The sequence below is a fragment of the Psychrobacter sp. PSP genome (genome assembly GCF_024085615.1).
Classification (GTDB): domain Bacteria; phylum Pseudomonadota; class Gammaproteobacteria; order Pseudomonadales; family Moraxellaceae; genus Psychrobacter; species Psychrobacter pacificensis.
This window is the reverse complement of the sequence record NZ_JABLTF010000012.1, coordinates 1-57,671: the sequence shown is the minus strand read 5'-3', so window position 1 is coordinate 57,671 and position 57,671 is coordinate 1. Positions and strand designations below refer to the sequence as shown.

Below are 57,671 nucleotides of genomic sequence, written 5' to 3'. Positions count from 1 at the left end.
GGCGGATTGGTAGAGGAAGCGATTGAATATGATGAGGATACTCAAAGTGACGACAGTACTGACAGCGAAGAGATTCAGGCCTATACACTAGAGTGCCAGCGTACCTTCTTCATCAATGATGTAGAAATACCTTATCATTTTAATCTGTTCATTTATGGCGATGGCTATTCTACTTTGACTAAAAAAGAAACCGTGCTAGAAAAAATGTATTGGTTTGCCAGAGGCAGGTTTGAAGAAGAGTTGTTGGACGACTCCAAAGATAATGATAGCTTGGAATCAATCAATGAGCAGCTAGCCAGCTTGGGCATTGCGGCCATGGATCTAACGACTGTAGATAAGATCGTAAGTTATATTGAAGCCAGCATCATAGATGACGTAATGGTTGATGAGCTAAATAAGCTATTGGATGATGTCGAGTAGTATTGATGGTAAGCGTCTTTCAAAAGGACGAGCTTCTTCACGATCATAAGTTTTTGAAGTGTGACGGCTTTATTTGTTTCTAAAATGGCACTAAGCGAAATAACTTTAATCCTAACGAGATCATATTATGTTCAAAATAAAAGTAGAACGCATTGTCAAAAAACCGATTGATGAGGTATTTGAAGCACTGAGCGACCATGCCAGTTATGGCTCATTTAAAGCGGTGGGAGTTGCTAAGTTAGTCGCTGAAGGTAATGAGGAGCGCAATGGTGTTGGCGCTTTACGTAGCATTCAAGCGGGACCTGTTAAGTTTTGGGAGCGGATTACAGCGTTTGAGCGTCCTACTCATATGCAATACCAAATCGAAAAAGCTAAACCTGTCAAAATGCGACATGATAAAGGCGTCATTGATTTAAAAGACTTGGGCGATGGCACCACACACGTGACTTGGATATCCGAGGGTCGATTGATTGTACCGTTGCCATTAATCGGTCGCCTACTTGATCGTCAAATGCAGAAACAAGGAACCATAGGATTTAGTAGTATACTCAAATCTATAGAAAGCCGCTAATCTAGCGGCAATATTGTCTTCTTCGATATAATTATATCATGGTGGCTCTTTTATTTGAGCCACTACTGTTGGTTTTAATTCGTTTTGTTCTTGGTAGCTTCAATTTCGTTAAAACGTGCTAACTGTTCTGGTGTTGCTTTTTGCTGGTACTTCGCTTTCCACTCAGCGTAGGGCATGCCATAAACAAGCTCGCGCGCATCCTCGTAGTCGATTTCAATACCACGCTCTTCACCAGCAGCTTTGTACCATTTGGATAAACAGTTACGACAAAAATCGGCAAGGTTCATCAGCTCAATATTCTGTACATCTTTACGCTCGTCTAAATGAGCCAATAAGCGACGAAATGTCGCCGCTTCTAATTCGATGTTTGATTCTAATTTTGCCATAATATTTTTCCTAATTGTCATTGAGCCATCTAAAACTTAGTTAATACTAACCAGAAAACTCATTATAGTAGAGGTTCGCTAATTTAAAAGCTTTTAATCATAATATTAAACCACGCTTCATTTTTATCTGCTCTAAAAATAGCTAGGTTGGGGGCAATTCAGTATTCGCAGTTTTAGGGCAGGGCACGGTTTGGGCACCAAATGGGCACCGCACCAAAAATGAGCTTTTTAATTGAGTAGATAAACTTAACTATATTAAAAAATATATTTCGAGAATCTCTCTACAAGCCCCGAAAATTGGACAAAAAAAAAGCCTCACTGCTCATATAAAGAGTAGTGAGGCTTTTTAAGTATTTGGAGCGGGATAAGAGATTCGAACTCTCGACCCCAACCTTGGCAAGGTTATGCTCTACCACTGAGCTAATCCCGCTGATTCATCTTTTGATTAACTATCATCAGATGATGAAGGCGTATTATACGCAGTTTTTTTTATGTGTCAACACCTATGACGAAAAAAGTTAAAGTTATTAAAATAGGCATGTCTTCTATCTACAAATGTGTGTTATAACGGTTCATTATAATATGTATTCCAAAAGCTTTGCATACATAAATAAGCTGGTATACATATTATGATTTAATTACATTCACAATGATCAATACTTACGAAGATAAGTTATAAGGATGAAAAATGAGTCAACAGTATACTATCGCTGATTATTTGTTTGATCGTGTCGCAGAAGCAGGTGCCTCTGAGATATTCGGCGTACCAGGCGATTTTAACTTAACCTTTTTGGACAATGTCCTTGCTTCTGATAAGCTGCGCTGGGTGGGTAACACCAATGAGCTAAATGCTGGCTATGCGGCCGACGGTTATGCACGCGAGCGTGGGTTTGCCGCCATGGTGACGACTTTTGGCGTAGGCGAGCTATCAGCGATTAACGCGACCGCAGGCTCTTTTGCTGAGTACGCGCCAGTATTGCACATCGTAGGTGCACCAAGCACAGCTTTGCAAGACGCAAAACGCCGTATTCATCATTCGCTTGGCGATGGCGTATTTAATCATTTTATTAAGATGGTTGAGCCCGTGACGGTAGCACGAGCGCAGCTTACTCCTGAAAATGCCGCCTCAGAAATTGATCGAGTGATTCGATTGATTCTCAAAAAGCATCGCCCAGGTTATCTACTGCTATCACCTGATGTTGCGCGTCAGCCTATTTATCCGCCAACAACTAAGCTGATTGATAGCCAAGAAGACATCACCAGTCAAGCGGCATTGGCAGATTTCAAGCAAGCGCTCACCGAGTTTTTACCAAACAAAACCACGACGCTCATGGCAGATTTGATGGTGCATCGTTTGGGGTTGCAGTCACAGCTCAAAGCACTGATTGCTGATACAGACATTCCTTATACCACGCTATCGTGGGGCAAAACGCTGCTTGATGAAAACAGCGAGCGCTGGGCTGGGACTTATGCAGGCGTTGCCTCGCGTCCCATTGTCAAAGACGCGGTAGAAAACTGCGAATGTCTGATCAAAGTAGGGGTGCAATATACCGACACGACCACCGCGGGATTTAGCCAAGATATTGACGAGAGTATAGTAGTAGACTTGCATTATGAGCGTGCTTCTATTAGTGGTAAGAACTTTGCACCGATTGCCTTGCAAGATGCATTACAGGCCCTGCACGAAGTCATGACATCTGGTATAAACATCGTACCAAAGCCTTTTTGTGAGCCAGTCAAGCCGCATGAGCAGAAGGGTAGAGATGATGAGGCGATTCTCCAAGATGACCTATGGCATATCATTGCTGATTGCTTAGATCGTAATAATTTGGTGTTCTCTGAGCAAGGAACTGCCTATTTTGGCATCAGTGATGTACGCTTGCCAGAAGGGGTGACCTCCTATGGGCAGCCAATGTGGGGCTCGATTGGCTACACATTACCAGCCAGCTTAGGTGCTGCTATCGCGTCACCGAATAAACGCAGCGTTGTACTGATTGGTGATGGCTCGGCGCTCTTGACGGTTCAAGAAATGGCGGTCATGATTCAAGAGCGTATCAATCCAGTCATCGTCCTAATCAATAACGACGGCTATACCGTAGAGCGTGCGATTCATGGTGAAAACCAATACTACAACGATATCCCAAAATGCGATTGGCAGATCATGCCAAAAGCGTTTGGCGCAACCGAAGCGAATAGCTTACTACTCAAAGCAGAAACAGCAGGTGAGCTAAAAGCGGCTTTAAACAAAGCTGCCGAGACTACCGATAAGCTAGTAATGATTGAGGTCATCGCAGATAAGCATGATATACCCCCATTGCTAGCAGACATCAGCGCGGCACTAAAGCCAAAAAAGGATTAAATAATCCGTAAAAGCTTTCTTAATAAAAGTACTAGCCCCATTTAGCAGCGTAGCTAAATGGGGTTTTTTGCGTTTTTTTTATCACACGGGTCAATTAATCAGCGATGCCTCTTATGTCAATTTGTAGACTCTAGTATGATGGCTGATTGGGCTATGTTCAGCCCGTCATACTCAATAGGAGAGTGATTCATCATGATCTGGCTAAAAATGCTCATTGGCGCTTTGATGGTATTGGCAATTCAATTATTTGCACAAACGCGATTTTTTTATCTGGCGGCGCTTGCACCTCTTTTCCCCACGTTTACGCTCATCAGTCACTTCATTGTTGGTACTGATCGCAGTCCTACTGATTTAAGGGTTGCCCTGATATTTAGTATGCTGGGTGTGATACCGCATTTGATTTATACCTTGGTGGTATTTTTTAGCATCAGTTATATGAGCTTATATAAGGCATTATTGTTAGGCGTTGTCGCTTGGACAGTAGCTGCCACTCTTTTGGTGCTGACATGGCAGTATATTCAGGGCTAAATAGTCAAGCGTAACTATATAGTCAAGCGTAACTATTTAAATTTAATTGTGTAGGCCTAAATACTGTCAAAAGTTAGGATAAAAAATAGTTAAACAAAGGTCATAAGTTCATAGGTACGCGCTGGTATATTCGATAACTTTTTTCGAAATACTGTCTATAAATTTAGTCGCAGATGTTACTCTTAATGCCGATATAGAATCAGTGTAAATTTCTTGTGTTAATGGCTCTGACAATGTTAATAGCTCTGACAATCGTTGCTGATGACAAACTCTCTGGCGTGATATCTAATAACAGTGCGATAACGGAAATATTTTCGCAATCAAGTACTATTATGCTTCATTCAATATTGATGCAATAACGATAAAAAACAGGGCTTTAGAAAATGGATACCTTGAATATCCTATACCTCGTAGGGGCAGTACTTATTTTCGCCAGTATCATGGCGAGCACGTTATCGGCGCGTTTGGGTGTGCCCTTGCTATTGCTGTTTTTGATCGTCGGTATGTTGGCAGGCGAGCAGGGTATCTTGGGTATTGAGTTTTCTCAATATGGGCTGGCCAATTTTGTGGGTCAAGCGGCGCTGGCTTGTATTCTATTAGATGGTGGTCTACGTACGTCTTTTAAGTCGTTTCGGGTCGGTCTAAAACCTGCGATTACCTTGGCTACTTGGGGCGTACTGGTCACGGTTTTGGTGCTCGGAGTATTTGTTACTTGGCTACTCGATGTTGATTGGCGCTTTGGTCTATTGATGGCAGCGATTGTTGGCTCAACCGATGCGGCCGCTGTATTCTCTCTACTGCGTAATGGCGGGGTCAAGCTCAACGACCGCGTCCAAGCCACGCTTGAGTTAGAGTCTGGTGCCAACGACCCCTTGGCTATTTTATTAGTAACGGGTTTGATTGCTCTAAACGTTGACCCTGCTGGTCAGACAGCATTTGGCTTTTTGGTTTTACTGTTTCAACAGCTGAGCTTTGGGTTGGGCATGGGCTTGCTCTTTGGTTATTTGCTCTCTCGGTTATTGCCCAAGATACATCTGGCAGAGGGCATGTATGCCATTTTGATACTCTCAGCGGGCTTGGCGGTATTTGCTGCGACCAACTTGATCGGCGGCAGTGGGTTTTTGGCGGTGTATCTGACAGGGGTGCTCATCGGTAATCACAAAGTGCGCTCAACCGAGCATGTCATGCGCGTGATGGACAGCTTTGCATGGTTGTCGCAAGCGGTATTGTTTGTGGTGTTGGGATTATTGGTCACGCCATCAAACGTCCTCAACGTCTGGCATTATTCGGTGGCGATAGCGGCGTTCATGATCTTCGTTGCCCGTCCTATCGCGGTCTATACTAGTGTGAAACCATTTAAATTTAAAGATCAAGAGATTGGATTTATCTCTTGGGTTGGTTTGCGCGGAGCGGTGCCCATTACCCTTGCGATTTTGCCTGTGATGGCAGGGATTGATAATGCCTTTATGCTCTTTGATATTGCCTTTGGGGTCGTGGTGTTGTCGTTGATACTGCAAGGTACGACCATTCCTACTATGGCGAATTTATTTAAGGTACGTATTCCAACCAATAAAGATCCCAAAGAAGAGCACGAGGTTTGGGTATCGGATAAGGCGAGTATTACCTTATACGAGTTTGAGGCGCAATCAGGCGCATTTGCTATTGGCCGCCATCCTATGGGTATCTCTAAAGGCATTAGCCCTGATGAAATCAGCGTATTTGCGCTGGTGCGCGGTCAACAAATCGTCGTCGTCGATGAACAGACCAAAATAAAATTTGGTGATAGTGTTTGGTACGCCATGCGCGGCAATCATGCGAGCAAAATTGCCAAGATTTTTAATGACACAACGTTAGATCGTAAGGCTATTGATGACTTTTATGGTGATTGGTTGCTATCACCCAGTGTAAAACTCGGAGATTTGCCATTTTTTTCAGAAGCCATGGTCGCCAAACCTTTGGTAAAAACGCTGAAAACGACCGAAGCAGACAGTACCAAAGATATGTGGGAGCAGACAGTCGCTGAGTATGTGACCTCACATTTAGGTACCGCACCCGTTTCAGGCGATACAGTTGTGGTGAACGATGAGTGGTCACTGGTCATCAAAGAAGTAGGCGAAAAAGGTAAGCTTAGAAGCATTGGTCTCAAGCATCAACGACCGTCCGTAGCAGTGCAGTGATATTCGTATTCTTTTTATAGCAAGTTCATCATTTTATGTAGAAAGTCAGCGGTTTGTTTTTGCTGATTTTCCCGATATGCCCAGTGGGGCTCGACGTCGTAGCTTGCTTCATTGGGCAGGAGTATTTTCATCACTCCCATGCCCTCATATCGTCTCGCCAGATCACGCGGTAAGTACCCCACATGATGGCCTGCAAGGATAAGCTGCGCAGTTGCTTCCATGTGATAAGTGGTGGCGCTTAGGGTTTTTGGGCGGATATGATTGATATGATGCTCGACCACGTAGCCCCTTTTTATCCACGGATAATTCTGCTCTAAATCCTCAAAAGTCAATCCTTCTGAGTTATAAAATAGCTTATGCTCACGTCCGCAGCAGACCACTTGTTTTTCGACAAATGCTGGCTGAAACGTCAGTAACGGCGGAAAGCTACCAAAATACCCCACACCAATGTCACTCTCGTTACTTAAGAGCTTTTCTAGCATGCTCTCAGGGCTTTGCACATTGATAGAAAAGTGTATCAGTGGGTTTTCTCGGTAGCTGCTGGCGAGGCGCTGTCTAAGCGCATCATAAAAAAAACTTGGGCATCTGATCAATTAAGCAAGGCCTAATATGTCCACCGTGTACTGAGTCTAGTTGCTTAATATAGTGCAGCTGGTGCTGAAAGCTTGCGACCGATTCGGTAAAGCCCAAACAAGCCTCATAGACAGCCGCACCATCCTCTGTCAGCTTAAATCCTGCTCGACCGCGATGGCAAAGTGTCATGCCCAAGCGGTCTTCTAATTGCTGACTGATTGAGTCGCTCTTAGTTTTATTGGCTGTTTTAGAACTTCGTACCTAGCTGTTAATATCGTTATTGATAGCTAGCGTCCAAACCTGTTCTGCAAGTCAGGTTGCTTATCGGTAAATGCCTAACTAACCGCGCCGCCATGTGTGGTATTTTTCTAACCAGTTCAGTACCGTGTCGGGGCGTGATTGCGTTTCCATTCACCAGCGACGTATTTGTTGCCCTCCGCCCATGTCGGGTAGGTATGAATTGTACCCAATATTTTATTGAGCCCCAAACCATGTTTCATCGCCAGTACAAAATCGCTCATTAAATCGCCAGCATGCTCAGCCACTATCGTCACCCCTAGGGTTTTATCTTTGCCTTTCGCGGTGATGACTTTAATAAAATCCTTAGCTACGCTGTCTGTAATGGCGCGATCTAACTCTTTAAAGTCATAACGTGTCACTTCAAAATCAATGCCCTTTGCCGATTGCTTCTTGCTCATTCAAACCCACGCGAGCGACTTCTGGATCAATGAAAATCGTCCATGAAATCACGCGGTAATCGACCTTGAATTTTTAAAATTTCCAAATAAGCCGTTAACCGCTGCGTACCAGCCTTGATGCGACGCCACATGAGTGAATTGATAGGGCCCAACGATTTGATAGTGTCGCGCAGCAGGTAACGTGAGGTCAAAAAAGCCAGCGTTGCCCCGATACTGGAAGCAAAAGAGGCAATGAGTAAGCCTTGAGCTAAGCCAAACAGCGTGCCTGCGGCCAGCGTCAAAATAGTGGCGCTAGGTAAGGAAAGAGCAGTGACGACCACATAAAGTAAAAATAATCCACCAATAATCAATAATCAATAATGGCGACTGCGTTTTATACGCATCAAACTGCGCCATCAATCCTTTTAAGCCCTCAAGCGTCAATAATTGATTGAGATCAAAATAAAAAAAACTGGCCACTACGATCAGTAGAAATAGTATTAAAAATATTCTTTTCATCATGATTGGTCTGGCCTCATAGTCTGGTGAAGGCGACCGTTATCGCTTTATGATCCAAATGCTGACGGTGTGCGCTAACGGCGGTATGCGCTAACATAGCAATACGAATATGGATGACGCGACTGTGATAACAGTCAGAGCGCTTGCCTTTATAGTATAGGGCTTGGGCTGCGTTGTCTGGTATTTATATCAGCATCTCACAAATAAAAGCAGCCCTTCATAGAACGGATGCTCCATGAAGGGCTGCTGTTTGAATGCTTATCTAATCGCTGCATGAAAAGGCGAGAGATTACCACATCAAATCGTCTGGGATCACATAAGCGGCGTAAGGATCATCTTCTTCTGGCGTGTCTTCAGCGGTATCGTTGGACACGACCATAAACCCTTCCATTTTTGTATCGATACGATCGGCGAGTGGGCGCGGCAGGAGCGCGTAGCTATCCTCTAAGCGTGCAATCACCACGTGACCGGCGACGATTTGATCGTATAGCTTTTGCGTGATGGATATTTTTTTCACTTTAGACGCATCGACGAATTGATAGCTAACGTCACCATCCGTATCGGCTATCTGATGCTGCTTAATCATTTGAATGATGTTAGCCCTCAGCGCCTTTTCTTCTAAAGCTTGCTGTTTTTGCTGATTGAGCTTTTGGTCTTTCTCAAGCTTTTGCGCTTGAGCCTCTGCCAATGCTTTTTTGGTCTCTAAACTCTCTGAGTCGCCAATACGCTTAGCATGCTGCGTTTGCTTGCTGATTTTTTTGGCTTTTTTACTATCGACCAATCCAGCCTTTAATAGTTGAGCCTGTAGGGCGTTCTTTGCCATAATTCAATCACCTAAATAACGATACGTAAGTCTTAAATACTGCATCATAAATACTAAAAGAGGTATTGTAGCAAACTTTACTAACGCTTGTGGTTAGACAATGACCAGAGTTCATCGGGGTGTTAAAACAATACTCTTGTAAACTATATAAAATAATAGTGCTAGCACGTTTGTGATTTTACAAAAGCGTGTACATCGCTGGATGAAACCGACCAAATTGGGTATCATCAAATTAAGAGAGCAGTTTTTATAAACATCTCTCAAACAATGGGCATAGCTTGGTCATATATAACAAGCTGTATGGGATTAAATAACATATCTAAGGACAGATTATGACAACATCACAGCACATTCTAGCCTGTATTGACGGCTCAGCAGTGACTGAATCGGTTTGTGACTATGCCGCATGGTATGCCAGCAGACTGAATTTGCCCGTTGGATTGCTGCATGTCAGTGATATTCCTGCCTCAGTGAGACGAGATCTGTCAGGAGCGATAGGGATCAACAGTCGCCAGTTCTTATTAGATGAGTTGTCCCAGCTAGATGAGCAAAGGGCAAAAGTCGTCAATAGCTATAGCAACGCCTTAGTACAAGATGCAAAAAGCCATATCAAAGACAGCTTTGCGGATGTCAATGTGCGCATTTATCAACGTCATGGTAAATTGCTTCCTAGCATCGAGTATTTCAAAGAAGAAAATCGCGCGATCGTCATGGGACGCCGCGGCGAAGACCACAAAAATAGCCGCATCAATATCGGCAGCCAAATCGAAACGGTAGCTCGCGCATCGGATATCCCTATCCTGATTTGCTCAGAAACCTTTAAAGAGCCTAGCTCATATATGATTGCTTTTGATGGTAGCAAGACCTCTATAAAAGCGGCATGGATGGTCGCAAAAAGCCCTTTGTTAAAAGGTTTGAAAGGCCACATCGTGATGGTCGGCAATTATAATGAAGCCGCCAAGCAAAGCATGAGCGCGGCTGCTGCAAAATTGGAAGATGCAGGTTATATCGTTGAGGCGCATCATCTGTCTGCTTCTGATGCGGTCGATGGGTTATTAACGTTTCAAGTCGACAACGATATTGACATCATGGTGGTCGGTGCTTATGGACACTCTAAATGGCAGCAGTTGTTTCTTGGCAGTACAACGACAGAGATCATTGCAAGTACCTTATCCCCTGTAATTTTGGTACGCTAATGGATGCATTAATAAATTGTCATGAGTCGCTTGTTTTTCGATAAAGCGACACTAAATTAAGGCCGTGCCTTGTTCGAGACACGAGCGAGCAGTGTATCGCTCTCAGCAGCGCAATATTCATAAAGAGGATTGGTTATCGATATTTGAGATAACCAATCTATATCTCATAACGGCTCACTTGCTGACGCCACTCATTCTATCTTTGGAACCCCTTATGCGTATCAATGCAGATTTTTCACGTCGTGCTTCGCTAGCACCTGAAGACCACGAGTGGGTCAAATCACCACAGAATGGCGTGGAGCGAGTGATGCTTGACCGCATCGGTGAAGAGAAGGCTCGTGCGACGAGCCTAGTACGTTATGCACCGAACTCTTATTTTCCGCACCACCTGCATCCCGGCGGCGAGGAGATACTCGTACTGTCAGGGACTTTTTCTGCAGACGATACCCATTATCCGGCAGGTTGGTACGTGCGCAATCCACCAGCATCCGGTCATAGGCCTTATAGTGATGAAGGCGCAGTGATTTTCGTTAAACTACGGCAGATGTCACCTGATGAAGCGCAGCATGTGGCTATCGATACTCACGATGGTGCCAATTGGCAGCGACAAGGTGACCGTGACGTTTGTCCTCTGTTCTCAGATGATGTCGAGCAGGTGAGCTTGCAACGTATAGAGGCAGGCGAGTTGTTATTCAATGAGCCAATCCTTAATGGCGCAGAGCTGTTAGTCATTGCAGGCGAGCTGGTAGATGATGACCGAGTCTATCATCGTTGGGGGTGGTTACGTCTGCCTGCAGGTGAGTACGCGCAAATCACAGCAGGACGAGAGGGCGCGACGATATATCTAAAAACAGGGCATCTCAGCCAAGTCATCGGAGACAAGCCAGACGATGCCTAAAGACCTATGATCAATAACACTGCGCTGATTGCTAATCACGGATTGAGCCTGATTGCTTATTAATTTGACTCATCAATTTGAATGGTTAGCGCCAGCATGAAGTGACCTATTTAGCTGATTTATATAACGTATCACCTCGTCTCAAGCCAGATAAACGGCTCTATATCAATACAGCCCTTTCTTATACAACATCACAAGTCCGCTTCTAAAAATAGTCGATTTCTTCTATCCATGTCTTATAGTCAATCCATAATAAAATTAGCACAGCTCATATCATTGAACAGTTTAGGTAGTTTATTCTTTATTCACCCTTGTCGTAGAAACTTAGCCTGTGCCCACTTTTTTTCAATAGGGTGACGATTACGCATTTCGTTTTGAGGCATGGTATTAGCGTGTTTTTACACCATTGGCAGAAAAGGCTCTACTATATATTAGTACACGCGCAGAACACCTCGAGGTTATCAAATACTAAGCATTATTGGTATAAAGAATTTACTCAGTCTGTTGAACTATCTGTTTGTAGACTAAGCCTCTTTCATCGGAGCTTCATGCTCAAAGTCAGCCAGCATCTCTGTGATCAGCTGGTCTTTTTTGTGCCATACCTGCTCAACCCAGTCAAACATCTGCGCTTTTACCGCGTTATCTGTTTCATAACCACCATTTTTGATTGCCGTAAATAAGTCTTCAGGTATCTCGATATGACGCACATCGACGCCTAGACGTTTGATGTTTCCTTTCCACAAGTCGCTATAAGTGGGTATGCCGTCAGGATAGACAATCGTCATGTCTAAGATGCCATCGATCTCTGAGCCTAGGGCGCTCAAAGCAAGTGATAATCCGCCAGCACGGGGCTTGAGCAAGTGCTTATAGGGTGAGTTTTGTTTGTCACGTTTGCTAGGGGTGAAGCGCGTTCCTTCCAAATAATTTAGCAAAGTAAAAGGCTTGTCTTTGAGTAGCGCACAGGCTCGTTTGGCCTCTTCGATGTCTTTACCTTTTAAAGCAGGGTTTTTGGCAATGGCTTCTTTAGAATATCGACGCATCATAGGGAAATCGAGAAAGTAGAAAGCCTGCCCAATCACTGGAATATAGATGAGCTCAAACTTGGTAAAAAAGCGCGTCAATGGTAGGCGCTTTTCACTGATATATTGCATGATGCTGGTATCGACCCACGATTGGTGGTTGCTGATCAGTAGGTATTGACCGTCTGTGTGTACATCATCAGGCAAGCTGATACGCCAGTCTTTACGAGGCAGGACATTGTCGATGACGGCATTATTACTATTGATCCAGTAATTGGTGACATCGATAACGGCTTTGTCAGCGATAGCAGCACCCGTGAAGGCTTTGGCGGCGCCCATTATCCATACAGGAGGTCCTGCCAAGATGCTATTAAAGGTAATCACACCCGTGGCTGTGGTGAGTGATGCGGCTTTACCCAATTTTGGGGCGCGTTCATGTAGTTTTTGAACGATTGATTTCAATCGCATAGTAAGTCCTTTTTCTCATACCAGTGATGAGGTATTGATAATATTACTGCATGATTTTAGCAGAAATAAATCTTAGTGTACGAGTGTTAACAACAAATAATACACAGCACCTTTAGTGAAAAGTATTATTTTTGCCATAAAAAAGCGTACCAAGGCATGACCTTGTAAATACCCCATTCTTAACACAACATCATTGTAGAATAATTAAGCCACCTGCCTGTACTCGGCAGGTGTCATATCATTAAGTGAATCATGGGATCTTTCAGTGTTATAAACCTTGATCCAGTCTTCAGTCAGCTTACTAACCTCGTTTAAATTATTAAAAAAATAACAGTCTAAAACCTCATTGCGGTAACTGCGATTAAACCGTTCAATATAAGCATTCTGATAAGGACAGCCAGAAGATCGTAGCGAGATGCTCTCATGGTTGATGTTTTTAGCAACTGGTCTGGGCCCTTATTATGGTCAGTCTGTGCATTTTAGACACAAGGCGCCAGAAAAAATCCCCTATGCGATGAACCGCTATCTTCGTGAGGCTGAGCGTCATTACGAAGTGCTCGACACCCATCTGGAAGGCTGTGAGTATTTGGTTAGAGACGAGTATTCAATCGCTGATATCTCCGCATGGGGCTGGATCGATAAAGCATCAGCCTGAAATGACAGGGCTCTTTTTTGCCGCTTCATTGCTAAAAATACACGTATAGAATGACTATACTCACTATTTTTACCTGCGAATCGCCTAAAAAATAGCCTCTGTCAGTGCCATGGTTGAATGTTCAGCACGCCCTAATAACAGCAAAGAGACGTAAAAAGCTTTATAATAAAAAAGTGATTAAAAACAGCAGCTAATATTGGTTCTACAAACTTTGCCTTAAAATAGATTTTGAGGCAAAGTGATTAAGGTAAACACTATGAGTGCTGCGATAAAGTTCAATCGCGAGGATGTGAGCGAAAAAGCAAAAAATCTCTATTGGGAAAAAGGCTATCACGCAACCTCGATGCGCAATCTGCAAGACGTCATCAATATGCATCCTGGTAGTATTTATGCCGCTTTTGGTAGTAAAGATAAGCTCTTTATAGAGTCATTAAACCGTTATGCGGCAGATGATGCCAAGCGTTTGGCTGACTGTATCGAGCAACAAGACACCGTGCTTGCTGGATTAAAACATTTTATCCATACCGTCATCGTAGTCAATAAAGCGACAACACCAAGTGGTATGTGCATGATTGTAAAAACGATCGCTGAATTGACTCAGAATGATAGCCCCGAGCTATTGGCACATGCCACAGAGATTTTGGAAGGGATAGAAGCCTCATTTGCCACGTTATTCGCACAAGCTATTGATAGTGGTGAAGTCAGTGCAGAGAAAAACCCGATTGAATTGGCACGCTATCTTCAAATTCAGATCATAGGTCTGAGGACGTATGCTCAGATTACCAGTGATGACGCTGCGGTAGAAAAGTACATCGATGATATTTTTAAAAACATCGTATAAAGACTGATACTTTTTAGCGAAAACACCCTGACTGTCTACTTAAACAGTCAGGGTGTTTTTTATTGGCCATTTGATAAGAGTCGTTACGGTGTATTGGTAGAGACGGCAGGGTTATCTCGAATGAATTTAAGTAGCAGCTCAGCCAGCGTTTCACCTTGATCTTCTTGCAGAAAATGTCCACCGTTGATAATAGTCGTATGCTGCTGACCATTGGTGCCGGTGATGAGTTTTTGCAAAATACGATTGCCACCACCCGTCACTGGATCAGAATCACTAAACAGCGTAATAAAAGGCTTTGTCCATATCTTATGGATTTAATCCTGACGCCAATAAACCTTTATCACCACCTCTGCGCGGCTAAGATCAAGCCGCTCTCTAAGCATAGGCCGTAGTGCCTTGACAGTGCTTGCCTCTAATGCACCCCAGACTTTATCAATTTTTATAGGTTGATCTATCAAATAATTGCCTATCGTATTATCGATTAAGGACGCTAAATGCTGTCCTGAGCATTGCTGATCGGTGACGATGGGAAGGACAGTAAAGTTGTCTTTAACGGTATTCTTGGTAGTGCGCTCACTATTGCTGTCAATACGATTAGTTATGCTGCCATCAATACCACTACGTATTTTTACGGTATCAAAATAACGTTGATCCGCCGCGTTTTGTGTGACACTAACAACTAACGGCGGTGTTGGGTTTTCCCATAGCTCGAGTAATCTCGCGACAGTTGGCATAGACGTTTCATCAGCGATCAGTAACGCTTGACCGTCACGCAAATGCTCAATTTTTTCAGGAAACTCCCTTTTGGTCACTACGGTATCACCTGCTTGTAGTGAGTTGGCCCAATTACCGCCCGGTGTATTGCCATGTAAGAAAACATCGACCCACGCTTGTATGCCAGCAGGGGTATGCCATGCTTTTCTTAAGGTGTAATAACAATGAGATCGAGCAAGGCGTGAGGTATTTTTGCTGTCATCAATATTGTCAGCTGTTGTGTCTTTAATCAATGCATTGTGCTCTAAATCAAATAAATACGCGTAACCTGCCTCGTTGATGGGTACTGAGGTCGGGTTTGATGTGCCGTTAGTATTATTCAACGTGGGCATGTTCAGTTCAAGGCGCAGCATATTTTTGCTGACTCTATAACTGTCTTGCACATCAAATACTTGCTTGGTCAGTTTAATCGTTTTTTTACCCAGCTTTTTATCCGCTTTTTGTTTGAGTGCAATATATTGAATTTGTAGCTCATCAGGATGCGTAATGGCTGCAGGAAAGGCAATAAAAAAAGTCTGACTCTGTTCAGGGTGATTTTGAGCATTGGTAGATGGAGATTCTGTATTTTTTGTCTGTACTTGTAACCCAAGGCCTTCAGCGTAAACGCGAGTCAATTTCACCTCTATATTATCCAATTCAGCCGTGGATATAGGAGTAAATGCGTTTAAAAACCCTAACAGCTCATCTAGATGCTCTTCGTTGATATAGGTGATGATGTCGTTTAGTTCAGGAGTGTTTAAGGAAGTATATGGTTTGTCTTGACCATAGGTATTATGTGCAGAAGATAGGAAGATATTAGCCATATTGATACTCATAAGCAGATGATAAGTGAGGAGATAAAACGTCTAGTTGGTTAATGATAATTGTTTTTATTATCGTTTACGAGTAAAATCCTCTTTTATTGTCGCTTTTGTTTCAAAACTATAAGCATCATCGACGCCAATTTTTTACTTTTTATCAATTTTGATTTTTATCAATAATGAGTGCCTATATGTTACGTGCAAACCAACTGACCATCAGTCGACAAGGGAATACTTTACTAGATAACGTGAGCTGCGAGATTGATATCAAGCAGTTGGTGGCGCTAGTTGGACACAATGGTTCAGGAAAGTCGACTCTGATTAAGGCATTGGCAGGGGAGATGGCGAGTAGTAGCGGTAGTATTACCTTAGATGATACTCGCATCAATGATTACGGCAGTAAGGAGCTGGCACGTCATATGGCTTATCTGCCACAGCAACTACCTGACGCCGCTGGATTTACCGTGCGTGAGCTTGTGATGCTCGGACGCTATCCGCATCAAAAGTGGCTACAAAAGCCAACCCAAATGGATAGAGATAAAGTTGATCAAGCGCTAAAGGTGACCCAAACCGAAGCATTTGCTGATCGCATTACATCGACGCTATCAGGCGGTGAGCGCGCCCGTGCTTGGCTTGCGATGTGCTTGGCGCAAGACACCAAGTATCTACTGCTTGATGAGCCGCTTGCTGCATTAGATATGCATTATCAGATTGAGGTCATTCAGCTTATCCGTCGTTTGGTAGATGAGCAAGGCTTGAGTGTGGTGATTATCATTCATGATATCAATCTGGCGGCGCAGTATGCGGATCGAATCATTGCGCTAAAAAACGGCCGAGTTTGTCACAATGGCACTATCAAAAGCACGATGCAGCCTAGTGTATTACACGATATTTTTAATGTGGATATGCAGCTGCTCAGTCATCCTATTACTGGGCAGCCTGTTGCAGTTGCTTGACATCAGATCGCTTCTCTTTCACCCAAACTCGCCTAAAAAGATATGCTCCTATGTTTTCTATTTTTTATCAATACGAATCATTCAAGCGCTCGATACTCATGCCAGCGTCAGTGACGCCAATAACAGTACGCAAGTGGCAGACGCTTTTAGCTTTTATAATATTAGTCTGTCTAACGTTGACCGCTTGCAGTCACTCGTCATCTGACAAAGATATTACTCGCTTTGATACATCACCTCCCAAAGATATTACCGAAACAGCAAACAGCCATAGTGACCGTATTAATAGTGACCGTATTGATAGTGACCGTATCAATATCGTCTCCCCTGATTGGGGCAATGCTGCAACGCTGACTGCGATGGGTCATGCACCGATTGCCACTGGTGATATCAGAGTGTGGGATAGATGGGTGGGGCGCCCCCATCTCCCAGCAGCAACCACCGATATCGGGATTCGTTATCAGCCCAATGCTGAGCTGGTTGCACAGCTTCCCGTTGATATGGTCATAGATAACGCTTTTTATGAGCATGCCCGTAGCTTATACGGTGATGTGCCTGCGCAGTCGGTGATGTTTGCGGCAAAAGGAAAAGCGGCAACGTGGGCTGACTATACAGAACCGACGCGCGCGCTTGGTGCATTGATTGATAATCCCAAGATGGCTGAAGACTATATTGTACAAAGTCAAAAAGACATACAGCTTGCCAGTCAGCAGTTTCAGCAGCGCTATCCAATAATCAAAAAGTTCGCGGTCGTCCAGTTTGCGGATGCCAATAACATGCGCATGTATGTTGATAACAGCCTGTTTAAGGTGGCATTAGAGCAGATGGGCAAAGAGCTTGTGGTCTTAGGGGAGGGCAATCAGTGGGGGTTTGTACCGATACGAATGGGTGATTTGGCGCAGTTAGATGATGAGAGTTGCCTGCTGATCATCGACCCACTCAGTCCCATCACCAGAGCTGAGATTAAGGACAGTTTGGTATGGCAGCGTTTGGGCTATGGTGAGCGCCGCTGTATGGCGGAGTTGCCGCCAGTCTGGATATATGGCGGGATGTCGTCATTGGTCAGTCTGGCCAATAATTTATCCACGGTTTCGTTAATAGGTGGCGCGATATAATGACTATTCATACCAATCATACGAGCAGTGCCAGCAACACCCATAGCGCTAATAGCCTAAGCTCTACGTCCTCCTCGCATACGGCAACTGTGATGTCCTCATCGCCCAAATCGCCCAAGCCGCCACCACATCCATCTCAGCCTCCGTCGTCTGTCGTGAGCAGTGCGTCTTGGCGATTGTGGGTGATTTTTATAGGATTGGTGGTTTTGTCCGCATGCAGTGGCTGGGCACTATTAGAGCGAGAATGGACACGCCCACTCAGTGAGCTATTTTCACCAAGTTTGCAGCTTGATATTGCCAGTATGGCGACTCAGCTTCATTTGGTTGCGACCAGTGTGGTGGCGCTGTTGGCAGGCGGATTATTAGGCGTAGTCAGTATTTTGTTACAGCAGCTGGTCAAAAATCCATTGGCATCAGACACCACATTGGGAGTCGGAATCGGTGCTCAGTTGGCTATGTTGATTGTGACGCTATTTTTGCCGAGTTTGGCTATTTATGGTGGTCTCTACGTGGCCTTTGTCGGTGCCATCATGAGTATGGGCTTGGTGTTTGCCTTGTCCGCGCCTAGTCGCTTCAATCCGCTGATTCTGATACTGGCAGGTCTGGTCGTCAATATCTTGCTTGCCGCTGTTGCCAATGTATTGGTGTTATTTTTTGCTGAAAGAAGCAACGGTATGTTGTCATGGGCGGCTGGGTTTTTGGCACAAAGCAGCTGGGATAGCAGTCGAGCGCTGATGATCACAGCGACCTTGGCGGCGATAGCCTGCCTGCCTTTATTGAAGCCGCTGACACTGATGAGCTTAGACGACTCACAAGCCAAACGTTTGGGCGTGCCTATCAATGGTATTCGCGCCTTAGTGGTCGTCATTGTGGCGGTGGTGACCGCACTAGTCATCAGTGAGGTTGGGCTGATTGGTTTTATAGGGCTTGGTGCCGCAAGCTTGGTCAATGCGCTAGGTATCTCGTCCATTGGTAAGCGCTTGGTCACGGCATTTGGGCTGGGTGCATTGTTATTGCTATTGACCAGTAACGTTGCCTTATTGCTTGAGCCTATACTGGGGATGCAAATTCCCGCTGGTGCCATGACGGGAATCTTAGGAGCGCCACTGATTATTTGGCTGATTTTGCGCCAGCGCCGCGATCGGATAGAAACCATCACCCCTATGATGAGCGGTCAAAATAAGACCGTTGTGTTTTGGCGATGGAGCGTTGGAGTTATCATCACGATAATGTTGGCTTGTCTTTTTGTACAGGATATCAATGGTTGGGGAATTAGTACTGATTGGGCGCTGACACAGCAGTATCGTCTGCCTCGTAGCTTGAGCGCGGCGGCAACAGGGATGATGCTTGCGGTCGCAGGCGTATTATTACAGACGCTAACGCGTAACCCTATGGCCAGTCCTGAAGTCTTAGGGGTCAGCTCAGGCGCGGCGCTTGGGGTTATTTTAGGATTTTTATTATTACCCATTTTGGGACTCTCTGCTGGCGCAGGTACGTTACTGATTTCAGGACTGTCAGGTGCGATGGCGGTGCTGCTGTTGATTATGTGGCTGGCACGTAGAGTCAGCTCAGGCTATTTGCTGTTAGTCGGTATTGGTATCGCTGCCATGATGGATGGGGTCATGCACATGGTCAAGCTCTCAGGTGACCCGCGTCTTGAGGCGATGCTCAGTTGGCTATCAGGCACTACCTATAGTGCGCAGCCTAGTACAGTATGGTATCTGATGGGCATTGCGCTTATCTTATTGGTACTTAGCTTATTGATTGTCAAACCCTTACGTGTTCTTGGTCTAGGGACGGGTGTGGCACGTAATTTGGGTGTGGCAGTGACCCCCGTGACATTATCACTACTGGCGCTCGTAGCCGCGCTTAGTACCGCGAGCACGCTTGCTGTGGGTCCTTTGAGTTTTATTGGGCTGATGGTACCGCATTTAGCGACGTCTCTTGGCGCTGTCAAACTTGAGCGCCAATTGCTGCTGGCTGCTCTCTTAGGCGCGGGGGTTATGGTAATAGCGGACTGGATCGGGCGGTATGTGATGTTTCCTTATGAGCTGCCTGCTGGTACGGTTGCCGCTATCATTGGCGGGGGCTACTTCTTATGGCTTATTCGCAAAGTGCCAACCGCTGCTAATAGTTAGTTTGTTTTTTTATGAAACGATGAACCAACAATCAAGCGCTTATGAATGACGCTCATAAAAATAGCAGGGATCAGCGCTTGAGCGATGAGCAAGTACGGCGGGTACTAGTGACCTTATTGCTCGGTGGTACGGTCATCAGCTTTAGTAACAGCGCGCTCAACCCAGCCATTCCTGTATTTATGTCAGTGTTTGACGTCGATATCGTGCTTGGCGGCTGGGTACTAAATGCTTATGTGTTGGCCATGAGTGTGGGGCTCATGCTGAGCGGTTACTTAAACAAAAGGTTTGCTTCTAAGCCAGTCTATTTGGCGGCAGTACTTGGGTTTATGCTCGGTTCGGTCATGGGTATGATGGCGTTTAATATGAGCTTTGTCATCATGGCGAGAGCCATACAAGGGCTGAGTGGTGGGCTGATTATTCCGCTCTCAATTGGTATGCTGTATCGGATTTACCCAAAGCAGCAGCACGGTAGGATAATGGCGCTATGGGGCATCGTTATTATGATGTCCTTGGCATTTGGTCCTTTGATTGGTGCTTATTTGGTTGATCAGTTTGCATGGTGGACACTGTTTGCCGTTACATTACCCCTTAGTGTGATCGTTATGGCGATGGTGTGGCGATTGATACCTGAACCTGATAGAGGCACGCATGACACCGCAAGCCCTTTTGATACGGTAGGGTTTGTCAGTTTGATCATCTGGCTACTGACGATGATGATTTGGCTGAGCACCCTCAAAATAGATTTTACTCACGGTATCTCAAGCCGCGATGATTTGTTAAAAATAGTGGCATTAGGCGCATTGTCTATTTTATTTTTGCTGTCAGCCGTGGCTTGGTGGGCGTATGAGCGTCGTCAGAGCCATCCGTTGCTAAATGTGGGTTTGTTCGACAATAAAACTTATTTGCACAGTAATGTCATTAGTATCACCCAAACAGTAGGCTTGATGCTGTGTCTTTTATTATTGCCGATATTGATTCAGGAGGTGATGGGTGAAAGCGCTTTATGGACAGGCGTCGTTCTGATGGTTGCGACGCTCGTCGCCAGTATCACCACGCATTATGCTGGCAAGCGGGTAGACAAACGCGGTGCTCGAGGGATTGGTATGGCGGGTATCACGATTAGTGCGCTGTCTACTTTGATGCTCGCATGGTGCTTGTACCAGCCCACACTTTGGCTACTCATATTGACGATGAGTGTGCGCGGTGTCGGCGTGGGTTTGGCGTATCTGCCAACCACCACAGTGGGTTTTAGTAGCTTACCTAAAGACTCGGTCACTGAGGGAGCTGCACTCAATAATATCAGTCGCCGTATCATCTCTACCATCGTTATCACGTTGACAACCCTTTATATCCATAGTCGAAGCGCGCAGCTACTAGCCGCAGGTAGTGATGTTGGCATAGCAAGCGCTATCCAAGAAATACTGGTGATAATCGCGTTGATGCTATTGTTCACACTTCCTTCTGCCTGCAAATTACCCCGCGCGCCATAACGATCAACTTCATAGTTGGGCAGTATGTAGATTACCGGTGTCAATGACGATCTGCTTGAAGGCTTATCCCTTTTATCTATTTATTTGAACAAACTTTGAGACAAGCCGCTTATGTCACTGTCTAACCATTTCGCCAAATTTACCAAAGAAACGGACGGTAATTGCAGTAAGTCAGTCAACATGGTCACTCGCTACTTATAAAAACCTATTTGTAAATACTTATAGAAATAAAAATCATTATCATTTAGAATATCATTTACAAAGTTAGTACACACAGTATCATTTGCTAAATATAACGCATATCACTGTCCACCTATCCAATTAAGTGAAACAACCTAAGTGAAGTAATTATGAAAAGCCACCATCACGTTGCTCTATCTCTTCTTACCCTTTGTATCAGCCAGCAGTTATACGCCCAAACCAATGCCAATTCAGTGCAAAGTGCATCAGGTGTGCAGGCCACCGCTGCGGCGACCTCGAATGCATCATCAAGCGATGTACCTAGTGTGACTTTAGATGCTATTACAGTTAGTGCCAATGCCAAAACAGGCACAGCGCTGGCACAGAAAATTAGTGAAATGCCTGCTGTCACGCAAGTGATTTATGAGGCGGACATTCAGGCGCAGGCGACAGGTAACCGCACGGTTGGGGACATCTTAGCCCAGCTCGTGCCCAGCCTTGGCGTGAGTAGCGGCTCGGTCAGTAACTACGGCACGACCATGCACGGGCGTCCTGTACAGTATTTGCTCAACGGCGTGCCATTATCTGGCTCGCGCAGTTTATCACGCGAGCTAAACAGCATCGACCCTGAGCAAATTGAGCGCGTCGAAGTGCTCTCAGGTGCGACCAGCATCTATGGCGCGGGGGCAGCAGGCGGTCTGATTAATATCGTGACCAAATCAACGGCAGGTTATGGCTTGACAAGACAGACGCGCCTTGGCATTAACAGCAGCCGCGAGTTTAAATCCGACTCGCTCGGCTATCATGTGGGACAAAGCATCGGCTACGGCGGCGAGCGCGTGTATGGTAATGTCGATGTAGACTACGAGACCACAGGTGGCAAGTTTGACAGTCATGGCGACCGCATCAGCCCTGATGCCAACCAAACCGACAACCAAGACACCGATACTATTAGCGTCAACGCCAACCTTGGCTTTGATATTAGCGATACCAAGACCATGAATCTTGCGGCGACCTATTATGACAGCGAGCAAGACACCGATTATGGCGTTGATTATGGGGATAATCTATCCGTGCTCCAAGAAGGAACTACGCCTTCATTGCGTGCTATTGACGGTGCTAAAATCGAAAATCAACCCTACAATACCAAAAGCTCGGTCAACCTAAACTATAATGACAGTGACTTTTTGGGTTCTAACCTAAGTCTGACAGGCTATTATCGTGACGAAAAAGCACGCTTTTATCCGTCAGGAAAATCATTTACTAGTCAAGCCAAAGACGTTTGGGTAAATAATGGTTTAACCGATGCAGACACCTTAGGAAAGCTATTGGGTGCATCGGTCGTAGTTACGCAGTCTGAAGCGGATATTGAGGTGATGGGACTGCGCGCCGCTATGCAGACTGAAACCGATGTCATGGGTAAAAATACTTTGTTCAGCTATGGCGCGGATTTTGAACGTGAAGAGAGTGAGCAGACCTATTATGGCCAAGACCTGACTACTTTTCTTGCAAGTAATGGCTTGACTTCAACAAGTAATGGTCTGAGCTATAACGGCGGACCAAAAACCACTATCGATAAATGGGGCGCGTTCGTCAATGCCGATGTGGATATGACCGACAAATGGCACACCAGCGCTGGCGTGCGCTATCAAAACATCAAATCGGATACCGACCGTTTTGTGCCCATTTATGAGCAGCTATTGGCGGATTATTTTGCGACCAATGGCATCAGTGATATTGCTGACGCTTACGGTATTGATTACGAAGCAGGCGCGGTTGAGGCGGGTAGCAGTAAGCACGACAAAGTGCTGTTTAACCTTGGTACCAGCTATCAGTTGACCGATGATGACCAAGTCTTTGCTAACTTCTCGCAAGGCTTTACCACGGCTGACGTGCAGCGCGCCTTACGTGACGTGCGTGCTGGATTTGTGGTCAACTCAGACAATATTCAGCCCATTTCTATCAATAACTACGAGCTGGGCTGGCAAGGTAAGCGCGGTGATACCAGCGCAAAGGTTAGCGGTTTTTATAACGACTCAGACAAAACCGTACGCTTTACCAACGACTATACCGTTGAAGTCGTCGATACGGACGAACGTATTTACGGCGCTGAAGCCTCGCTCACGCATGATTTGAACAAAGACTGGCAGTTTGGCGGCAGCCTTGCCTATACCCGCGGGCAATACAAAAAAGACGGCGACTGGCTGGAGCTGGATGCAGTACGCCTGACGCCACTCAAAGGCACGGCATACGCGCAGTATAACTTTAGCGAAGGCAGCAATATTCGCTTGCAAGCGCTGGCAGTCGGCGGTAGCGACAAGGCTTATAAGGACCAACAGAACGACCCAGACGCGAGTGCGCAGCCATTAACAGGCTATGCGACCTTTGATGTGCTTGGGCAAGTCAAACTGCCTGTCGGCCGTATGGGCTACGGCGTGTATAATATCTTAAACAAAGACTATCAGACCGTGTATCATCAAACGACCTTTGGCGATTTAAACCGTTTGCCTGCTTCAGGGACAACTTACGGCTTGAGCTATACCGTGGATTACTAAAAAGCGCCACGCATTAAAAAACCCTTCATGCTATGAAAATTTAGCGTGAAGGGTTTCTTTATGTTCATAACTCTCTAAATCATTCATCTGCTCCAAGAGTATTTGCTAGCGTTTCCAACTTCACGCTTTATCAGGTGTAAAATTCTTCTTTAGTATTTTATGATTGACTTATAGCGTATCAATGCTAATCTAAGCACTCTTTGGGGAGTAGCCTGCTTTCGTACTGCGAAAGCGTTCGTATCAACACACTTGGCCACATGCCATGGTGCGAACACCTCTCGGTTGGCGAGACCATCGATATATCTACACTGCAGGTCGGGGGTGTGGCTATGTCGTGGACTCTATACTCGACCAGAGAAAATCACATGAATCCTATCGCACTTCTATTACTTGCTTTTTCTATGTCTACGGATGCCTTTTCTGTGGCAATCAGTAAAGGAGCAATTCTTAAAAACCCTCGTTTTACCGAAGCCTTCAGAATGGGCGTTATTTTTGGCACCATTGAAGCGATCACGCCGATTATTGGTTGGTTAATTGGTCACTCTGCCACATCCTTTATAGATGCGTCTTTTATTGAGGCATGGGATCATTGGGTCGCGTTTGTCATACTTTTTACGCTCGGTCTGCACATGCTGTATGAGGGACTGAAGCCAAGTGATGAAACGGCAGAAGTGCTATCGAGACATTCTTTTTTTAAACTTGCTTTGACTGCATTTGGTACCAGCATCGATGCCATGGCTGTCGGTGTGAGCCTAGCATTTGTCAAGGTCAATATTTTGCTGGCGGCAGGTCTGATTGGTCTAGCGACTACGATAATGGTCACGCTAGGGGTGATGTTAGGAAAGGTGTTGGGCTCCATAATCGGTCACAGAGCTGAAATATTTGGTGGTGTGATGCTAATTGCCATCGGTACATGGATTTTATTCAGTCATCTTTAGTCACTTGATAGATATGAGCTACTTGATAAATATAAGCCTAGCTATTGATATAGCTGGGCTTTTTTATGTCTATAATCAGCACATAACACCATAACTCTTGCTAAATGAACGGAACATCTCAGTACTACAAAAATTGTTAATCATCAATAGAATAATCATGATGAAGATAAAAATGCCAATGCCCCACATAGGCAAAGTGAGCATCCAATTCGTCAAATTTTGGTTACCACAATGGCTACAGCTCCAATCAGAACGTTTGAGGCTAGTATCACATTTCGGACATCTTTTATGATTAATAAACAATTTAGCCTCCCTTACAAATATATGCTTTTATAAGAGTATATATCTGCTATATCAATTGGGCAATTGTTTATCAAGACAATTATATATTGTCAGCGATTGGATGCGAATCAGGATGGAATGCATAATGATAAAGATCTCTAAAAAAATACATGTTTAAAATGATTTTGTTACATATTGTTAAATAGCAGTCGATGCTATGTATAATGCAGCCCTAATACAGTTTTCATTCATATGCCCTTAAGAAGAATATTTTATCATGTCAAATAAGCGTCCCTTATATATTCCCGTTGCTGGCCCCGCTCTTTTAGAGACCCCTTTACTCAATAAAGGCAGTGCCTTCTCAGCAGAAGAGCGCAATAGCTTTAATTTAACTGGGTTACTACCGCATAATATTGAGACGATTGAAGAGCAATCATTGCGTGCTTATCATCAGCTGCGCTCATTCACGAGTGATATGGACAAGCATATCTATTTGCGTAATATTCAAGACACCAATGAAACCTTGTTTTATCATTTGGTTGAGCAGCACATTGAAGAAATCATGCCGCTCATATATACCCCGACAGTTGGTCAAGCGTGTGAAAAATTCTCGCAAATCTATCGCCGTAAACGGGGGCTATTTGTCTCATATGCTGAGCGCCATCAAATTGATGATATATTGCAAAATGCCACCAAACAAAACGTCAAAGTGATCGTTGTCACTGACGGCGAACGTATATTGGGCCTTGGAGACCAAGGGATTGGCGGTATGGGCATTCCAATCGGTAAGTTGTCTTTATACACGGCGTGCGGTGGTATTAGCCCAGCGTATTGCTTACCAATCTTGTTAGATGTCGGCACCAATAATCAACAGCTCCTTGACGATCCTATGTATATGGGCTGGAGAAACCCACGTATCTCTGGCGATGAGTATAATGAGTTTGTGGATTTATTCATTCAAGCCGTTAAACGCCGTTGGCCAGAAGCGTTATTGCAGTTTGAAGATTTTGCACAGGAAAATGCCACCCCATTATTGAATAAATATCGTGACCAGCTATGCTGTTTCAATGATGATATCCAAGGGACAGCTGCGGTATCGGTCGGTACCTTGATTGCTGCTTGCTTGAATAAAGGTCAAAAATTAAGCGAGCAAAAAATCGCGTTTTTGGGCGCAGGCTCGGCAGGTTGTGGTATCGCCGAACATATTGTTCGCCAAATGCAGCGTGAAGGGTTGACTGAAGCGCAAGCACGTAGCCAAGTATTTATGGTGGATCGTTATGGTCTGTTGACCGACAGCATGACCGAGCTACAAAAATTCCAAGTACCATTGGTACAAAAAGAATCAGACATTGCGCATTGGGACAAGAGCAACAAGCTCGGTTTGGCACAAGTCGTTCAGCAAGGCGGTGTCACGGTATTGTTCGGTGTCAGTGGCCAAAAAGGTCTGTTTACCCAAGAGGTCATCGAAGCGTTATGCGCCAATACGGAACATCCAATTGTATTACCGCTGTCAAACCCAACAACTCGTGTTGAGGCAACACCGCAAGAAGTGATGAACTGGAGTCGTGGCAAAGCCATCATTGCAACAGGCAGTCCTTTTCCTCCCACGACCTTCAATGGCCAGACCTTTGAGGTGTCTCAGTGTAATAACAGCTATATATTCCCAGGCATCGGTCTTGGCGTTTTGGCGGCTCAGGCGACAAGTATCAGTGATAATATGCTAATGGCGGCAAGCCAAGCCCTTGCAGATATCTCTATGGAGTACCAAAAAGCACCGGGTGCTATACTACCGCCAATCAAAGTGATCAGAGAGATTAGTGAAAAAATAGCCTATGCCGTAGCAGTGCAAGCGGTTGAAGATAAGCTGGCACTACCTGATACCGCGGAAAACTTACAACGCAGAATAGAGGCAAACTTTTGGTTACCTGAATACCGTCACTATCGCCGTACTTCTTTTTAATATAGAAAAGATATAAAAAAATCCTAATACCACGATGAAAAGTGGTATTAGGATTTTTTGTTTGAGCAAACAGATAAGGCTTATACTCGCAGAGATGCAAGAAAATTGGAAGGATATCGATAGTATAATGGCAGCTTAGTTCTACTTATTTGGTGTTTTAAATTTGGGGGGTATTTCCGTTTGAACTGTAGTAAAACAGGCATTCATCATGCCCTAAAGCGCCTAGGCATCAGTCAAAAAAAAGACTTTAGAACATCCAAAAGCCTGTCCGATCAAAAGAGCGATATATCAGAATAAGCTTGAGCACTTTAGGCAACAAGGCTATCCCATCGTTTATATATACGCGCGCGGCTTTGAGAGTCAGACCATTCGCTCTCATGGTTATGCACCGATTGGTAAGCCTTGTATCGATAGCTACAACTGGCAAGGTAAAAAGCGAACCAACGTTATCGGTGCTCTGTATGAAAAGATGCTGTTTGCCCTAGATTACTTTGAGACAAACATCAACAGCATCGTCTTCTATCACTGGTGCAAACACAAGCTAATCCCAAGTCTTAAAACCAAATGCTTGATTGTGATGGATAATGCCAGATTTCATAAGAGTAAGCGTATTCAAAAGCTACTGAATAGGCATGGTCATCGTATTCTATGGCTGCCACCATACAGCCCTGATCTGAATTCCATTGAAAAGAAATGGGCACAAGTAAAGTTTCTACGCCAAGGCTGGATGGAAAACGACTTATCCAAATTGTTTTATGATGTTTGTCCTAACCATAACAATTTTATTTTGAACTGACTATATAAATAATTATAAAAACTCGAAGTATGATTTCAAAGCTTGGTTACCTAGAGTAGCCAAGCTTTTTTAGTATTTAATAACGAGTACAAAAACAGTCATGCTTTTAAAGACTTAATAAGTACGACCAAGATTTATTGCACCGGTAAGTGCGCCGTCTATTTTTGTAACACTGCTGCAATTTAAAACGTTATTGTTAAATCTATGTTTTGTTTTGTGTGATTAGTCCGCTATTACTTGAGCCTTTTACCGTTTTTGCTATGGTAATAGCTCAACAGCAATCATATAGGAAAGACTTATGAGTAAAAACAATAATAAAGAGCGGATTATCGATAATTCAGAAGATCTGAAAGATAAAATCACTGAGTCTATGGATGCCTTTAAACTGCGGGCAGATCTGTTAGTGGCGAATTTAAAAGAGGGCGGCAATGATGGTTATGATCACTCAATCTCTAGCGCCGGCGAGAAAGGTCTAAAGTCAGGCAAAGTATCCGAGCTTACCGTTATCGCACCGCTAAAAGACGGCGGCGCTGCCCGTCTCAAAGAGATTCTAAAAATAGCAGGGGGCAATCTAAAAGGCGCGACAAGGGTAGGCACTTTGCACGATTTGCGCTTCGTCTTTTTAGATAATGATACAAGAGTGCTTTTTTGCACCGCTTATGACGGCGACTGGGATCCTTATATTGATGATTTCGCCACCAAAATTCCTGAACTCATGGATATTTTATTCGGCAATGTCGAGGGCTGGCCGGGTATCAAAGACCCAAGTGTTAAGCAGTTTATTCTTGATCATCAGATTACTGCTGCAGGCTGGTACGTAGGCGTCCCGCATCTGACGGTACAAGATATTCGCCGTCATGAGCGTATTGTTAAAGGCATCAATAAAGCTTTAGATGAAGCGCAAACAAACTAATTTTCTAGACATTGTATTTTTAAACGCATAAATTTCAAGGCTTTGATACGGTCATACTTTAATAACGATAAAAAATGAATAGGGCGATGTATGAGTAATGATGATAACAAACCTTTAACGGGATTGACCGATAAGTTGCAAGACTTAAAAGATGAGTTTGGCAATCGCATCGAAAACAGCGATTTTGAGACGTGGCTTAAAGGCGTGAAAGAGGAAGTCGGTGACGGTATTGAGATGATGGCTCGTAGGGCGCGCGGGGTCTTTAACCCCAATCTCGTCACCATGCAGCTAAAAGATATTCAATCTATCGTCCTACGTGAGCGTCCCGCCCCATATTTTGGCACGGTAGTAGCACTAAAAATCAATAATGCTGACGTTGGCAAACAAATGCTAGCGCAGGTGTTGCCTCATGTAACCGGTAGTGAAGACTGGCACAAAGACATGCAAGCCACGCTGTCTATCGTCATGACTTACGAGGGTCTACAAGCGTTAGGTGTACCGCAGTCATCACTTGATAGCTTTCCTGAGTCTTTTAAAGCAGGTATGGCAGCGCGTGCTGAGCAGTTGCGCGATTTTGATGTTAATGCCCCTGAGAATTGGATGGCACCTTTTGGGGATAAGGGTGATATCCATGTGGGCGCGGCTATTATCGCTGATACTAAAGATAAATGGCAGGCCAAACTTGACGAGCTTCGAGATAATCTTACCGATCATATCGATGTGGACAATCCTGCTAATGGTGATGTAGAAATCCTAATCGAGCAGGACTTTGGTTCAAATGACATCGTCAAAAACGTCTTTGGTTATCGTGACGGTATCAGTAATCCTGAGATTCAAGGCAGTGGTATTCAGACGCCTTCGAACCATGACGGCGATCCTATTGCCGCAGGGGAGTTTGTGCTCGGTTACGAAGGGGAGGCAGGGCTGGTTGCGCCTATGCCGCAGCCTGAAGTCTTAGGCAAGAACGGCTCGTTTATGGTGTTACGTGCTTATCATAGCCATGTTGCTGCTTTTAATAAATACCGCAAAGATAATACCGACAGCGAAGAAGAGGCGGAGCTGCTAGGTGCAAAAATGTGGGGACGCTGGCGTTCAGGCGCGCCGCTCGTTTTGTCTCCCGATCATGATGATAAAGCGCTTGGCGATGATCCTAGCCGCAATAACGACTTTGGTTATAAAGACGATCCTTACGGTAAAAAGTGTCCGTTTGGCGCGCATATCAGGCGTATGAACCCACGCGATAGCGAAGATTTTATTTTATCCGATGTGCGTATTCACCGTATCGTTAGACGTAGCGTGGGCTTTGGTGAAGTTGTGCCACCCGATGTAATAGAGGACGATGGCAAAGATCGCGGTCTGTTTTTTATTGGTATTAATGCTCATGCCATGGAGACGGTTGAGTTCTTGCAATCGCAGTGGATCAACGATGGCAACTTTATGAGCTTAGGCGAAGAAAAAGATCCTATGGTTGGTTTGCACTTTGGTGATAAAGGAGGAAGTGATAAAGACAGCGATGCAGATACCTTTACTGTTCCGGCTGATCCAATTCGCAAACGCTACCATGGTATTGAAACCTTTAATACCTTGCACGGCGGCGAGTACTTTTTTATTCCGAGTTTATCGGCGCTAAAATGGATTAGCGAGCTGTCTTAACTCTCAGTACCATTTGTAATAGTCACCACTTAACAATAATAATCATGAATAAAATTAGGAAATATAATGCTAAAAAAATTATTTAAACCCAAATACGTCCCCTACGATCCAAAATATATCGAATTAAGTGCTGAGGACGAAAAAAACATTCGTACTATTACCGACGATATCAAAAGCTATATTTCGCGTAGTGATAAAGCCAGTAATATCGATTATCACACGCGTGATGCCCATGCCAAGGGGTACTGCGCACTAAAAGCCAAGTTTGAGATATTAGATGATATTCCCAAAGAGTACGCGCAAGGTTTGTATGCTAAAGCGGGCATTCATGATGCGGTGATTCGTTTGTCCAACGGTTCATCTCGAGTATTCGCTGATCGTAAGTTGGGCTTTGCTCAAGGTCTCGCGATTAAAGTTTTTGACGTACCGGGTAAGAAGCTCGCTCCCGGTGAGGAGGACAGTACGACCTTTGATTATAACTTTATCAATCATCCGGTGTTCTTTTGCAATAGAATTGAGGAGTATACCTATCTCTCAAGACTGTTTTTGGAATTACCTAAATACACGGAGAAGGGCGCGATCGGTAAAGCGCAGTTGGCGTTTAACTGGCTGACCAATTACGGCTCAAGATTACCAACCAAAGAGTCGATTAAAACCTTTAAAGCTATCGGCGGCTTTACGAGGATTGAACCAAAAAATACCTTGTTATACGACTTTCATTCGCAAGGTGTGGTGCGTCATGGTGATTATATGGCAAAGATACGGGCAACGCCAACAGCCTCTTCTGTCAAAAAAGTCACGCGCCGTGATGTCGATGTCGACGCCCGCGAAGAGGCGCTGCGACCGCTTATCGTCGAGGAGATACGCGAACATGATTATCAGTTTGATATCCAGATTCAGCTATGCCGTAATCTCAAAAAGCAGCCGATTGAAGAGATTACGACGCAGTGGCAAGAGTCGGATACGCCCTTTGTCACCGTAGCGCGTTTAACCCTTCCTTGCCAAGACGTACCAGATGACGGTAATTTTGAGATTATGGAGAATCTATCCTTTACCCCATTTCGCTGTCTTGAAGAGAACCGTCCTATCGGAAACTTACAACAGTCGCGTCTCAAGGCCTATCAAGTCGCCTCCGAGACTCGCCATAAACTCAACGACGTCAAGCGCCGTGAGCCAAAGAGTTTAAAGGAGACGTTTGCTAAGTCTTTTTTTTAGACTAATTGTTTTTGGGGCTGTCCTAGATAAGTAAAATTATTTAGGATAGCACTATGAGAAAGAGTAAACTAAGTTGGTATAAACAAAACAGACTCATCGAGTTATTTGTTGCTGGTTCTACCGCGAGAACAGCAGCAAGCCTAATCGGTGTTAATAAAACCACAGCCAGTTAAAGCGTAATGGCAAGGTCTACGCTTGTATTATACCCAATGCTAAAGCAGATACTTTGATCCCCATCATAAGAGAAAAAGTGAAGCCTGATAGCATTGTTTATACTGACTCATTTAAAAGCTATAACGCATTAGATGTCAGTGAGTTTACTCATTATCGTATCAACCACTCCAAAACCTTTGTTAATGATAAGAATCACATTAATGGTATAGAGAACTTTTGGAACCAAGCTAAACGGCATCTACGTAAGTTTAACGGAGTTCCAAAAGAGCATTTTCACCTCTATTTAAAGGAATGTGAGTGGCGTTTTAATCACAGTGACCCAAAGTCGCAATTACTACAATTAAAACAATGGGTTAAACAGGGTTTAAACTAGTTATCTAGGACAGCCCCTAAAAAAATCCTAATACCACTTTTCATCGTGGTATTAGGATTTTTTGTTTGAGCAAACAGATAAGGCTTATACTCGCAGAGATGCAAGAAAATTGCCATGCGTGCTGAAAAAACGGATGAGTCGTTTGCTGCTAATATCTATTTAGCAGCGACGATTATCCATTGACGGTAATTGTCAACACACCCTAGTTAAATCTACAATTTAGAATTAATACCTTTAAAGTATCGGTGGTGTTCTAAAAAGTATGCTGACATCAGACATAGCCATCATTGATATAAAAGAATACCAAATCAAACACTTTTAAGTGATTATCGAGCTTCTTAGAGAAACAACAGGTTCTTCTAACGGCTCGTTTTAGTCGGTGTCTAAGACGGCAATTATTGCCTTCAATACCTATCGTATGCTGTTTGCCAACTTGTTTGTTATCTGGTTTAAAGGACGTTATGAAACTGTCCCAATTGTCCATGCTAATAGAGTCATAGCTCACTTTAAGTTGCTTAAGACGCGCTCTTAGTTTCTGAGCTGTTTTTAAGTCGCGTTTGCCCCAAACATAAGCGACAATCTCATTAGTAGCCCGGTCATAAGCATAAATAAGCCAGACTTTACGCTTCTTACGATATACGTAAGTCCAAAAATCATCAACTTCTAAGCGTTCATAGTAGCGCTTATTAGGCAGGATCTTATAAACGGATGAGCTTATGGTGCTGAGCACTTTACCAATACTCACCGAGGTAATGATGGCTATGTCTCTAACACCGCAGCCTCGAGCAGTCATCAGCCGTAAGATGTCTTCTATTTGAGAGTAACAGCCTTGGTAGTTTAAGACATGGTCATCAATGAATTGTCGTTTGCAGTCCTTACATTGGTAGTTCTGCTTGCCATAGCTTTTTATACCATTTTTCTTTAGACTAAGACTGTGACTAAGACAGTCGGGGCAATTGATCTGTATTTGTGTCTTCATAACCTCAAATATATCATCTTGCTTCGGCTGTCACCCTTCCTTTATTACCCCAGCATACTTTTTGATACACCACCCCCATTTTTATTGGTTTAATTTGGCCAACACATTTTCTGCTAAGTCTTGCAACGTTTCTTTGACAGGGCGTTTGGTAGGCTTTAAATTAATGGCGACATGAGATAAGCCTTGTTCTTTCTGCTCTTGCCAAAATTCCAGCAAACTATGTGACCCGCCTCGTAGATAAATATTGCGAGATAATTGAGCAGGCTCATTCGGCTTCTCACTAAGTTCGACAAAATTGGCATAACCAAAAGGATGCCAAGCGTCATCTTGATTTAAATCCGCCAAGGTTTGCACAATGTTTTTGGTATCTTTTGGGTTTACCCCATGCCAAATCCACGCATCGGCAGTATTAGCAAGCCAATCTAGTTCCTGTCTGGCACGACCAATAGCAACCATCGGTAAGCGTTGTTCAAGGGTAGGGATAAAGCCAATATTGCCTGTTAAATCCCCATAATGTTGCCCTTTAAACTGCGGAAATTTTTGGGTGGTTAAGGCACGAATCATGTCCCAACTTTCTCGAAAACGCTCGGCACGATTGTCAAAGTTTTGCTGAAACACAGGGTATTCCACAGGTCTATCGCCACTCGACATTCCCAAAATAAAGCGATTATTGCTTAATACTGCCGTACTTGCTGAGGCTTTGGCGATATGAATGGGACTCCGCAAAGGTGCAACGATGCCTGCTGAACCTATCGCAATTCGTTGGGTTTTCGCAGTCAAATAGCCCATGGCAACCATGGGGTCAAATGCTTGTCCAACATCGCCAAAACTTGGGTCATAAAATGGCACATCTCGCAACCATAGTGCAGAAAATCCAAGCTGTTCTGCTAAGACAGCGGTTTCCCCAAAGTCTTCTAAGCTCGGAATCGGACTATTGGGATAGCCTTTAAACGGGGCAATCAATCCCAAGGTGAGTTTATCCGCTTGAAACACCTCACTAAATGCAGGGTGATTGGCAAGATGAGGGGGTAGTTGTTTTTGTTGCGGGGTTATATTTTCATTCGTCTGAGCGGTGTGAAGTAATTGGCTATTGTCTTGTCCAAGAACAGAGAGGTTTGGTACAGCAGTTTGTGAGCTTGTGGTCATGGGAGTCACTCCGTTAAATTAAGCATTAAAAAATATAGCCCTAGTATAATGCTTTTGTTTTTAATGATAATTGGGGTAAAATTGGAAACAGTTTTGCTTTTTTTGCAAAAATATGTTTATTCAAAAATACACTTAACTGCTAACAAACCCATGACCATCAATTACTTCTATGCCCTCACTATTTTTCACCATGTGGCGAATACTAATAGCTTTACTGCCACGGCAAGTCAGCTTGGGCTGGCGGTGTCGTCTGTCACTCGGCAAATTGATAACTTAGAACAATCCTTGCAAGTTAAGCTATTGAATCGCTCAACCAGACATTTGGATTTGACCCATGCAGGGATGCGTTATTTACAACAGACTGAGCCGATATTAGCTGAATTACAACAGGTAAATGAAGCGATTAAAGAGGAGCAAATTGAGCCACAAGGGCGATTGTGCCTTACTTTTCCCAGTGCCTATGGGATTGAAAAAATCGCCCCATTGCTTGCCGAATTTGCCCATTTATACCCAAAAATTGAATTGGAGCTATTTGCCAGTGATGAATTTGTAGATTTATTTAATGAGAAATATGATGTAGGGGTGCGGTTAGGGCGTGTGGAGGATGACCGCTTGGTAGCAAAATTTATTGCCTCTCAGCAACGGCTGTTATGTGCCAGTCCCGATTATCTACGATTGCATGGAATACCACAAACACCGTCACAATTAGCCGAGCATAATTGTTTGCCGTTTATGTATCAAGGCTATGCGTCAAAGTGGTATTTCCATCAAACGGGTAAAACGCAAAGTTTGCGGGTGACAGGGAATTTGATGGGTAATAATATAGAAATGCTGAAACAAGCCACGCTTGATGGACAAGGGATTAGCCATTTACCTAATTGGCTGATTGAGAAAGCGTTGCAGTCTGGGGCGTTGGTACAGGTGTTGTCTGATTGGCAAGTGACCCCGTCTTTGGCGACCGATGACGGGATTTATTTGGTGTATCCGCCCACTAGCCGTAATGTGGTAAAAATTGGCGTGTTGGTAAATTTTCTAGCACAGCGTTTGATAGGTTAAACTGTAGATGGTGATATTGTGAAAAGCAGTAGAATATTATGCGTATCTAATTTAGGGAGGGTTTTCTTCATAAAAGTAGTCTAGCATAGTGCTTATCTACTACAGCCCCAAAAATTAATTACATCCATGCAGTCACATAAATTTTAGACAATAAAAAACCCTTACAAGTCAATGACTGTAAGGGTTTGAATATGGTGGGCCCAGTATCAACCATACTTATTGATTAAGTTTTTGATATTAAAAGATATTTATAAATATTAATTTTATTATACCAACATTTATACCAACAATCTTATGAGTTAGATAGCTGATCCTGAAGATATATTATTCATAAAAAATATTGTTATCTTTTGTTATATTAGGCTGCTAATTTACATTTATCAGGTTTGAGCTGCTTAGTGTTTACTATGAATAATATCATTAGTTGATATAATCTAAAAAAGAAGTCTTTTGTCTGGATGAATAAATGTAGGGGCTGTAGTAGATAAGGATTAAATATCACACCATTTTCTCAGGAATTTTAGCTGATTAGATGGTGAACCATAGTTAAATCTAAACTCACATTCTTTTAAAAATAAATGGAAGTTCTTCTTATCGCGGCTGTTCTAGCAGTCACTTCAGCCGTAAAAAACTCTAACAGCCTTCGCTGTATTTTTTTACTTAGTTTACAATGGGTTATCTTCATAAAAGTAGTCTAGCATAGTGCTTATCTACTACAGCCCCTAAATGTATATTAATGAGTTAAGAGTAAACAGTTATTATGACTGGGAAGTTATTTGTAAATATTTAGCTAATATTTACACATTAAATAAATATGGGTAACCCTCCCAAACCTAAGACACCTTATAAATGGAATTAAGCTGCCTGAGCTATGCTGAATAAAACGTAGAGCTAAACTTGGTAAACTAAGCACAATAACAGGAGTTTACCATGACCAAGAAAATCAGAACTTATAGTGACGAATTTAAAGCCGAAGCTGTCAAGAAAATAGCAGATAATAATGGCAATATTTCAGCGACTGCAAAGCAGCTTGGTATTGCCATGCAAACGCTCTCAAACTGGAATAACAAATCCAATCAAGGCAAGCTTGTCGGCACAGAGCAATATGATCCTGACCTTATGAGTGCTCTTCAAGAAATAAAGCAGCTCAAGCGTCAGCTCAAAGTGGCTGAAGAGGAGCGTGAAATACTAAAAAATGCGACGGCGTACTTCGCGAATGAGGAACGTTAAGAAACAGTCTGGGAGACTGTTTTAGTGACGCAAGGCGTAGGGCTATGCCCGAAGTGGCAGTTAGTAAAGTACGCCTTTATCAAACCCCCATATCAACAACATCACCTAAGAAAACTAGACTTCATAATCTAGCCTTATACACTATATGAATAATAGCATTCAGAGCCTTTTCGACTTATCAAAATAAAATAGACCTATAGTAGGTCTACATATTATTAATATTTTGAACACTAGGATATTGAGGTGTATGCTACTTAGCAATCAATAATCCTACAGTAACTTCAAAACAATACTCATCTTTGATAGTGATATTGACCGTCCCTTTATGAGCATTAGCAATAGCCTGAACGATAGATAAACCCAAACCTGAGCCTGAGTGGTGCTGGCTAGTTTTATCATGACGATAAAAGCGCTCAAACAATCGATCTGCTTCGCTTTGGTTTAACGGTTTTTCTAGAAGATTAGTAAAAGTTATCTCTAGCCAAGATTGCTTCGCGGTTTGAGTGTTACTTTGATCGTCTTCAAGCATCTTATAAGTATTAACGGAAGTATTTGGAGTGTTGACAGTGGCTGATATTGTGATGACACTATTACTAGCGGCGTAGTAGATCGCGTTTGATAGCAGATTAGCAAATAGCCTTTGCAATAAACCTTCATCGCCTAATACTGCCTTAAAATCTCCTAATTTTACAAAAGTTATTTTACGATCCTCGGCAATCATTTCAAAGTAATCTAACAGCTTATTGATTAGGACCTCAGTATCTACAGTAGTCACTTGCGAATCACTCAGTCCTTTTTGGGTTTTTGCTAGCAGTAGCATGTTGTTAATCATCGCCGATAATTGCTCTAAGGTGTCATGTTGCTGATGTAATTGTTCGACATATTCCTCTTCCTCTCTAGGCTTATTTAACATGACTTGCGTTTGCGTAATCAGCGTCGCTATTGGCGTGCGTAGCTCATGCGCGATATTGTCTGAAAATCGCGACAACGACTCAAAATTGCTTTCAAGCTTAGCCATCATCGAGTTATAGGATTCTGCTAAAGGTCTTAGCTCTAATGGCATATCACTAACTATTACTCTTTCGCTCAATCTTTCAGGATGAATACCTTTCATCCTTTGCACGATAGTGGATAAAGGGGCAAAACCCCAATACACGCTTAAGGCTGCTATTGAAATCAACAGTAGTGTGATGGCAAATAGGATCAGACTAAGTTGACGGTTAAACTGTAATAAATACTGATGATGCACGTCAATGGGTAAGGCGATAAGGGCAAGCATGTCATCGTCTCCAATAACCATAGCTCGATAACGTCTGTCTTTAATATTTATTACAAACTGTCTGTCATCATGATTTTGCTGTAATGATAATAGGTTAAAGTCGGCACTTAATTCATTAGCAAAGTTTTTGGGAGTACTAGATAGCAATCGCCCCTCTTTATCAGCAATGATAGTTTTTAGATCGTAATCTAGCGCTGATGAATGCAGGTGATCATCATTTTCTGTGGCTATTGTAGGAAGTAGATTTGAAGAAGCTTTCGAGCTTAGCGGTTGTTGAGTGTTTGATGGACTTTGAGGCTTAGGTAGTGTCTGAGAGGCTATTTGGTTATCCGCCTCTGTTACGCGCTTACGTAGATTAAAGGCTGCGTGGGTAATGATTTCAGCATCCATTTGCTCAAAATGGCTTTTAACAGAGTGCTGTACCCAGATATAGATTATCAACTGCGATAAAACGACAAATATCGTCAATAAAAACACAGTTCGCCATAGTAAGGGTAAGCGTCGATTGTCCAATCTATTTATCATATTGGCTATCTTCCGTTTCGCTGGCAGCTTTATTACTAGCTGAAACGTCGACAGCATCTAATCGGTAGCCCATGCCACGCACAGTATGAATTAGCTTGGTATCAAACTCATCGTCTATTTTTATACGCAGACGTCTTATTGCCACATCAATCACATTAGTATCGTTATCAAAGTTCATATCCCATACTTGTGAAGCAATGATTGAGCGTGGTAATACTTCACCGCGGCGCTCTAATAGAAACTGTAATAGGGAGAACTCTTTTGCGGTTAGTTTAATGGGCGTGTCTCCTCTATGTACAGTGCGCTTGGCAATGTCCATTTTGAGATCCGCTATTTGCATGAGCGTACTTTTATAGTCGGCTTGATTGGCGCGTCGTAATAAGCTTTTTATCCTGACTATTAACTCTGCAAAGGCAAAAGGTTTGGTCAGATAATCATCACCGCCAATCTCAATCCCCTTGATTTTGTCATCTAAATCATCTTTTGCCGTTAAAAATAAAACTGGCGTATGCTTGCCAGCCGCTCGGTAATTACGTACTAGCTCAAAACCGCTAACATCAGGCAGCATAACATCCATGAGTATCACGCTAAACTCTTCAGTCATCATAGCATGGTAGCCATCTAAACCTGTCAGCTGATGATCAACAATGAAGCCTGCTTCACTTAAGCCTTTTTTTACATATTCGCCGAGTTTTAATTCATCTTCTACTAGTAGTACTTTCATAGTAATCCTTCAATATAATTATGATTTTATAATACCCAAATCAATATAAATGACAAAACGGACTGGTATCTGACAAAGATGTCATGCGCTCGTCATCAAATGGTCAGTCTTCGTTTGTTAATCTATACCTATAGTACATAGCGGCTCATTCTTGACATTCTTGATACGTGTAGCTACTATGAATTATTACTACAGGTAATTAGTTTCAATATTTAATAATTTATTAAGGATGTTATATGAAAAGCTATCGTTCATTCAAAAAAGTGGTGCTGCTATCCGCTTCGATGCTTATCGGTATATCAGCAGCTAATGCGCATACTACCAATCTAAGCACTTCAATTATCGATAATTGCGATAACTTAACTACGTTTGCCAGAAATCTAGATCACAATAACGCGCAGATGTCTGATGCTCAAATGAAAAGCTATGTTGATGCACGAGTCGCTTGCGAAGTTCAGCATCAAAATCAACATCTGCAGTCTGAAAAGTATTTTATAAAAAAATATGGTAGCGATCGTGATAGAAATGCTGATGCCATACTAAATGAATACGTGCCGGATTAAAATATAAAAGTAGCAAGATGACAATATTGTCATCTTGCTGTCATCTCTCTGTCAGAATCAATAAGTTATGCTTTAGACTGGTTATGCTTTAGACTGAATTAATATCCTAAAGCTTTATGTACCCTCAACTAAATCAATTAAGGATTAACCATGTCACTCTTTAAATCAAAGTCTTTACCTAAAGCAATCGTAGCCACTGCCGTCGCTCTAGTCGTTTCAACCTCAGCTATGGCGCATGATCCAAAAATGCATGCGCAAAAAGATCAGATGAACTGTGAAAAAATGCAAAAGCATATGCAAATGATGCAAAAAATGGATCATAGCAAAATGGATATGAACGATCCTGCCATGAAAGCGATGATGGCTAACATGGGTAAAATGAAGCAAATGTATCAAAAGCACTGCGTAACAGATAAAAGTGACTCTTAAACATTGATTTTATAAATCCTTTATTACTGCTAGATAGTTTCATCAATCAGTAATAAGGGTTTGTAGGAAATATTTGTAGACGCTAAGAGTAGGGTATTAAAGAAAATGGATTATAGGATAAACCCATGAAGTTTTTACTAGGAGTACTTTTCACTGTCGTGGTCGCTATTGTTGGTGTCTTTACTGTGGTTATGAGTGGTGTCATTAATATTGGCGCTGATCAAGGACATAGTCCATTGGTTTATAATTTCTTGGAAACCGCTCGCAAACGTTCCATAGCAAATGCCAGTAAAGATATTGTGGTACCAGACTTAGAGAAGGTCGATATCAGCTCTGGGGGCGCGGACTATAAGGATATGTGCGCAGGCTGCCATTTGTCTCCTGGGGTAGAGAGCACTGATTTTAGTGAGAGCCTATACCCTAAGCCACCTAATTTCACTAATGCGCAAGTAGTTGATCGTTATAAAACGGATGCAGGAGCTCAGCAAAGTTTTTGGGCGATTAAGCACGGTATTATGGCATCAGGCATGCCAGCATGGGGTGCTTCTCATGACGACGATAGAATGTGGGCAATGGTCGCTTTTATTAGATCACTACCTGAGTTAAATGAGAATCAGTATACCATGCTAACCACTAGACTGGATGATGACATGATGGATATGTCAGAAGGTGGAGCTGGAATGCAGCATTAATTCTTCCATATTCCTTTATAAAAGCGCAGTACTAAATAGAGCTGCCTTTTGGGATTTAAACTTTGCCTATACTACACTTAGTTATAGGGTATAAATCTTTAGAAGGTTCAACAGATAAGCAGACGCTTAGGAGTAAGTTATGAGACGCTATATAAATATAATGGGCAATGGACATAAAAAGGTATCAGCTTCTGCTCTTTTACTAGTAGCAACGTCAACAGTAATGGCTTGTAGTCAGCCCGATACTAGTGTTTCAAATTCTACTCAAACTGAGCCAGCGTTTGCCACCAAAAGTGCTCAAATAGAGCAACCACAACCGCAAATGATGTCTGTCAGTGCTAATTCAGGTACTGGGTCGACAATTCTACAAAACGTCTCGGCTACAGTTTACAAAGATGCTAATTGTGGCTGCTGCAAAGAATGGGTAGGCTATGCCGAAGGTCATGGTCTAAGCGCAACTGCGCAAGACGTTACAGATTTATCTTTATTTAAAGAGCGTTACGGTGTCCCGCAGCAAATGCGCTCTTGTCATACCACCGTCACTACTAATGGTTATGTTTTTGAAGGTCACGTTCCTGCCAAATACATGGCACAGTTTCTAGCCAATCCGCCAACTGATTCCATCGGTCTTGCGGTACCGAGTATGCCAGTTGGTAGTCCGGGCATGGAATATCAAGATAAATTTATGCCCTATAAAGTCATGCAATTGAACAAGGATGGCAGCACTCAAGTGTATGCGGCTATTGAGTCGCCAGCGCAGCAGATGTAGTTCTATTAATAAGTTATCAGATATATAAGTTCAACTCTCATTTCATGGATTAACTTAGGTCAATATTATGAATAAAAACAGATTTAACCGCAGGCGTTTTTTGACAGGGTCATCCACCTTGCTCGGCGCGTCGATGCTATCCACACTACCGACGATGGCTAATAGTGCTTTAACTAAAAGCCAAAATGTTGTAGTCAATAGTGATAGAGCCGATCACATTGTACCTATACTAACGGGTAATGAATTTGATCTTTATGTCAGTGAGAAGATGATAACGGTCAACGGCAAGTCAAGCATGGCAACGCTGATAAATGACTCACTGCCTGCACCAACGCTTAAGATGCAAGAAGGCGATACGGTCACCATTCGAGTCCATAATCAGCTGAATGAGTCGACCTCTATTCACTGGCATGGCCTCTTAGTGCCGTTTGAGATGGATGGCGTACCGGGTATCAGCTTTGATGGTATTCCTGCGGGTAGCACCTTCACGTACAAATTTAAACTGACACAGTCAGGCACTTATTGGTATCACTCGCATACTGGCTTCCAAGAGCAGACCGGTATGCGCGGGGCTATTGTGATTGAACCTAAAGGGCGCGAACGCTACCCTATCGAGGAAGATCACGTTATCCTGCTTAGTGATTGGACGCATCGCGATCCGCATAATCTGCTAAAACTGCTTAAGCAGCGTGCTGACTTTGATAATTACCATTTGCCAGATTTTAAAAAACTGTTATCTGATATTGCAGCAAAGGATTTAGAAGCCGCTTATGATAAGCGTAAAATGTGGAACCAGATGCGCATGATGCCGACTGATTTTACTGATTTATCTGGTGAGACCACGTTTACTTATCTTATGAATGGTAAAACGACAGCGGCTAACTGGTCGCAATTGGTCAAAGCCGGTCAGCCGGTCAAACTACGCTTTATCAATGGCTCCGCGCAGACCATATTTGATGTGCGCATTCCAGGGCTCAAAATAAAAGTGGTCGGCACCGATGGTAATGATGTCGCGCCCGTTGATGTCGATGATTTTCGCATCGGTGTGGCTGAGACTTATGACGTCATCGTCACCCCAACCCGTGACGCGCATACCATATTTGCCCAAAACATCGATCGCACCGGCTTTGTCGCAACCACGCTTGCCACTAAAAGAGGCGCTCGCGCTGCCATACCTGCTATGGATGATGTTGAGTGGCTAACTATGTCCGATATGATGGGGGCTATGGGTGCTAATGGCTATGATTCCCGTCATGCTAAGACCGAATATGACTTTAAGACAGATATGCGCGTCGATAGTCCACGGATGAATCTCGATGATCCGGGTATTAATTTGCGTGATATTAATCGTAAGGTTTTAACTTATAACCAACTGCATTCTGTTGGCAATGAAATAATGGCCGAGCAGCGCAAACCTACCAGAGAGATTGAAATACATCTAACCGGTAATATGGAGCGCTATATCTGGGCGTTAGACGGCATTATGTTTAAGGACGCACCGCCTGTTAATATCAAACCGGGCGAGCGTGTGCGTATTACCTTAGTCAATGACACCATGATGAATCATCCCATGCATCTGCATGGTATGTGGAGCGATTTGCGCGCGCCTGATGGCGATTTTCAAGTTCGCAAACATACGATAATGGTGCAACCAGCTCAAAAAATTAGCTTTGATGTCACAGGAGAAGCTGGTCGCTGGGCATGGCATTGCCACTTGCTCTATCATATGGAAGCCGGGATGTTTAGAGAAGTTGCCGTTGTTTAATAAACCTTCGAATATGAGCCTTATTATGAAAATATATAAAGTAGGTCTACCGTTTATTGGCATGTCATCTTTGATGCTACTAATGTCACCTTTAGCAAACGCTGCTGAGATGTCGAACATGGATCATGGCAGTATGGACATGTCTGGTATGGATATGTCAGATATGGATCACAGCAGCATGGATATGTCGGGCAATATGTCAGATATGGACCATAGTGGCATGGATATGTCAGGCGATATGTCGGATATGGATCATAGTGGTATGGATATGTCAGGCGATATGTCGGATATGGATCACAGTGGTATGGATATGTCAGGTGACATGTCAGATATGGATCATAGTGGCATGGATATGTCAGGTATGGATCATAGCAGTATGAATATGGATATGTCTGGAATGCAAGGCGGCGAACCACCTCCTAATGCTCGTAGTCCCGACTACTCAAATGGTGTTGACTATGGACAGTATGGTAAGCCTGTGATGATGGATAGCTTACCGTTATGGGGTGTGTCAGTAGAAACTTTGGGCTATCAGTTTGAGAATGACCAAATCGATTTTGAGTTTGATACGTGGTACGGTACTGATAGTAATCGTGTCACTCTACGCAGTGAGGGTAGTGCTCAAACTAACGATGATAAAGAAATCGATAGTCTGACCTCGCTCGCTTACTGGAAGCCTCTCGGTATCTATTGGAACGGAGAAGCAGGTGTCGCTTATAATACTGAAAACGATAAGTCCGCAATCATGGCTGGCATTGTCGGTACAGCGCCGTACTTTGTTGAGACTGACGCAAGAGCCTACGTATATACTGATGGACAAGTCCAGCTTGATCTTGGTACAGCGTACGAGTGGCGCTTAGCTCAGCGTTGGGTGGTCAGACCAGAAGTGCAGTTGACTGCTTTCAGTAAAGATGATACTGACAACGGTATTACTAAAGGTTTTAATGAGCTTGAAACTGAAGTTCGGTTAGCTTATGAAACCCTAAGTCGTCAATTATCACCCTACGTTGGTTTTAGTTATGCATCAGCCTTAGGGGATGCACGAGACTTACGCCGCCAAGAAAACGTAGCCGTTGATTCTAATAGTCTGACTGCTGGTGTGATGTTTTGGTTCTAGTGTTAACCATGTAAGTAACAACAGTTTATAACACTAGCTCTAAAAAAAGGCACCTCTTTATTTAGGTGCCTTTTTACTAAATTAAGGACAAGAATATGAATAACCATATGGATAATAAACAGAAGCAAATGAACCCTTATGTAAAGTTCACAATCATGATTTTAACATCGACAGTGGTGATGTTTATCATGATGTATTTTAACACCTATCAGTGGGATCACGTTTATTTTAGCGAAACCAGAGCTTATATGGCGTTATATATGGGCGCTATGATGGCAATTATCATGCTCGCCTTTATGACTAATATGTATAAAAAAACCAAGATAAACTTGATGGTTTATGGGGTTAGCGTAGTTTTATTTGCCTTTGGTCTTTGGGGCGTTAGATCACAACAAACGGTCGATCAAGTGGATTGGATGCAGGCGATGATACCGCATCACTCGATTGCTATTTTGACCAGTTCGCGTGCTGATATCGAAGATCCACGTGTACGTCAGCTTGCTGATGACATTATCGAAGCACAAAAGCGTGAAATCGGTGAGATGCAAGCACTTATTGATGAGTTGGAATAATATATTATGATACCAATAAGTAAGCTCTTCTTTAAAAACTATTTACTATATCGCGTCTTTTAATTCTAACTATACCTACTCCTTACTTCAAAAATAACCTGTAAAACTGAAGTTCTACGAAGAAATAAATTAAGGTCGAATAAGTATGAAGCAAGATAGAACGACTCGCTATCAGAAGGATAGTTTGACATTATCAGGAACAGTTATGCTAGGTACCGGTGTCATGATCGGTGCTGGTATTTTCGCTCTGACCGGTCAGATGGCTCAGATGACGGGTTCGCTTTTCCCACTTGCTTTTCTAGCCGCCGCAATCGTTGTTTCTTTTAGTGCCTATTCTTATATCAAAATCTCTAACGCTTACCCGTCGGCTGGCGGTGTTGCAATGTACCTGCATCAGGCATACGGAGATCGTTTACCGACTGGATTTAATGCCATGCTGATGTATTTCTCCATGGTTATAGCGCAGAGCTTTTTGGCCCGGACGTTCGGGTCATACACTATGCAGTTATTCGGTGGCGATGACAGCGGTCGCATGGTATCCATCCTTGGCGCCGCGCTTATTCTTGCTGCGTTCTTTATCAATTTACTTGGTAATCGTTGGATTCAGGGGGTTGCATCGGTTATCGGTATTATAAAAATTGTCGGTATTCTTATATTCGGGTTGGTTGGTATCTGGCTAGCTGATAGCTTTGCAGTTGATTCTTCTACATTAGATGACACTAATACTGTTGGTGACTTTCTTGGCGCAACGGCGCTAGGCATACTGGCATTTAAAGGCTTTACCACGATTACCAACAGTGGCTCGGAAGTAAAAAATCCTCATCGCAACGTCGGCCGTGCCATTGTAATATCAATCGCAATATGCGTAGTTATTTACACTCTAGTCGGTTTCGCGGTGTCTAGTAATCTATCTCTTGCCGAAATCATCGAAACTAAAGATTACTCCTTGGCTGCCGCCGCACGCCCAGCACTTGGCGACTATGGTCTATGGTTCACAGTTGCAATCGCAATGGTAGCTACCGCTGGCGGCCTCCTTGCTAGCATCTTCGCAGTCTCTCGTATGCTTGCTATGTTGACTGAGATGAAGCTGGTGCCTCATCGTCATTTGGGAATGCCGGGAAGCGTTCAAAAACATACGTTGGTCTATACTGTGGTGTTGGGTTTAGCTTTTACGACGTTATTTGACTTATCACGAATTGCAGCGCTTGGCATTGTTTTCTATCTAATTATGGATATCGCCATTCATTGGGGTGTTTTGCGATACCTTCGTCAGGATATAAAGGCGGTGATGTGGGTGCCTATAGTGGCCATACTTCTTGACCTGTTGGTTCTCGGCGGTTTTGTCTGGATTAAACTAAACTCAGATCCATTCGTACTTGGCGTAGCAGTCGTCACTATTGTAGTGATTGCTGTGGCTGAGCAGGTTTACCTGAAATCTTCAGCGAGGAAAAAAGCTATCGAAAAAGATACGCTTGCAGACCATCATTGACAGTAACATCAAAGAGTTTACAGAAAAATTGTTTGGTTAAAAATTGCATAGATTTAAGCGTCTGCTTACTATCTTCAAGAATTGATTTCATGCAATACGATATTCATAAAGACAACAGGGAAAGTAAGCTATGAATGAGTCATTTAATCACGCTGGAACTTGGGGTCTCGCACTAATTGTTATTGTTCTGATTTCTTGGTTCTTTTACCGTTATTTCGCACCAAAGAACTGGCGTGAATGGGCGGGTGCTGGTGTAGTTCAGGCTTTCATTATTGCACTTTACGCAGAAATGTATGGCTTTCCGCTCACTATATATTTATTAGTACGGTTTTTTGGTTTGGACAGCCAATATGTCAGCGCTAGCTTATGGTCGACCCTTGTTGGTTTAGGTGAGACAGGCATGATGATCTCAATGCTACTCGGCTATGCTATTGCATTTTTAGGAGTCGGTCTTTTTGCTCAAGGTTGGCGCCAAGTCCACAAAGCACGAGGGGAAAATCGTTTAGTAACTGATGGACTCTATGCCTACGTACGTCATCCTCAGTACACCGGGTTGTTTATTGCACTGTTCGGTGAGGGTGTGGTGCATTGGCCAACTCTGTTTTCAATCGGTCTGTTTCCAGTGATTGTGCTTGTATACACATGGTTAGCTCGACGTGAGGAACGGCATATGTTTGAAGAGTTTGGTAAAGACTACCTTGCTTACAAACAGCAAGTGCCAATGTTTATTCCTCAATGGGGTCAATGGCGTCAACTTGCCGCCGCCGCACGAGTTAAAAAGTAATATCAATACAGGATAAAGCTTTAATTCATACAAATCCTTAGAGTTAGCATGGTTAGATACGATTGGTTATGTTGAGCTTGAACCACATCATACAATAGTGAGGATTACTAAGATGGTCAAATCAAACTTAACAACAAGTACTTTAAGGATTGCCCCTGTTGGCAATAGTGTATCGTTGTTTCTACTTATTAGTTATCTATTATGCATAGGGTTTGGTTTACTCGCACCCGAACAGATAGCGATGCACGAAGCTTGGGCACCTCTACTACCTGGCTTTGAGTGGTTAACATGGACAGGTTTTCTAATTGGACTTGTAGAATCATATCTTTACGGTTGGTATTTCGCCATCTTGTTCGTGCCACTATATCGTTGGTTCGCCAAAGTGCGCTAAAGATATTGATATATTAACAGTCAGTAAACCTCTTCGGTTCGAGTAAAAATTAATTGAAGAGTTGGAGTGATCACAGTTTAGACTGAGGAGAAATCATAATGAATGGGTCAATGCATGGCATGATGAACGGCTCAATGATGTATGGCATGGGCTGGGTTATGATGCTTATCTGTTTGTTATTCACCCTACTATTTTTCGCAGTACTAGTACTAACAATCATGGCACTGCTCAAGTATTTGCGTGATAAAAACTAAATTCCAATTGAAAAGTATAGAAATTATTTTTTAGAGGTTTTTAGATTAATGACTAGGGCGTGTTGAACATTCGACCATGGCACTGACAGCGACTATTTTTTAGGCGATTCGATGTTAAAAATAATAAGTTTCGTCATTCTAAGCGCTTATTTTTAACGATGAAGCGGCAAAAAAGAGTCCTGTCCCCTGCTTTTATCGTTGGGGCTGATGCTAAAATTGCCCCATACTGCGTTACAAATCTCGCTAAGGCATCTGCATTATCGTCGCTTTGTGCCTTGTCTGGAACAATTTTAGCGATCAGCAGTGCCTATTTGCGAATGTTCAACACGCCCTAGATGAATAGCAATCGAGGATTGATGATAGTGCTTTAAGAGTTGTACTTATTATAAATATTTATTATCTTCAAGGAGTGGTTTTATGAAACATATTGCCGATGAAAAATCTATCAAAGGTGGTCAGTACGATAAAGTACCAGAAAATTATAGTGGTACGGTTTATATCTGCCCGATGCATCCTGAGGTTAGAGATACTGAAAAGAGCGATTGTCCGATATGCGGCATGTTTCTTAAACCTGAAGACGAGGTTGCTGAATCCAACAACCATGAAGATAGTCATGCGCATTGTCATGGAGCGGATGCTAATAATAGTAATGAGGTAAATTCTGTCGAAGGCAATAAGTACGACAAGATACCGGAAAATTATAGCGGTACGGTCTATATTTGTCCTATGCATCCAGAAGTAAGAGATGTTGAAAAAAGTGACTGCCCAATATGTGGCATGTTTCTTAAACCTGAAGACGAAGTTGCTAAAGATGATAGTCACGCTAGCTGTCATGGAAAGGATACTGATAGTAGCGGAGTAAAATCTGTTAAAGGCGGTAAATACGATAAAGTACCTGCTGATTACGATGGCACGGTATATACCTGTCCTATGCATCCTGAAGTGAGAGACGTTAGAAATAGCGGTTGTCCGATATGTGGTATGGCGCTTGAGCCCGAAACGCTTACTATCGGTGAAGAGGACACCTCAGAGCTTGACGACATGACTCGTCGTTTTTGGATATGTACCGTGTTGACTGTACCGCTATTAATATATGTGATGAGCGGTATGTTTGGAGTTGACTTTAGTCAGTATGGTATACCTTCACAGGTTTTACAATGGGCTGAGTTAGTGCTCGCGACCCCTGTAGTGCTTTGGGGCGCCGCCCCGTTTTTCGTTCGTGGCTGGCAGTCTATAAAAAGCCGCAATCTAAATATGTTTACTTTGATTGCGATAGGCGTAGGCGCTGCTTATATTTTTAGTATTGTCGCGACCTTTTTTCCCGATATTTTCCCAGACAGTTTCAGAGATGCCTCTGGTCAAGTCGGAGTCTACTATGAAGCAGCAGCGGTCATTGTAACCTTGGTGCTACTGGGTCAAGTATTAGAGCTCAAAGCCAGAAGCCAAACTTCAGGTGCGATTAGAGCTTTGCTTGAGCTCGCACCACCAACCGCAAGACGTGTCGATGAAAACGGTGAAGAAGTCGAAGTCTCGCTTGATGAGGTCGTCACTGGCGATAAGCTACGGGTTAAACCAGGTGAGAAACTACCCGTAGATGGTACAGTGATCGATGGTAATAGTAGTGTTGATGAATCAATGGTGACGGGTGAGCCAATCCCTGTATCAAAAGTAGCAGGAGATACAGTGACTGGTGGTACGGTAAATGGCACCGGAACGCTATTAGTCGAAGCGGTCAATGTTGGAGCAGATTCAGTATTATCTAAAATTGTACAAATGGTTGCTGAAGCCCAGCGTAGCCGCGCGCCTATCCAGCGCTTGGTAGATCAAGTGGCGGGTTGGTTCGTACCTATTGTTATTGTCAGCTCTATCATAACCTTTATTGTCTGGGCGATATTCGGCCCTGAGCCCGCTATGACCTATGCTTTGGTTAACGCGATTGCGGTACTGATTATTGCTTGTCCTTGTGCCCTTGGTCTAGCGACGCCGATGTCCATTATGGTTGGTACCGGCAAAGGCGCGCAAAACGGCGTCCTCATCAAAAATGCTGAAGCGTTAGAGAGTATGGAAAAAGTCGATACCATTGTCGTCGACAAGACTGGCACATTAACCGCTGGTAAGCCCGAGCTTACCGCAATTGATGCGCAGGTAGGTCAAGATGAAGACGAGTTCCTCGCATTGGTAGCCTCAGTAGAAAGCACTAGCGAGCATCCTTTAGCAGAAGCTATCGTTAGAGCAGCTCAAGAAAGATCACTCATTATTCCTAAAGCTACTGACTTTAATTCGACTACTGGCGAAGGCGTACAAGCCGTGGTCGATGGTAAGAAAGTCGCTATTGGTAACTCTAAGCTTATGGAAAGCCTAAATAGTTTTGATAATGAGCTGTCCACTAAAGCTGATGTCCGTAGAAAAGACGGTGAAACGGTAATGTTTGTGGCTATAGACGGTAAAGCTGCTGGTATTATTTCAGTTGCTGACCCTATTAAACCAAGCACTAAAGAGGCTATTTCACTGCTTCATGACGCAGGTTTAAAAGTTGTGATGCTAACCGGTGACAACGAAAAAACCGCGCAGGCAGTCGCCAATAAACTAGGTATTGATGAAGTTCATGCGGATGTCTCACCAGAGGATAAAAACCGTATCGTCAAAGAAATGCAAGACAGCGGTAAATTGGTCGCTATGGCGGGTGATGGTATCAATGACGCACCAGCGCTAGCGCAAGCTAATGTTGGTATCGCTATGGGAACCGGTACCGATGTGGCGATGGAGAGTGCGGGCATTACCCTGCTAAAAGGTGATTTAATGGGCATTGCCAAAGCTTATAAGCTTAGCCGCGCCACCATGCGCAATATCAGACAGAATCTGTTTTTTGCCTTTATCTACAATGCACTTGGTGTTCCTATTGCCGCAGGTGTGCTCTATCCCATATTTGGGCTTCTGCTCAGTCCGATGATAGCAGCGGCAGCGATGAGCTTGTCGTCATTCTCGGTGATTGCTAACGCGCTGCGATTGCGCCGTTTGAAACTATAATTCTGGTACGGTAAAAAGTGTTCTAAAGCACACTGACACATACTGGTCTAAACAAGATCACAAAATATAAGGATACCGTTATGGGCAGCTTTTCTATTACACATTGGCTGATTTTATTGGTCGTAGTGGTGGTCGTATTTGGTACTGCCAAGCTTAAAAATGCAGGTAAAGATTTAGGCGGTGCGGTGAAGGGTTTTAAAGAAGCGGTCAAAGATGAAGAACCCGAGAATGCTCGCAAAAATCATGTGCTTAGCCATGAAAATAGTACGCCAGCTGCAAGTAATGATTTAAATACGCGTGTAGGTAATCAGGCTGATGATATGGAAATCAGCCCTATTTCCACTGATGACCAGCCTAAAGTATGAAGCGCGCCGCTTATAAATAGCGGCACTAAGTAGTCTATTAATATATGTGACTGTTATGTTTGATATTGGGTTTTCCGAATTACTCTTGTTTGGCGTCATTGCTTTAATCGTATTGGGCCCAGAAAAACTGCCGCAAGCCGCACGTACCGCTGGGCAATGGTATGCCAAACTGCGCCGTACAGTATCCACTCTACAATCTGAAATAGAAGCTGAGCTTGATCTAGCTGAGACACGAAAACAGATGCAAGATGAGCTGGCAAAGATTCGTCAGACTGAGACAGACATGCGGCGTGAGTTAGCCGAGATGCGCGGTAGTATGGATAAGTTTGAAAACTCGCAAAACCAAAGCTTAGATACTTCCTATCAGTCAAACACTCCTCAGCAGCAAAATCATCAGCCAGATACTTCCTCTTCTTCAGCTATAGAGAAGGGGGATAAATGAGCTTATTTAAGCGCCAAAAAAGTCGCCAAAGAAAGTTAGCAAATACAGATGCTAAGGCGTCAGATGCTACCCATAATGTTGAGACTGATAATGTGCTGAATGTGCTGAATGTGCTTAGCGACATGCCTATTACTGAGCATTTGATTGAATTACGCAAGCATCTCATCAAAATATGCGTAGCCGTTTTGATCGTCTTCTTAGCATTGGTAGGGTTTTCGCGTGAGCTCTACAATCTTTTATCAGACCCTCTGGTTGCGCAGCTGCCTGCGAATTCGACTATGATTGCTACTGATATTACCTCGAACTTTATGGCACCTATTCGCTTGACGATTTTCGTTGCTGCCTTTGTAGTGATGCCGTATATTCTGTATCAAATTTGGTCATTTATAGCGCCTGGATTATATAAAAAAGAGAAAAAAATCACTATTCCAGTGCTGATATCTTCGATATTCCTATTTTATTCTGGTGTCGCTTTTGCCTACTTTGTGGTACTCAAAGGCGTATTGAAGTTCTTTATTTTATTCGCTCCGCAAAACGTTATACCTATGACCGATATCGACAGTTATTTAAGCTTTGCGCTAAAGTTATTTATGGTATTTGGACTCACTTTTGAGATTCCAGTGGTTACTTTATTATTGATAATGGTCGGTATCATATCCACTCAGAGTCTAGAGAGTAAGCGCCGATATATCATCGTCGGTTGTTTTGCTGTGTCAGCGGTAGTCACACCGCCCGATGGGGTGTCAATGCTATTGCTCGCGATTCCAATGTGGCTACTGTTCGAGTTAGGTTTGTTTTTAGCGAAAGTACTCATTAAAGAAGAGCGTAAAACCGTATAACCTTGCAAAGTAGCTAATTTATAAACTAGATATATTGCAAATTAAGTATCTTGCAAAATGACTATTTCGTAAAGTAACTATAAAAATAACCTTATCTTAAACATTTAAGACACTTTTTTTATTTTGGCTGTCCCCTAAACCCTATCAGTACATTCAACTTAGTAATGAGATTTAAATGGAATCCCTAATTAATAATAAAAACAAAACGAATGATAATCTGGCAAATCAGCTTAATCAAGAGTGCTATTGCCGTACTTTAGATCGTAAAGCGCTTAATAACAGCCTGCAAGATCAATTAGTAAACACAAGAGATAATCCACTAGGAGCCAATGAGCTTAATAAGCTGTTTTCAGCGACACCGGTGTTCGTCCCTAAGACAGAGATAGAAGCAATGGTGCGAATCATCGCAGCTATTGAGTCGACTGCTAGACTACCGTCATATCAACAGCAAGTACTGTCGTGGGCACCCAATATCGCGGCTTTCGATCCGGGGCCAATAGGGGCCTTTATGGGTTATGACTTTCACTTAGGGAGCGATGACCCCAAGCTTATTGAGATCAATACCAATGCTGGAGGCGCATTTTTAAACGTAGCACTTGCCCGCGCACAAAAACACTGCTGTCGCCCCTCAGAGCAAAGTGTTGCTACTACTAAAATGCTTGATGGGTTTGAAGAAGCGGTCGCTAATATGTTCATACAAGAATGGCAGCGACAATCGGCAACTAGCATGCCCAATCGCATTGCTATTGTGGATAATGAGCCCAAAAGCCAGTTCATGTATTTGGAGTTTCAGCTAGCCTGCCAACTACTTCAAGCTAAAGGCATTGATACCGTTATACTCGATCCGTCTGAGCTTAACTATGCTGATGGTGTACTGACAGCTCATAGCAAGCCCATTGATATGATCTATAATCGGTTAGTCGATTTCGCCTTTGAAAACCCCAACCACGCCGTGCTTAAAAGTGCCTATTTAGAGGGTGCGGTAGTAGTAACCCCCAATCCGCATGCCCATGCTATATTCGCTAATAAGCGCAACCTGACTTTACTATCCGATACGCAAACTTTGCAGTCGTGGGGACTAGGTGATGATGATGCAGAATATCTAAAAAAGTCAGTACCAACTACCAGAATGGTTACAAAAGAGGATGCAGCAGAATTATGGCGTACTCGGAGACAATTGTTTTTTAAGCCAGTAGCTGGTTATGGTAGTAAGGGCGTTTACCGTGGCAGCAAGATTACCCGCCGCGTATTCGAGACTATTTTAGATGAAAGCTATATTGCGCAGACCTTTATCCCTGCTACAGAGCGATCAATAAAGATTGATGATGTGGTGACGACTAGAAAGGTAGATATACGTCTTTATACCTATGCAGGACAGCTGCTACTAACTGCTGGGCGTATCTATCAAGGCCAAGCGACTAACTTTCGCACACCAGGGGGTGGCTTTGCGCCTGTTTTTCAAGTCTGAACATAGCATGAACATGTAGCTTTGGCTTCTTAAGTAACGTTTACTAGTTTAATTATTCTGCATACCAACTTATCAATAAAACATCATGCTGAATTGGAAAGATGATGATCCAAACCGTTATCCACTACTTCCTGCATTTTGGCATGCCGTTGATTATTGCCTATACTTTTTTTCGTGATGATTACAAACGAGTATATTTGATTCTTTTAGCAACCATGCTGGTAGATTTAGATCACTTGCTAGCAACACCTGTTTTCTTACCTGATCGCTGTAGTATTAATTTTCATCCATTACATACTTACTATGCAATGGCAGTTTATGCGGCTATGCTATTTCTACCAAAGCCCTATAGAATAATTGGTCTAGGATTGTTACTACATATGCTGACTGATTCAAATGACTGCGTAATGACCTATCTGAATAGACTCTAGTGCTTATGCGTAGTCGTTAGCTATAGTGAAAAAATTATACAGGATTAGTTAAAATAAATAGGGTAATCTTCCTTTAATGTCGTTCCTTCCTCAAAAAGGATAAAAAGTGATTCTGGCAATTATAATGGCAGCGATTCTAATCGCTGTCTGCACAGCAATACATTATGGCGTATTAAAATTCTCGTCACAGTTTGTGACGCCGTCGCGCCATCTGGGACACTGCCTTGGGGTCGCAGTTGCCTCAATCGTGCTGGCTCATATCCTTGAGGCACTGCTTTATGCGACTGGCTTTTGGGTTGCTGTGCATAACTTTCAGGTTGGTGACCTCGTCTCGTCCTCATCCAACGGCAGTGCCTCCCTTACCTTTATGGACTACTTTTACTTCTCGCTAGTTAACTACACAACGCTTGGGCGAGGTGACCTCATGCCTAACGGACATCTTCGATTTATGACCGCGATGGAGGCCTTCCATGGTTTCCTACTGATTACAATGTCCGGAACCTTTGTGCTGCAGATCATGAATGGTAAAAAACCCCTTGCAAATTAGCTAAAGACTATTTAGCTAAAGACTATCTCGACTATGTGTAGCATAGGGCTGCATAAACCTATGTCAGGATACTAACGTTATTCTGGCATAAGAAAAATAGTTCAAGTTGTTATAAGGAATAAAGCTATGAATCCAAACAATAATAACTACCATCAGGACATTCATCAGTCTGATACTTCTAATAAAACATTAAATACTAATGACAACTGGATTGAGAAAATATGGGCGTGGGCAGATGAGTTTGAGCTCAAGCATTCTGAAATTCCTCGTAATAAAGAATCACTGTTAGCCCTAAAGAAGCTAGAGATCTTAGAGCCTGAACATGATGAGCAACACTCAAAAGACGTCTATAGAATAGCCTATCTACCCGATGAGCTTACCAACCTTACAAATCTAGTAGATATAACTATCAGTGGCATATGTTCAAGTCATTTACTGCCCAATATCGGTAAGCTCACTAATCTAACCAAACTGTCTATTAGTCACTCTAAACTTGTCGCATTACCTGAGAGCATCGGGCAACTGAGTTATCTTACTGAACTCTTTATTGATCAAAGTGAACTCGAAGCGCTACCTGATAGTATTGGACAACTTCATAACCTTACTAAGATGTTCATTGGTCGCTGTCAGATTCAATGTTTACCTGACAGCATTGGACAGCTTACTAAGCTTACGGTACTTGATATAGTTCACTGTGAGATTGAAGAACTGCCTGACAGCATAGGGCAGCTTATTAACCTCGCTAAGCTTTTTATTAGTTATTGCCCGCTCAAGCACTTGCCTGACAGCATAGGGCAACTCAAAAATTTAAATGACCTTGATCTTATTAACTGTGATCTCAAAGACCTACCTAGTAGTATTGGACAGCTTACCAACCTCAACAAGCTTTATATTAATCGTTGTCGTATTAAAGAGTTGCCCGCCAGCGTTGGACAACTGAGCAGTCTTACAGAGCTTTTTATTACTCATTGTGAGCTTGAAGAGCTACCTGATAGCATAGGCCAGCTTTTGAGCTTAACTCACCTTGACCTGCTTCACCTTGAACTAACGGAGCTACCCGATAGCTTTGGACACCTCATTAACCTTGCTGAGCTTAATATTATCAACTGTAAACTTAAAGTATTGCCTGATAGCATCGGACAGCTCGTTAACTTAACTAAGCTCAATTTTAATCACTCTAAGCTTGAAGTCCTACCTGATAGCATAGGGCAGCTTATTAGCTTAACTGAGCTTTTTATTAGTCATGGCAAGTTTGACAAGCTACCTGATAGCGTAGGTCAACTTACTAATCTAGAGAAGCTTTATATTAACCATTGTAGCCTCAAAGAGCTGCCTGAAATCATAGGGCAACTTAAGAGTCTGACTGAGTTTTTTATCAGTTATTGTAAATTGGGCAAGCTACCTAATAGTATTGGTGAGCTTAATAATCTTGTTAAGCTTGAGCTTGTTTATTGTAATCTTAGAAACCTGCCAGATAGTTTTACACAGCTGAATAGTTTGAGATGTATCAATCTTACTGGTAATCCTCTTGATAGGCTTTCTCCGAGGGTGAAATGTTATTTACGTTCTATTGATACAGTCTACGGTTGGGATAAACAATCATACTCTTAGCGGTTGTGCGATATTCACATCATACTCTTAGCAAACTTCAAACATTAAGTTACGAGACAATGCCACAATAGCATTGACTCGCCTTCTACAAAACCATATTCATGTTGCGGTTCAATTGCTATCAACCTTTCAAGAAGTAGATGATCCTTATGTGTTTGAGCGTGTTTTAGCTTCAGTGTATGGTGCAATATTATCGTCACAGAGCCATGAATCAATAAATGAGATATCCAGTTTTATCCTTAGCAATATTTTCGCTAAAGAAGAGGTGTATCCTAATGTTCTTGTAAGAGACTTTGCTCGAAATATCATTGAATATGCTAATAGTCATAATTTAGTAGGTTTTAGCGAAAGTGAGCTGAAGTTAGCTAGACCATCATATAAAAGTGTGTTTCCTAAAACTATTCCTAGTAATGAAGACATTGACAATGAGTACGCGAATGATTATGAAGATAAAACCATTCCTAAACATCGTTTTGCTCAAGATAAAATTATAGACTCAATGACGACAGAGTATGGTAGAGGTACAGGTTGGTACGGTGATTTTGGGCGTTACGTTTTTCAGTCTAATTTTAGTAACTGGAGTAATATAAATATTGATAAGCTTAGCAATTATGCTGTAGAAATAATTTTTGGGGCTGTAGTAGATAAGGATTAAATATCACACCATTTTCTCAGGAATTTTAGCTGATTAGATGGTGAACCATAGTTAAATCTAAACTCACATTCTTTTAAAAATAAATGGAAGTTCTTCTTATCGA

The 57,671-nt window shown here is 43.1% G+C and carries 53 protein-coding genes, 1 tRNA gene, 6 pseudogenes and 1 riboswitch (1 of these 61 running past the window's edge); of the genes and pseudogenes, 44 read left to right on the top strand and 16 right to left on the bottom strand.

Features of this window, described 5'->3' with window-relative positions:
• A protein-coding gene (locus HL061_RS03175; protein ID WP_252962515.1) for a hypothetical protein crosses the window boundary here: on the top strand, window positions 1-420 show its 3' portion. 285 nt of this gene lie to the left of the window's left edge; the window shows 420 of its 705 coding nt (coding positions 286-705); its start codon lies off the left edge, out of view; the stop codon is at window positions 418-420.
• A gap of 127 nt (window positions 421-547) precedes the next feature.
• Window positions 548-991 (top strand): SRPBCC family protein, encoded by a 444-nt coding sequence (locus tag HL061_RS03170; protein ID WP_071001808.1) that lies wholly within the window; start codon window positions 548-550, stop codon window positions 989-991.
• Window positions 992-1,065: 74 nt separating this feature from the next.
• On the opposite strand, the gene HL061_RS03165 is transcribed toward HL061_RS03170, so the two are convergent.
• Both HL061_RS03165 and HL061_RS03160 read right to left on the bottom strand, forming a co-directional pair.
• Window positions 1,066-1,377: a DUF1244 domain-containing protein gene (locus HL061_RS03165; RefSeq protein ID WP_071001807.1), complete on the bottom strand. Its 312-nt coding sequence runs from the start codon at window positions 1,375-1,377 to the stop codon at window positions 1,066-1,068.
• A 355-nt stretch (window positions 1,378-1,732) separates the two neighbouring features.
• Window positions 1,733-1,807, bottom strand: a tRNA-Gly gene (locus tag HL061_RS03160).
• Window positions 1,808-2,065: 258 nt separating this feature from the next.
• On the opposite strand from HL061_RS03160, the gene HL061_RS03155 reads away from it, so the two are divergent.
• The 3 genes from HL061_RS03155 to HL061_RS03145 all read left to right on the top strand — a co-directional run bounded on the left by HL061_RS03155 (window position 2,066) and on the right by HL061_RS03145 (window position 6,441).
• On the top strand, window positions 2,066-3,736 hold the full coding sequence (locus tag HL061_RS03155) for a thiamine pyrophosphate-binding protein (protein WP_223334721.1): 1,671 nt from the start codon (window positions 2,066-2,068) through the stop codon (window positions 3,734-3,736).
• Window positions 3,737-3,928: 192 nt separating this feature from the next.
• Window positions 3,929-4,264, top strand: a complete 336-nt coding sequence (locus HL061_RS03150) for a GlpM family protein (protein WP_083328830.1) — start codon at window positions 3,929-3,931, stop codon at window positions 4,262-4,264.
• 383 nt (window positions 4,265-4,647) lie between these two features.
• Window positions 4,648-6,441: a potassium/proton antiporter gene (locus tag HL061_RS03145; protein ID WP_071001804.1), complete on the top strand. Its 1,794-nt coding sequence runs from the start codon at window positions 4,648-4,650 to the stop codon at window positions 6,439-6,441.
• A gap of 14 nt (window positions 6,442-6,455) precedes the next feature.
• Here the strand turns inward: HL061_RS03145 and HL061_RS03140 are convergent, their stop codons facing one another.
• From HL061_RS03140 to HL061_RS03125, 4 genes are all read right to left on the bottom strand, one after another.
• Entirely contained in the window at window positions 6,456-7,034 is a 579-nt protein-coding gene (locus tag HL061_RS03140; protein WP_269466040.1) for a substrate-binding domain-containing protein, read from the bottom strand.
• Between the two features lie 357 nt (window positions 7,035-7,391).
• On the bottom strand, window positions 7,392-7,712 hold the full coding sequence (locus HL061_RS03135; RefSeq protein WP_071001803.1) for a hypothetical protein: 321 nt from the start codon (window positions 7,710-7,712) through the stop codon (window positions 7,392-7,394).
• A gap of 26 nt (window positions 7,713-7,738) precedes the next feature.
• Window positions 7,739-8,062, bottom strand: a complete 324-nt coding sequence (locus tag HL061_RS03130) for a VTT domain-containing protein (RefSeq protein WP_228724571.1) — start codon at window positions 8,060-8,062, stop codon at window positions 7,739-7,741.
• Between the two features lie 437 nt (window positions 8,063-8,499).
• A complete protein-coding gene (locus tag HL061_RS03125; RefSeq protein WP_058025874.1) occupies window positions 8,500-9,033 on the bottom strand; it encodes a DUF2058 domain-containing protein in 534 nt (177 codons plus the stop codon).
• Between the two features lie 332 nt (window positions 9,034-9,365).
• Here HL061_RS03125 and HL061_RS03120 point away from each other — a divergent pair, with 332 nt between their 5' ends.
• Window positions 9,366-10,229 (top strand): universal stress protein, encoded by an 864-nt coding sequence (locus tag HL061_RS03120; protein WP_071001800.1) that lies wholly within the window; start codon window positions 9,366-9,368, stop codon window positions 10,227-10,229.
• A 214-nt stretch (window positions 10,230-10,443) separates the two neighbouring features.
• On the top strand, window positions 10,444-11,127 hold the full coding sequence (locus tag HL061_RS03115; protein ID WP_093068362.1) for a cupin domain-containing protein: 684 nt from the start codon (window positions 10,444-10,446) through the stop codon (window positions 11,125-11,127).
• Window positions 11,128-11,651: 524 nt separating this feature from the next.
• Here the strand turns inward: HL061_RS03115 and HL061_RS03110 are convergent.
• Together HL061_RS03110 and HL061_RS03105 are read right to left on the bottom strand one after the other, a co-directional pair.
• Window positions 11,652-12,614, bottom strand: a complete 963-nt coding sequence (locus HL061_RS03110) for an acyltransferase (RefSeq protein WP_093068365.1) — start codon at window positions 12,612-12,614, stop codon at window positions 11,652-11,654.
• A gap of 204 nt (window positions 12,615-12,818) precedes the next feature.
• Window positions 12,819-13,013: pseudogene (locus HL061_RS03105) on the bottom strand (integrase core domain-containing protein); the annotation flags it as partial.
• A gap of 16 nt (window positions 13,014-13,029) precedes the next feature.
• Here HL061_RS03105 and HL061_RS03100 point away from each other — a divergent pair.
• A complete protein-coding gene (locus tag HL061_RS03100; RefSeq protein ID WP_228724572.1) occupies window positions 13,030-13,269 on the top strand; it encodes a glutathione binding-like protein in 240 nt (79 codons plus the stop codon).
• Between the two features lie 256 nt (window positions 13,270-13,525).
• Window positions 13,526-14,110, top strand: a complete 585-nt coding sequence (locus tag HL061_RS03095; RefSeq protein ID WP_093068368.1) for a TetR/AcrR family transcriptional regulator — start codon at window positions 13,526-13,528, stop codon at window positions 14,108-14,110.
• Window positions 14,111-14,193: 83 nt separating this feature from the next.
• Here HL061_RS03095 and HL061_RS03090 read toward each other — a convergent pair whose 3' ends face one another.
• Together HL061_RS03090 and HL061_RS03085 are read right to left on the bottom strand one after the other, a co-directional pair.
• On the bottom strand, window positions 14,194-14,346 hold the full coding sequence (locus HL061_RS03090) for a hypothetical protein (protein WP_252962514.1): 153 nt from the start codon (window positions 14,344-14,346) through the stop codon (window positions 14,194-14,196).
• Between the two features lie 78 nt (window positions 14,347-14,424).
• Window positions 14,425-15,687: a siderophore-interacting protein gene (locus tag HL061_RS03085; RefSeq protein ID WP_252962513.1), complete on the bottom strand. Its 1,263-nt coding sequence runs from the start codon at window positions 15,685-15,687 to the stop codon at window positions 14,425-14,427.
• A gap of 188 nt (window positions 15,688-15,875) precedes the next feature.
• On the opposite strand from HL061_RS03085, the gene HL061_RS03080 reads away from it, so the two are divergent.
• The 13 genes and pseudogenes from HL061_RS03080 to HL061_RS03020 all read left to right on the top strand — a co-directional run bounded on the left by HL061_RS03080 (window position 15,876) and on the right by HL061_RS03020 (window position 32,419).
• The gene (locus HL061_RS03080) at window positions 15,876-16,640 is read left to right on the top strand and encodes an ABC transporter ATP-binding protein (RefSeq protein WP_252962512.1); all 765 of its coding nucleotides are present in this window, start codon (window positions 15,876-15,878) and stop codon (window positions 16,638-16,640) included.
• Between the two features lie 50 nt (window positions 16,641-16,690).
• Window positions 16,691-17,752 carry an ABC transporter substrate-binding protein gene (locus HL061_RS03075; protein ID WP_252962511.1) on the top strand — a complete coding sequence of 354 codons (1,062 nt, stop codon included), beginning with the start codon at window positions 16,691-16,693 and terminating at the stop codon, window positions 17,750-17,752.
• Window positions 17,752-19,890, top strand: a complete 2,139-nt coding sequence (fhuB, locus tag HL061_RS03070) for a Fe(3+)-hydroxamate ABC transporter permease FhuB (RefSeq protein ID WP_252962510.1) — start codon at window positions 17,752-17,754, stop codon at window positions 19,888-19,890. Before HL061_RS03075 ends, fhuB begins: the two co-directional genes overlap by 1 nt.
• Before the next feature lie 41 nt (window positions 19,891-19,931).
• Complete coding sequence (locus HL061_RS03065) at window positions 19,932-21,380, top strand: MFS transporter (RefSeq protein WP_252962509.1); 1,449 nt, start codon at window positions 19,932-19,934, stop codon at window positions 21,378-21,380.
• A 350-nt stretch (window positions 21,381-21,730) separates the two neighbouring features.
• A complete protein-coding gene (locus HL061_RS03060; RefSeq protein WP_212564398.1) occupies window positions 21,731-24,115 on the top strand; it encodes a TonB-dependent receptor in 2,385 nt (794 codons plus the stop codon).
• A 190-nt stretch (window positions 24,116-24,305) separates the two neighbouring features.
• Window positions 24,306-24,473: riboswitch (yybP-ykoY riboswitch) on the top strand.
• 7 nt (window positions 24,474-24,480) lie between these two features.
• Window positions 24,481-25,053, top strand: a complete 573-nt coding sequence (locus HL061_RS03055; protein WP_252962508.1) for a manganese efflux pump MntP family protein — start codon at window positions 24,481-24,483, stop codon at window positions 25,051-25,053.
• A 556-nt stretch (window positions 25,054-25,609) separates the two neighbouring features.
• Complete coding sequence (locus HL061_RS03050) at window positions 25,610-27,295, top strand: NAD-dependent malic enzyme (RefSeq protein WP_269466041.1); 1,686 nt, start codon at window positions 25,610-25,612, stop codon at window positions 27,293-27,295.
• A 177-nt stretch (window positions 27,296-27,472) separates the two neighbouring features.
• Window positions 27,473-27,592, top strand: a pseudogene (locus tag HL061_RS03045) (transposase); the annotation flags it as partial.
• The gene (locus HL061_RS03040) at window positions 27,567-28,091 is read left to right on the top strand and encodes a transposase (RefSeq protein WP_342213131.1); all 525 of its coding nucleotides are present in this window, start codon (window positions 27,567-27,569) and stop codon (window positions 28,089-28,091) included. The pseudogene HL061_RS03045 and the gene HL061_RS03040, both read left to right, overlap by 26 nt.
• A 370-nt stretch (window positions 28,092-28,461) precedes the next feature.
• Window positions 28,462-29,004, top strand: a complete 543-nt coding sequence (locus tag HL061_RS03035; protein WP_071003634.1) for a hypothetical protein — start codon at window positions 28,462-28,464, stop codon at window positions 29,002-29,004.
• A 90-nt stretch (window positions 29,005-29,094) separates the two neighbouring features.
• Entirely contained in the window at window positions 29,095-30,657 is a 1,563-nt protein-coding gene (locus HL061_RS03030) for a Dyp-type peroxidase (protein ID WP_252962507.1), read from the top strand.
• 66 nt (window positions 30,658-30,723) lie between these two features.
• The gene (locus HL061_RS03025; protein WP_071001790.1) at window positions 30,724-31,872 is read left to right on the top strand and encodes a catalase family protein; all 1,149 of its coding nucleotides are present in this window, start codon (window positions 30,724-30,726) and stop codon (window positions 31,870-31,872) included.
• 53 nt (window positions 31,873-31,925) lie between these two features.
• Window positions 31,926-32,419 (top strand): annotated as a pseudogene (locus tag HL061_RS03020) (IS1595 family transposase).
• Between the two features lie 271 nt (window positions 32,420-32,690).
• On the opposite strand, the gene HL061_RS03015 reads toward HL061_RS03020, so the two are convergent.
• Window positions 32,691-33,398 (bottom strand): IS1 family transposase, encoded by a 708-nt coding sequence (locus tag HL061_RS03015; RefSeq protein WP_071001787.1) that lies wholly within the window; start codon window positions 33,396-33,398, stop codon window positions 32,691-32,693.
• A gap of 81 nt (window positions 33,399-33,479) precedes the next feature.
• On the bottom strand, window positions 33,480-34,544 hold the full coding sequence (locus tag HL061_RS03010) for a TIGR03571 family LLM class oxidoreductase (RefSeq protein WP_083328829.1): 1,065 nt from the start codon (window positions 34,542-34,544) through the stop codon (window positions 33,480-33,482).
• Between the two features lie 150 nt (window positions 34,545-34,694).
• Between HL061_RS03010 and HL061_RS03005 the strand changes: the two genes are divergently transcribed.
• A complete protein-coding gene (locus tag HL061_RS03005) occupies window positions 34,695-35,600 on the top strand; it encodes a LysR family transcriptional regulator (RefSeq protein ID WP_197496723.1) in 906 nt (301 codons plus the stop codon).
• Window positions 35,601-36,091: 491 nt separating this feature from the next.
• Here HL061_RS03005 and HL061_RS03000 read toward each other — a convergent pair.
• Window positions 36,092-36,196: pseudogene (locus tag HL061_RS03000) on the bottom strand (IS1595 family transposase); the annotation flags it as partial.
• A gap of 334 nt (window positions 36,197-36,530) precedes the next feature.
• On the opposite strand from HL061_RS03000, the pseudogene HL061_RS02995 reads away from it, so the two are divergent.
• Window positions 36,531-36,794: pseudogene (locus HL061_RS02995) on the top strand (transposase); the annotation flags it as partial.
• A 286-nt stretch (window positions 36,795-37,080) separates the two neighbouring features.
• On the opposite strand, the gene HL061_RS02990 reads toward HL061_RS02995, so the two are convergent.
• Both HL061_RS02990 and HL061_RS02985 read right to left on the bottom strand, forming a co-directional pair.
• Window positions 37,081-38,634: an ATP-binding protein gene (locus HL061_RS02990; RefSeq protein ID WP_240366282.1), complete on the bottom strand. Its 1,554-nt coding sequence runs from the start codon at window positions 38,632-38,634 to the stop codon at window positions 37,081-37,083.
• On the bottom strand, window positions 38,624-39,358 hold the full coding sequence (locus tag HL061_RS02985) for a heavy metal response regulator transcription factor (RefSeq protein WP_025645672.1): 735 nt from the start codon (window positions 39,356-39,358) through the stop codon (window positions 38,624-38,626). The genes HL061_RS02990 and HL061_RS02985 overlap by 11 nt, the downstream gene beginning before the upstream one ends.
• A 236-nt stretch (window positions 39,359-39,594) precedes the next feature.
• On the opposite strand from HL061_RS02985, the gene HL061_RS02980 reads away from it, so the two are divergent.
• The 20 genes from HL061_RS02980 (at window position 39,595) to HL061_RS02890 (ending at window position 57,568) form a co-directional block, all read left to right on the top strand.
• Window positions 39,595-39,921, top strand: coding sequence for a hypothetical protein (locus tag HL061_RS02980; RefSeq protein WP_071001784.1), 327 nt, complete (start codon window positions 39,595-39,597; stop codon window positions 39,919-39,921).
• Window positions 39,922-40,071: 150 nt separating this feature from the next.
• Window positions 40,072-40,350 (top strand): hypothetical protein, encoded by a 279-nt coding sequence (locus tag HL061_RS02975; RefSeq protein WP_071001783.1) that lies wholly within the window; start codon window positions 40,072-40,074, stop codon window positions 40,348-40,350.
• Window positions 40,351-40,475: 125 nt separating this feature from the next.
• Complete coding sequence (locus tag HL061_RS02970) at window positions 40,476-41,042, top strand: cytochrome c (protein ID WP_252962506.1); 567 nt, start codon at window positions 40,476-40,478, stop codon at window positions 41,040-41,042.
• Between the two features lie 139 nt (window positions 41,043-41,181).
• Complete coding sequence (locus HL061_RS02965; RefSeq protein WP_071001781.1) at window positions 41,182-41,811, top strand: DUF411 domain-containing protein; 630 nt, start codon at window positions 41,182-41,184, stop codon at window positions 41,809-41,811.
• A gap of 67 nt (window positions 41,812-41,878) precedes the next feature.
• Window positions 41,879-43,576: a copper resistance system multicopper oxidase gene (locus HL061_RS02960; protein ID WP_071001780.1), complete on the top strand. Its 1,698-nt coding sequence runs from the start codon at window positions 41,879-41,881 to the stop codon at window positions 43,574-43,576.
• Between the two features lie 25 nt (window positions 43,577-43,601).
• Window positions 43,602-44,693: a copper resistance protein B gene (locus tag HL061_RS02955; RefSeq protein ID WP_071001779.1), complete on the top strand. Its 1,092-nt coding sequence runs from the start codon at window positions 43,602-43,604 to the stop codon at window positions 44,691-44,693.
• Between the two features lie 95 nt (window positions 44,694-44,788).
• Window positions 44,789-45,265: a DUF305 domain-containing protein gene (locus tag HL061_RS02950; protein WP_071001778.1), complete on the top strand. Its 477-nt coding sequence runs from the start codon at window positions 44,789-44,791 to the stop codon at window positions 45,263-45,265.
• A gap of 145 nt (window positions 45,266-45,410) precedes the next feature.
• Window positions 45,411-46,754, top strand: a complete 1,344-nt coding sequence (locus HL061_RS02945; protein ID WP_071001777.1) for an APC family permease — start codon at window positions 45,411-45,413, stop codon at window positions 46,752-46,754.
• 130 nt (window positions 46,755-46,884) lie between these two features.
• Window positions 46,885-47,538 (top strand): isoprenylcysteine carboxylmethyltransferase family protein, encoded by a 654-nt coding sequence (locus HL061_RS02940; RefSeq protein WP_068037334.1) that lies wholly within the window; start codon window positions 46,885-46,887, stop codon window positions 47,536-47,538.
• A 112-nt stretch (window positions 47,539-47,650) separates the two neighbouring features.
• Entirely contained in the window at window positions 47,651-47,929 is a 279-nt protein-coding gene (locus tag HL061_RS14020) for a DUF5676 family membrane protein (RefSeq protein ID WP_025645689.1), read from the top strand.
• 98 nt (window positions 47,930-48,027) lie between these two features.
• Complete coding sequence (locus HL061_RS02935; protein WP_156770962.1) at window positions 48,028-48,183, top strand: hypothetical protein; 156 nt, start codon at window positions 48,028-48,030, stop codon at window positions 48,181-48,183.
• Between the two features lie 417 nt (window positions 48,184-48,600).
• On the top strand, window positions 48,601-51,210 hold the full coding sequence (locus HL061_RS02930) for a copper-translocating P-type ATPase (protein ID WP_156770961.1): 2,610 nt from the start codon (window positions 48,601-48,603) through the stop codon (window positions 51,208-51,210).
• 80 nt (window positions 51,211-51,290) lie between these two features.
• Window positions 51,291-51,575, top strand: a complete 285-nt coding sequence (gene tatA, locus HL061_RS02925; RefSeq protein ID WP_011959992.1) for a Sec-independent protein translocase subunit TatA — start codon at window positions 51,291-51,293, stop codon at window positions 51,573-51,575.
• A gap of 55 nt (window positions 51,576-51,630) precedes the next feature.
• Window positions 51,631-52,017, top strand: coding sequence for a Sec-independent protein translocase protein TatB (tatB, locus tag HL061_RS02920; RefSeq protein WP_025645695.1), 387 nt, complete (start codon window positions 51,631-51,633; stop codon window positions 52,015-52,017).
• The gene (gene tatC, locus HL061_RS02915; protein ID WP_071001776.1) at window positions 52,014-52,856 is read left to right on the top strand and encodes a twin-arginine translocase subunit TatC; all 843 of its coding nucleotides are present in this window, start codon (window positions 52,014-52,016) and stop codon (window positions 52,854-52,856) included. The genes tatB and tatC overlap by 4 nt, the downstream gene beginning before the upstream one ends.
• Window positions 52,857-53,031: 175 nt before the next feature.
• Entirely contained in the window at window positions 53,032-54,324 is a 1,293-nt protein-coding gene (locus tag HL061_RS02910; RefSeq protein ID WP_071001775.1) for a hypothetical protein, read from the top strand.
• Window positions 54,325-54,428: 104 nt separating this feature from the next.
• Window positions 54,429-54,755 (top strand): DUF6122 family protein, encoded by a 327-nt coding sequence (locus HL061_RS02905; RefSeq protein WP_025645701.1) that lies wholly within the window; start codon window positions 54,429-54,431, stop codon window positions 54,753-54,755.
• A gap of 124 nt (window positions 54,756-54,879) precedes the next feature.
• Window positions 54,880-55,302 (top strand): ion channel, encoded by a 423-nt coding sequence (locus HL061_RS02900; protein WP_197496721.1) that lies wholly within the window; start codon window positions 54,880-54,882, stop codon window positions 55,300-55,302.
• Window positions 55,303-55,428: 126 nt separating this feature from the next.
• Window positions 55,429-56,913: a leucine-rich repeat domain-containing protein gene (locus HL061_RS02895; RefSeq protein WP_193005964.1), complete on the top strand. Its 1,485-nt coding sequence runs from the start codon at window positions 55,429-55,431 to the stop codon at window positions 56,911-56,913.
• A gap of 73 nt (window positions 56,914-56,986) precedes the next feature.
• Entirely contained in the window at window positions 56,987-57,568 is a 582-nt protein-coding gene (locus HL061_RS02890; protein ID WP_252962505.1) for a hypothetical protein, read from the top strand.
• Here HL061_RS02890 and HL061_RS02885 read toward each other — a convergent pair.
• Window positions 57,565-57,671, bottom strand: a pseudogene (locus HL061_RS02885) (IS1595 family transposase); the annotation flags it as partial. The gene HL061_RS02890 and the pseudogene HL061_RS02885 overlap by 4 nt on opposite strands.

What these genes read in the sequence shown, in the direction of transcription:
- HL061_RS03170 (WP_071001808.1), top strand. Translation starts at nt 548, where the DNA reads ATGTTCAAAATAAAAGTAGAACGCATTGTCAAAAAACCGATTGATGAG.
- HL061_RS03165 (WP_071001807.1), bottom strand. Translation starts at nt 1,377, where the DNA reads ATGGCAAAATTAGAATCAAACATCGAATTAGAAGCGGCGACATTTCGT.
- HL061_RS03155 (WP_223334721.1), top strand. Translation starts at nt 2,066, where the DNA reads ATGAGTCAACAGTATACTATCGCTGATTATTTGTTTGATCGTGTCGCA.
- HL061_RS03150 (WP_083328830.1), top strand. Translation starts at nt 3,929, where the DNA reads ATGATCTGGCTAAAAATGCTCATTGGCGCTTTGATGGTATTGGCAATT.
- HL061_RS03145 (WP_071001804.1), top strand. Translation starts at nt 4,648, where the DNA reads ATGGATACCTTGAATATCCTATACCTCGTAGGGGCAGTACTTATTTTC.
- HL061_RS03135 (WP_071001803.1), bottom strand. Translation starts at nt 7,712, where the DNA reads ATGAGCAAGAAGCAATCGGCAAAGGGCATTGATTTTGAAGTGACACGT.
- HL061_RS03125 (WP_058025874.1), bottom strand. Translation starts at nt 9,033, where the DNA reads ATGGCAAAGAACGCCCTACAGGCTCAACTATTAAAGGCTGGATTGGTC.
- HL061_RS03120 (WP_071001800.1), top strand. Translation starts at nt 9,366, where the DNA reads ATGACAACATCACAGCACATTCTAGCCTGTATTGACGGCTCAGCAGTG.
- HL061_RS03115 (WP_093068362.1), top strand. Translation starts at nt 10,444, where the DNA reads ATGCGTATCAATGCAGATTTTTCACGTCGTGCTTCGCTAGCACCTGAA.
- HL061_RS03110 (WP_093068365.1), bottom strand. Translation starts at nt 12,614, where the DNA reads ATGCGATTGAAATCAATCGTTCAAAAACTACATGAACGCGCCCCAAAA.
- HL061_RS03100 (WP_228724572.1), top strand. Translation starts at nt 13,030, where the DNA reads ATGCTCTCATGGTTGATGTTTTTAGCAACTGGTCTGGGCCCTTATTAT.
- HL061_RS03095 (WP_093068368.1), top strand. Translation starts at nt 13,526, where the DNA reads ATGAGTGCTGCGATAAAGTTCAATCGCGAGGATGTGAGCGAAAAAGCA.
- HL061_RS03085 (WP_252962513.1), bottom strand. Translation starts at nt 15,687, where the DNA reads ATGGCTAATATCTTCCTATCTTCTGCACATAATACCTATGGTCAAGAC.
- HL061_RS03080 (WP_252962512.1), top strand. Translation starts at nt 15,876, where the DNA reads ATGTTACGTGCAAACCAACTGACCATCAGTCGACAAGGGAATACTTTA.
- HL061_RS03075 (WP_252962511.1), top strand. Translation starts at nt 16,691, where the DNA reads ATGTTTTCTATTTTTTATCAATACGAATCATTCAAGCGCTCGATACTC.
- fhuB (WP_252962510.1), top strand. Translation starts at nt 17,752, where the DNA reads ATGACTATTCATACCAATCATACGAGCAGTGCCAGCAACACCCATAGC.
- HL061_RS03065 (WP_252962509.1), top strand. Translation starts at nt 19,932, where the DNA reads ATGAATGACGCTCATAAAAATAGCAGGGATCAGCGCTTGAGCGATGAG.
- HL061_RS03060 (WP_212564398.1), top strand. Translation starts at nt 21,731, where the DNA reads ATGAAAAGCCACCATCACGTTGCTCTATCTCTTCTTACCCTTTGTATC.
- HL061_RS03055 (WP_252962508.1), top strand. Translation starts at nt 24,481, where the DNA reads ATGAATCCTATCGCACTTCTATTACTTGCTTTTTCTATGTCTACGGAT.
- HL061_RS03035 (WP_071003634.1), top strand. Translation starts at nt 28,462, where the DNA reads ATGGATGCCTTTAAACTGCGGGCAGATCTGTTAGTGGCGAATTTAAAA.
- HL061_RS03030 (WP_252962507.1), top strand. Translation starts at nt 29,095, where the DNA reads ATGAGTAATGATGATAACAAACCTTTAACGGGATTGACCGATAAGTTG.
- HL061_RS03025 (WP_071001790.1), top strand. Translation starts at nt 30,724, where the DNA reads ATGCTAAAAAAATTATTTAAACCCAAATACGTCCCCTACGATCCAAAA.
- HL061_RS03015 (WP_071001787.1), bottom strand. Translation starts at nt 33,398, where the DNA reads ATGAAGACACAAATACAGATCAATTGCCCCGACTGTCTTAGTCACAGT.
- HL061_RS03010 (WP_083328829.1), bottom strand. Translation starts at nt 34,544, where the DNA reads ATGACCACAAGCTCACAAACTGCTGTACCAAACCTCTCTGTTCTTGGA.
- HL061_RS03005 (WP_197496723.1), top strand. Translation starts at nt 34,695, where the DNA reads ATGACCATCAATTACTTCTATGCCCTCACTATTTTTCACCATGTGGCG.
- HL061_RS02990 (WP_240366282.1), bottom strand. Translation starts at nt 38,634, where the DNA reads ATGATAAATAGATTGGACAATCGACGCTTACCCTTACTATGGCGAACT.
- HL061_RS02985 (WP_025645672.1), bottom strand. Translation starts at nt 39,358, where the DNA reads ATGAAAGTACTACTAGTAGAAGATGAATTAAAACTCGGCGAATATGTA.
- HL061_RS02980 (WP_071001784.1), top strand. Translation starts at nt 39,595, where the DNA reads ATGAAAAGCTATCGTTCATTCAAAAAAGTGGTGCTGCTATCCGCTTCG.
- HL061_RS02975 (WP_071001783.1), top strand. Translation starts at nt 40,072, where the DNA reads ATGTCACTCTTTAAATCAAAGTCTTTACCTAAAGCAATCGTAGCCACT.
- HL061_RS02970 (WP_252962506.1), top strand. Translation starts at nt 40,476, where the DNA reads ATGAAGTTTTTACTAGGAGTACTTTTCACTGTCGTGGTCGCTATTGTT.
- HL061_RS02965 (WP_071001781.1), top strand. Translation starts at nt 41,182, where the DNA reads ATGAGACGCTATATAAATATAATGGGCAATGGACATAAAAAGGTATCA.
- HL061_RS02960 (WP_071001780.1), top strand. Translation starts at nt 41,879, where the DNA reads ATGAATAAAAACAGATTTAACCGCAGGCGTTTTTTGACAGGGTCATCC.
- HL061_RS02955 (WP_071001779.1), top strand. Translation starts at nt 43,602, where the DNA reads ATGAAAATATATAAAGTAGGTCTACCGTTTATTGGCATGTCATCTTTG.
- HL061_RS02950 (WP_071001778.1), top strand. Translation starts at nt 44,789, where the DNA reads ATGAATAACCATATGGATAATAAACAGAAGCAAATGAACCCTTATGTA.
- HL061_RS02945 (WP_071001777.1), top strand. Translation starts at nt 45,411, where the DNA reads ATGAAGCAAGATAGAACGACTCGCTATCAGAAGGATAGTTTGACATTA.
- HL061_RS02940 (WP_068037334.1), top strand. Translation starts at nt 46,885, where the DNA reads ATGAATGAGTCATTTAATCACGCTGGAACTTGGGGTCTCGCACTAATT.
- HL061_RS14020 (WP_025645689.1), top strand. Translation starts at nt 47,651, where the DNA reads ATGGTCAAATCAAACTTAACAACAAGTACTTTAAGGATTGCCCCTGTT.
- HL061_RS02935 (WP_156770962.1), top strand. Translation starts at nt 48,028, where the DNA reads ATGAATGGGTCAATGCATGGCATGATGAACGGCTCAATGATGTATGGC.
- HL061_RS02930 (WP_156770961.1), top strand. Translation starts at nt 48,601, where the DNA reads ATGAAACATATTGCCGATGAAAAATCTATCAAAGGTGGTCAGTACGAT.
- tatA (WP_011959992.1), top strand. Translation starts at nt 51,291, where the DNA reads ATGGGCAGCTTTTCTATTACACATTGGCTGATTTTATTGGTCGTAGTG.
- tatB (WP_025645695.1), top strand. Translation starts at nt 51,631, where the DNA reads ATGTTTGATATTGGGTTTTCCGAATTACTCTTGTTTGGCGTCATTGCT.
- tatC (WP_071001776.1), top strand. Translation starts at nt 52,014, where the DNA reads ATGAGCTTATTTAAGCGCCAAAAAAGTCGCCAAAGAAAGTTAGCAAAT.
- HL061_RS02910 (WP_071001775.1), top strand. Translation starts at nt 53,032, where the DNA reads ATGGAATCCCTAATTAATAATAAAAACAAAACGAATGATAATCTGGCA.
- HL061_RS02905 (WP_025645701.1), top strand. Translation starts at nt 54,429, where the DNA reads ATGATCCAAACCGTTATCCACTACTTCCTGCATTTTGGCATGCCGTTG.
- HL061_RS02900 (WP_197496721.1), top strand. Translation starts at nt 54,880, where the DNA reads ATGGCAGCGATTCTAATCGCTGTCTGCACAGCAATACATTATGGCGTA.
- HL061_RS02895 (WP_193005964.1), top strand. Translation starts at nt 55,429, where the DNA reads ATGAATCCAAACAATAATAACTACCATCAGGACATTCATCAGTCTGAT.